The following is a 57,671-nucleotide window of genomic DNA, read 5'->3' as shown; positions in this document are numbered from 1 at the left end:
GTGTGGTCGCTACCGTACTTCACCTGATGTTTGATGTTCCCCTGCCCGTTGTGCTGGGTGTTTATTCGGGCGCTGTGACGAATACACCTTCTCTGGCGGCAGGCACTGGTATTCTGGCAGAGCTTGGGACACCAGAAAGCATGTTGGCACTGCCAGGTTCTGCGTACGCCGTTGCTTACCCGTTTGGTATCTGTGGGATTCTGCTGAGCATGTGGTTTATCCGGCGACTGCTCAAGATAGATGTTAATCAAGAAGCGGAAGAATTTGAGAAAGTGTCCGGTTCAGGAAAGGAAAGCCTCTATACCATCAATGTCGCCATTCGAAACCCGAATATTGATGGTCTGGCAATTCAGGATATTCCGGGGCTGAATGATGGAGAGCTGGTTTGCTCGCGACTGAAGCGGGGGGAGGAGCTGGTTGTCCCCAAAGGCGATACAACTGTGGAACTGGGGGATATTCTCCATCTGGTTGGCAGTCGGCAGAAATTACAGAATGCCCGACTCATTCTCGGCGAAGAAGTGGATGCTTCTCTGACGACGAAGGGAACCGAACTGCGAACCTCCCGGGTTGTGGTAACCAACGAGAAGGTACTGGGCAAAAAGCTGATCGATCTTAAATTCAAGCAGCGCTATGACGTCGTGGTTTCACGCCTGAACCGCTCCGGTGTTGAACTGGTGCCGAACCGGGATGCCACGTTGCAGTTTGGTGATATCCTGAACCTTGTAGGTCGCCCTGAGTCTATTGATGCCGTTGCCAATCAGGTGGGTAATGCTCAGCAAAAGTTGCAGCAGGTTCAAATGATGCCGGTGTTTATCGGTATTGGTCTAGGAATCCTGCTGGGTTCTATTCCACTGCATATCCCAGGCTTGCCAGCGGCACTTAAGCTGGGGCTGGCGGGTGGACCATTGCTGGTGGCGTTGATCCTTGGTCGAATAGGCAGTATTGGACGTCTATATTGGTTTATGCCGCCCAGTGCCAACCTGGCGTTGCGGGAGATCGGTATTGTTCTGTTTCTGGCGGTGGTTGGTTTGAAGTCTGGAGAAAACTTTGTCGATATCCTGGTGAATGGGGATGGCCTTCAGTGGATGATGTACGGCGCGGTAATTACTCTGGTTCCATTGCTGGTGATAGGTATTACCAGTCGTATGTTTGGTGGGCTTAACTACCTGAGCATTTGTGGCATGCTGGCGGGTTCCATGACCGATCCTCCTGCGCTGGCCTTTGCCAACAGTCTGCATGAAAAGTCGGGAGCGGCTGCACTTTCCTATGCTACTGTTTATCCGCTGGTGATGTGTTTGAGAATTCTTTCACCGCAGATACTGGCGGTCTTGCTATGGGGGATCGTTTAACAGGAATTAGCCTGTAACCATTATGATTACAGGCTTGAAGTAAAATATTAACGCTGAGCAATGGCTTCAATTTCTACCAGTGCATCTTTCGGCAGACGCGCAACTTCCACGCAGGAGCGGGCAGGATAACTGGCTCCAAGATCATCAAAGAACTTCTGGTAGACTTCATTAACGGTGGCAAAGGTGTTCAGGTCTTTCACGAATACCGTCATTTTAAACACGGAGTTTATGGTCAGACCGGAAGCTTCAATAATGGCCTGAACATTTTTCAGAGACTGCAGAGCCTGCGCAGCTACGTCTTCTGGCATTTCCTCGGTCGCCGGGTCAATTGGCAGCTGACCGGAGGTAAATACCAGAGAGCCGGTATCTACCGCCTGTACATAGGGACCGATAGCCGCAGGTGCTTTTTCTGTATTGATTGCTTCAGCCATTACGTCTTCCTTTTTGTTAATGAATGGTTGTCTGACATCTGGTTGAGCTATGTAGCCCTCACTCCTATCAGACAACCGGTTGGTGAAAATATTCAGACTGATTTTGAGGTCATGATTTTCAAAATCATCCGGTCGGTTTCCCGCATTCCCTGGTTACCCAAAAGACCAAGGTTATCAATGGTTTCCTCGACACATCCGGCAATAATGCCTTCCTGACCGGACACCCGGATATTATTGATGGCCATCAAGGATGCCTTCACGGCGGCTCCGGCAGAGGTGGAGACTTTCATGGAGCAACAGGCTTTTGCACCGTCACAGAAAATACCGGCAATATCACCCACCATATTAAAGATGGCGCATTCGACCTGCTCAAGCTCGCCACCGAGCAGCCAGGTAATCCCACAGCTGGCACCAGTTCCGGCCGTCGTGGCACCACACATGGCGGAGAGGGTATCCAGGTGGGTTTTGATATAAATGGCAATCAAATGGCTGAGTATCAGTGCCCTGGCCAGCTTTTCTTCACCGCAGCCTAGATGGTCAGCAACCGCCACCACGGGCATGGTAGCCGCGATTCCCTGGTTACCACTGCCGGAATTACTCATGGCGGGAAGCATGGCTCCATCCATTCGTGCATCAGAAGCGGCCGATGATCGCATCATGGCCAGGGTGATCAGATCTTCAGACAACAGCCCCTGGGAAATATTCTGTTGCAGTGTTCTGCCCACTTTGAGTCCATAACTACCACTCAGTCCTTCAGCGGATATGGTTTGATTCAAACAGGCAGCATCGAGAATAAAACGAATTTTGTCGTACGGAGCCTGAGTGGCAAACTCGTAAATGCTGGCTACCGATAATGTTGCCGAAGAACCGTCATTATGGGATTCATCATTTTTTTCCTGGGTAGAAAAAACAGTTTTCCCATCGAGTTCTTTCAAAACTACCTGAGTGTGGTGATCCTTAATAATGACTCGAGCATGGTGCTCCCCCCTGGAAACCAAGACCTCACTGTACAGTACTTCTGGAACCTCCTTGATCTGGACACTGACCTGACCGCTATCCAGCATGACTTTTGCCCGACCAACATGCTCTGGAGTAATGTTTTTCAGTACTTCCAGCTCTGCCCCAGGATCGCCACCAACAGCTCCTGCAGCCGCAGCGATAGGAAGCCCGACCATGCCTGTGCCCGGAACGCCAACGCCCATGCCGTTTTTCATTAGATTTCCACTGACGTATACCTGAATCTGGTCAGGCAATTCATTCAGCAGCTCAACGGCCAGCGCGGTTGCGTAAGCTGTTGATATTGGTTCAGTACAGCCAAGGGATGGAATAACGTTGTCCTGTAAAATCTGGATGTACTGTTCCCATTCAGGGCGCCACCCTTCAGAAGGCCTCATGTAAGGATCCTTTAATACGTCTGATGCAAAATAAGGCGCTCATTTTGTGGGTGTTGAAAGTGTTATTTTCCGCAGAAATGAGGCAGGTGTAGAAATTTTGTTCTGATTGTATAGAAAGCGGTGAGGCCGTTTTTTGATGTCCATCATGACAGCCTTGTTTTTAGTATCCCCCATTACGGCAAGAGAATTCAGGTCTTTGCCTGATAGCTAAAGGCACCCTATTATTCGATAAATAACTCAGGTTCTTTTGGTACTGAAAATTCCTTACTGCGGAGTATGTTGAGCATGAACCGTTTCTTTGAAAGAACAACGTTTGCAGTGGGTCTCGCACTATTGAGCTCAATAGTGCTGACAGGTTGTACCTCCCTGGCTGAAAAACAGGCAGAAAAAGCTAGTCCTGCAGACACTGCTGTTTCAAACAATGAGCGAAAAGCGATGACTCTTGTTTATGACTGTGAACAGGGCTTTCAATTCATTGCCAGTATTGAGAGGGATCCTAATGGCGCAAATGCCTGGGTGTTTCTACCGGGAGAGACTGTTAAGTTACCGGTTGTGGTCTCGGCATCCGGCGCAAAATTCAGTGATGGTAAGATCACCTACTGGAGTTCAAAAGATGGAGCGCTCCTTGAATATAATGGAAAAGAGTACAAACAGTGCAAGGTAAATAGAAAGCAGTCCATCTGGGAAGATGCAAAGCTGAGAGGTGTTGATTTCAGGGCGGTAGGGAATGAGCCCGGATGGACTCTGGAGATCAGAAACAGCGAGCAGATCTTGTTTGTCACTAATTATGGCCAGGACCGTTACGTCTTTCCTGCACCTGAGCCCGTCAGCAATACTGCAACACGCACCACAGAATATAAAACCAGCGCTGATGGGAAGGCTCTTACTGTTACCCTGAAAGGTAAGCGGTGTGATGACACCATGGCGGATGATGAGACTTATCCAACGACTGTGACCATTCAGTTTGATGGTCGGCATTATATGGGATGTGGTATGCCACTGCACTAAATCTGTAGGGATGCAGAAGTTCTGCAATGCAAGTCAGCATATAAAGACACAGAGTGCTTAAGGTTCTTCTTAGTGTCTCTGTGACTTTGTCGCATTAAAAAAATAACCTCAGCAGCGATCTTAATCGCTTCTCAATTCTTTACTGGGAGATATCGGTGTTGGCAGCCGGAAAACCACCAGATACGTGGAAACGATAAACGTCAGGATTGCAGCCCCTTCAATCAGTAATGCTGTCTCCTGCTGAATTCTTCCTGCCGTCATGGCGCCATAGGCCAAGAGTAGTGAGAACTCACTGCTCTGGCCTAAACGTAGCCCCATCTCTCCCGCATTATCATTTCGCTCTCCTGCCAGGTGCTTCAGCAGGTACTTAAATAATATGGGTTTAGCGATTAATACGATGGCGGACGTTAATAGAATGGCCATCAGCAGATGGCTTTTCAGAACTGGATCAAACTGAGCACCTACCGAAAAAAAGAAAAGAATCAGAAAGAACTCCCTTAATGGCTTCAAGCCCTCAGCAATAAACAGTGAGATGGGGGATGTAGCAATACTGACCCCGGCAATAAAAGCCCCAATCTCATGAGACAGGCCAAAAGACTCAGCCAGTTGGGCTGCTGTGAGGCACCAGCCCAGGGACACCAGAAATATATACTCAGAGATAATGTCAAAACGCCCCATAAGTGGTAGCAGCACATAGCGGACAAAACACCAGGCTCCCAGGGCAAAGGCACAAGTCTTCAGTGGGAGTAATAGCGCATCGACATGAGCACCACCATCGTTACTGCTGTATAGAATCAGAATGGTCAAAATAGCCAGAATATCTTCAAACAACAGAATGCTGATCATCACTTCACCGGTTCTTTTATGGTGAAGTGTTGTCGTAGGAATCAGCTTTAAACTGAGCACGGTACTGGAAAATGCAAGGGCCAGACCGGCGATGACCGCTTCAATAAGGGGGAAACTAAAAATAAGGACAAGCACAGCCCAGATCATGACTCCAATGGCACTCAGGCAGAGAAAGGTAACCAACGCCGTCTGTTTTAACTGTTTGAGCAGATTTCTAGGATGAAGGTGCAGCCCAAGCAGAAACATCAGCAGGATAATCCCCATGGTTGAAACTGCCTCGATATGCCCATCGTTGATGACCACATTAAGACCATAGGGGCCAACCAGCATACCGAGGCATATATAAGCCAGGATGATGGGCTGTTTCAGCCAGACAAACAGAGTGCCCAGTAAGGATGCACCACCAAAGATAACAGCCATCTCCAGAACAAGATGCTCAAACGGTCCTTGCACAGCGTAAACCTTATCATTGAAACTACGGGACTGTTCAGGATAGTTGATCAAACAGGTTGGGTTGCCTGATTTTCAGGTAGGATGTCATTATAAACTTTCCACCGTTACCGCTTTTCTTTATTGGATGGCATATTGGGTCTTTCGGTAATACAGCGGGTTCATTTATTTTTATGTTGCTGATTTGGCTGATCATAATGGGACTGATTTTCAAGTCATGGATTGCCTGGCTGGCTCTGGTTCTCCTTTATTTGTTTGCTACCCAGCCAGTTGCTTCGCTTCTAATTCAGAGTCTTGAGCGCTATCCAGTCTTTCATCCGGAGCAAACACAACCAGTTGAGCCTCAGGCAATTGTGATTCTTGGTGGTGGCTTACCTCGGATCAGCCCTGAAATGTCGGGGTTTCGTCCTTCCATGTATACCCTGGAACGTCTTCGTTATGGCGCATGGCTGAATCGTAAAACGGGCCTGCCTGTTCTGGTCAGTGGAGGAGGGAACAGACCGGAAGCGGCAATTATGGCAACAAGCCTGATGAATGACTTTGGTGTAGAAGCCCGCTGGCAAGAAGACCAGAGTACAACAACGTGGGAAAATGCGGTGTATGCTCGTGAAACGCTGCCTGAGGAACTTCAGTCAATTTTACTGGTGACTCATGGCTGGCATATGCCCAGGGCTGTACTCAGCTTTGAAAGGGCAGGGTTTCATGTGATTCCAGCACCGGGTATGTTGGCTGATACTTCCAGTGACTCTTTTCGTATCAGCCGATGGCTACCCAGTGCACGTCACCTCAGTGACAGTGAACGGGCTTTCAGAGAGTACGCAGGGTACTTATGGTATTGGTTGATCCATCGACGCTGACGTATTTTCTACCCACAAAGGACAGAAAGAAAAGGCAGTCTTTTGTTCCGAGAGCTTTGTGGTTAACAAGAAAGAACTGTCACTCAGCTAAGCCACCTTTTGTTAACAGAATGGGGTCCAGTAGTTTTTTGAGTTCTGACTCACTCAGATTGGTCTTCTCTGTTGCTACCTCAAGCACTGAGCGCTTCTCGGCATAGGCCAGCTTGGCAATTTCAGCGGCTTTCATATAGCCAATGACCGGGTTCAGTGCGGTAATCAGGATCGGGTTTTTGTAGAGGGTTTCATTGATATGGTCTTTTTTGACAGTGAAGTCAGCCAAAGCCTTATCAGCCAGTAATCGGCAGCTGTTGGATGCCAGGGTAATACCTTTGATCAGATTGCTGCCGATCATTGGTAACATAGTGTTTAATTGAAAATTACTGGACTGGGCACCAATGGTGATGGCAGTGTCAAAGCCTGTGATCTGTGCTGAGGCCATCAGTACAGACTCACAGATAACCGGATTTACTTTCCCTGGCATGATGCTTGATCCTGGTTGCAGAGCGGTCAGCTCTATCTCTCCCAGCCCCGCCAGAGGTCCACTGTTCATCCATCGCAAGTCGTTCGCCACCTTGGTTAACGTGGTTGCCAGGCTTTTCAATATTGATGAGAGCTCAAGCGCTGCGGATGGCAGGCTTAATGATGCAAAAAAATTAGTGCTGGGCTTAAATGTGATGCCCGTGGTCTGATTCAGATACTCACACGCTTTTGCAGCAAAGTCCCGGTGGGTATTGGTGCCAGTACCTATTGCGGTACCTCCTAATGCCAGTTGGTTCAATCTATCCAAACATTGATGAAAACGCTGCTTGTCCTGAAGCACCAATGCCTTCCAGCCGCTGATTTCCTGTTCAAAGGTCAGTGGCATGGCATCCATTAAATGAGTCCTGCCAGTCTTAACGATGTTGCCCAGTTCCTGCTCACGCTGGTCCAGAACTTTCAGCAAATGATCCAGCGCAGGCATCAACTGATGCTTCACCATTTCAGAGGCAGCGACATGAATGGCTGAGGGGATGACGTCATTACTGCTTTGACCCATATTGATATGGTCATTGGGTGAGATTTCGAGGTTCGTCTTGCGTTTGACCAGCTGAGCAATAACCTCATTCACATTCATATTACTGCTGGTACCAGAACCGGTCTGATAAATATCCACCGGGAACTGTTGGTCATAAGTGCCCGGAAAATTCCCCTGAATCACCTGGTCACAGGCTCTGGCAATGGCAGTGGCGAACTCTTCCGATAGCAGCCCCAGCTCCTGGTTGGCTTTAGCTGCAGCCTGCTTGATCTGGGCGATGGCACGAATAAAGGTGGGAGGGAGTGGCTGATGGCTGATATGAAAGTTGTTTACCGCTCGCTGTGTCTGGGCACCATAGAGGGCATCAGCAGGAATTGGTACTTCACCAAGGCTGTCTTTTTCGATCCGGGTTCTGTCAGGCATGGTCAGGAACCTTTATCAGAGATCCTCAAGTAGAAACATCTCAAGGATAAGTGGCTTGCTAGAAGCTTCAAGAGTGCTTGTATTTGGGTATGTTGTAATATCGGAAGTAAGGTTATTTAGTATAGAAAGCAAACGCCAATAAGCTGAAATTGTTGTTTATTGATTGAAATTTGGGAACTTTTTATGGAGATCTATCTCTCAATAGTGCTCATTTTTTATTATGTGGAAATTTATATGTTGCATTCTGTAGGCACAAACCCTTCTCCTCAGCCAAAACCACTAGAAGTCACAGTTGAGACTGCTGTTACTGATCAGATGGTAACGGATTTTCTTAAGGGTTCTTCTCTGAATGACTTTGTAACATCTGCAAAACCAATTGCAGTCAAATGTTATGACTTCTTTTGTCAGGGAAAGAGTTTTCCTCAATATTATGGAATCAATGAGGTACAGTGGCCTACCATTGCTTGTAATGTAGAAATAATTGTAACTATTCAGCACCCAGCAAAGGCGTATTGTTGTAATTTCGAACCGCTTTAAGAAGCGCCTGAAATATGTTCAACCCCTGCTTTTTAGCAGATGATAAATAGCTTCGGATTCGGGTAAACATGGTACCTCCGTCTTCGCTTCTGAAGCAGCCTGAGATCTTCTGCTTAAGTTTGGCCATCCTGGCATCACGTTCACTGCCATTGTTATCGAAGGGAATTGAAAAGTCCGACATGAAGCGCAACGTTTCAACCTTAAACTCAATAAGCCTTTTGAACAGGTTGTAGGCCTTGGTATTCCTGACCTTCTTACGTCCAAGCACCTGTCGTTGTTTTTCCATATAAGCGGTTTCCTTCGTGAGAGCCCTTTGAAGGATTTGGTCGTATATCGTCTCAATGCGAAGCTGTATTGCACCAGGCATTTGAGTCAGACCGGCTGCTTTGTATTTCTTGCAGAAGTGCCAGGAGAGCGTAAGCAATTTCATCAGCCGCAGAGCCAGCTTATTCGCATCCCTATCGACAACTCCCTGAAGCTCTCTCAGATGATGGGCATTACAAAGCACATGCACTGCCGCATAGGCAAAGTAGGACTTCCAATGATCGTGAACCAGAATGCCTGCAAAAGTCAGCAGGATGCCCATTGCATCCATTGCTTCACAACCTCGCCTTTCTGAGAGGTAGTAAAGCGTCCATTGGTCATCTCGCATAATGTGTAACCACCACAGTGAACCGTCAACCCGCATGCCAGTTTCATCCGCTCCTGCAACCGGACTTTCTTGTAAAGCATCGCGGATACTCTGCTCAGTAGAGGCCAGGTTCTCATGGGTATAGGCAACAAAATTGGCAACAGAGCCTGCGCTGACACTCATGCAATAAATAGTATTGAAATACTCAGACACCCGGTGATATGGGATGAAGTGATACTGGTTTAAATGAACAGCCATTGCCTGAGTCACTTCTCCGTATTGAGCAGCGGCTTTCACTCCTTGGGGAAACTCAGCGGTGTTCCGTTTACCACAAGGACATACTTTAACGTCTGCCCAGTACGCGGTAACTTCAAATTCTCCGGGTCTACCTGGATCAAAAACCTGTCGCTCAATGTATTTGGTGGGTTTAATATCGATAAGCGAAGACTGGCAACAGCAACATTTTTCAACCTTCAGATGCCTGACATAATCGGGTAAGGCGACACGTCTCAAACAAGAGCCTTGATGACCTTTCTGGCCACCTGGTTTATTGCCTGAAGATGGTCTAAGGCTTTTGGGGTTCGGTGTTTCCTGTGAGGAGCAGGGGGCTTCTTTGGAAGATGTATCACCTTTATCACTCCCTTTTTTACTGGGCTTTTGATAACCATCTGACGATGGTGGCTTACTACTGTTTTGACTGTTTTTATTAACCCTTTCTTCCAGTTCGCTGCAACGTTCCCGTAAAAGCGCATTCTCGGTCCGAAGCTCTTCATTCTCTTTAAGGAGAGCTTCGGTAAACGGAGTAGCTGGGAAGTCTGGTTCCATACTGGAGATTTGTTAGAAAAATTGAGTATAAGATGATGGTCGAAAAATCAGAAAATTCCAGATTTATATGAAGGGTGCTGAATAGTTACAAATAATTAAAGGAGTTAAGGGGAGGCTTGGAAGAGAGCAGTGGCTTGTATTAATTAATCATCAAAATGACCCTTCATGCCAAGATGCAACTTACAAATATATGGGAAAGGCAGGCCCTGCAATTAATGGGGATTGTGCTATAGGACAGGCTCTTTATCTTACGGGAAAAGCGGAAGGATATGGGGATCAGTGTGCGTGGACGCTATTAGAAGATTTACAACCAGGCGAGCTGAAAAATATTGTTAATAATACAGGTAATAACCTTCTAAATCTTGCTGCGGGTTCTTCTGTTAGGTGTGCTGAGAAAGTTTGTATATTATTAAAAAGCACTGATGAAGCTAATTTCCCAAATATTATTAATCATAAAACTAAGAATCAAAGTACAGCATTACATCATGCAGCATCAAGACCTTCGCCGAATATATTTAATCTTTATTTAGATTACGGTGCTACTACATGGAGTGATCCAGACAAAGGTGGGAATACACCGATAAGTATTATTCAGGACAAACTATTAGATCTTGACCCTCAATCCGAAGAGGCAAAGGGCTGGTTAAAGGCTATCGAATATTGCCAAAAACAACCCTCGGTAATATAACCTGATTTTACAGGAATGAAAGATATGAAGATTTTTATTTACCACTTGGCTAATAGTAGTGAACACCTCTTTATCTTGCTGAAAGAGTGCTGAAAAATATTACTTGTCAGATTCATGGGCTTATAAACATAACGATATAAATTATCTTGCGCTATCTGTAGTATTTCTTGTCATAAAGTACATATCGGAATACTCATTGAGAGCCACAGATTCTATCAATATTTATAAATTATGGTGGATATGGAAATCCACACAAGAAAGTCAGCTATATCAATTGTACAGTGGTTTTTTATATCTCTTTACAAAAACATCGAAACTATCTATGAAATTGATTTATCAAATGGGAGTATTTTCGTCGTTTAGAGGGGTGCTCTCTCTGAATGATTGAAACAATAGTGCTCTATTTTCACAGCTACTATGGGAACACCACTCATAATAGTTAACTGTCATGCCCGCTTCTGTTATTTCCAGCTCTACCAAAAGCATCGTTTTGCAAATTGAAGTTTCTATAGATTCAGGCAACATGCTGAATCTTGAAGATAGTTTACAGCGTGCACTCAATGAAGCCGGGCAGCTTGGAACAAAAGAGTTATTGGGGCTATTTGAATCACCCAATAAAGAACCTATCGTCGTTAATCAGCAGAAGTGGAACTACAAAGGAAAGGTTCTTAAGCACTATGAAACCTTATACGGTCGTATACCTTTGGAGCGCTCCGTATATCAGGGTGTCAGAGGTGGCAGTACTCTGGCAGCACTTGATCTTCGTGCCGGTATTATTGGTTCAGCTACCCCCAAATTTGCCAAGTCTATCGCCTGGAAATACAGCCAGATGCCAGCGCCTGCGGTAAAAGAAGATTTTGAGACCAACCATCAAAGGACGCTTTCAAATTCTTATATCAAGCATTTATCGGACAGAGTAGGTGCATTAATTGAAGACCAGCAAGACACTCACTACCACCTTCCTCCACTAAAAGAGCCTGTTGAAACAATAGCCATTGGTCTGGATGGAACCTGCATGCTGCTTTGTGAAGAAGGCTGGAGGGAAGCCATGTGTGGGACATTGAGCCTATATTCTGCAGATGGAGACAGGCTCCACACGATATATACAGCCAGTTCGCCAGAGTATGGTAAACAAAGCTTTATGAGCAAGCTCGACGAGGAGATTGCAGATCTAAAACGACTCTACCCAAATGCCACATACATCGGGGTAGCTGACGGGGCTAGAGAAAACTGGAGTTATTTGAAACAACATACCTCTGGGCAGATACTCGATTTTTATCATGCATCTGAATATTTAGCTGGAGCAGCGGAAGCACTGTTTCCAACCAGTAAGGCGAAGCGACACCAGTGGCTTGAAGACAGGCTACATAGTTTGAAAAACAAGCGTGGAGCAGCCAAAAAAATCCTTCAGGAAATTGAATCAGCCGAGCTCCCGAAAAAGACAATCGCACTGACAGAGAAGCGCTACAAAGCTGTGAGCTATTTTACAAACAATCACCAGTTAATGAATTATCATCAGGCGCTTAAACGCCATTGGCCAATAGGTTCAGGAGTTACTGAAGCGGCTTGTAAGACTCTGGTAAAGCAACGATTATGTGGTTCTGGAATGAGGTGGAAAGCAACAGGAGCGGAAGTGCTTTTGACAACAAGAGCACTGATCCAGAGTAAGGGGCGCTGGGAACAACTTTGGTCTGAGTTCATGACTGGAAAGGTTGAAGCTAACCTATGAGTCAGTTATCAAATTGAGAGAGCACCCGTTTAGAGTATGTTAAATGATTAAAGCTATGCACCAGGCTAGTAGTGCTCTATCAGAGTGCGTGTCTAGAACTGATGAGGTTTCGACTGATGCTGAAAGCGTGATGACTCCAGAAGTAAGAGCATTTTTAGAAGCTGTAATGTTTGATGATCGAAGAGATAAAGCAAGGCGAATAACGTCAGATATTATTGCGGCTCTACGAGGCAATAAATCAGTTCCACACTACTGTTTAGGAATGAATAGGCTTCATTGGGCAGTTGTTGCTGGAGATATTGAAGCTTTAAAGGAGATAACTAGGTATACACCTCACGATAAATTTGTTGAGTTGATAAATCAACAAAATGCCGTAAAACCAATGAATGACTTTTCATTCATGCGATTTGATAAAGATTGTCCGTTATTTAATAAGAATACACCTTTAGGAATTTCGCTTATGTTGGATAATCAATTAAAACAAGATGAGGGTATTACTCGATTTTTAATATCTAAACTAAAAGAAGGAGAAGTTAGAAATTCTATGAATGATTCTGATGATAGCCTTTTAGATTTGGCTGTACGTGGCAGTTTTTTTCTTCAGGTCAAGGAGCTTGCTTCGCTATTGGGGAAATATGTTAATCATGAACTATTCAATCGGAAAAACCAATCAGGATGTAACACTCTGCTTCATCAGGCAGGAAGTCCCGGAATGTTTGAATGTCTGGCAGAGTTTACAGATGCAGGGCAAAGCCTTCGTATTAAAGATTCTGACGGTAATATGCCTTGTGAGAAGATTAAAGAGCGTGTATTTCAAATAACAACGAGAATGGAGCAGCTGAAGGGGGATGAATTTGAAGGGCCTGAGTGGACTCAGTTGAAGGAGGATAAGGAAGCGTGGTGTCGTATCCAGGAAAAATATTATCCTGGATATCGATTTCGTAGTGAGGCCGATTATGCGGCTTTACTTCCAGGGCAAAGTTGCACTGAGAAGCTAATTAGTCCGACTCTTTTATGGAAGGTTTCCGGTATATAACCAGCAAAATCATTAGTAGAGCAATTATAAGAACAGGCCAGGATCCTAAAACCATAAACGGTGTCTGGCCTTCCCGAATCTCAGCTGAAGATGACAACACCCCACTGGTAAAGCGTGGGATGGTTTCTACCACATCACCGTTTTCATCAATCAGAGCGGTAATTCCATCATTGGTGGCACGGATCATATAGCGCCCGGTTTCCAGCGCACGCATCCGGGCGATCTGGAAGTGCTGGACAGGGCCAATGGATTTACCAAACCAGGTATCGTTACTGATGGTGATCAGCAGTCCACTCTCTTGAGCCATTTGTGCGGCAAAATCCGGGTAGACCACCTCGTAACAGATATAGGGGGCAATTTTTACCTCACCAGCCCTGAGTAAGGTTTGCTCTGACTCACCGCGGGAGAACTCCGACATTGGGAGGTTAAAGAAATCAATCAACCCCCGCAGTATGGATTCCATGGGGACATACTCACCAAATGGTACCAGTTTCTGTTTATCGTAGCGGCCAGGGTCTTCAGTGGGTGAATAGCCTTCCCCCATCGATAGAATGCTGTTGAAGTACTGAGTCTCACGACCAGAGTTATCATCCACTGGCATGCCAAGAATCAGGGTGCTGTTGTTCTGACGAGCCAGTCTGTCCAGATGCGTCATCAAGCCCTGGGCACGGTTATAAAACAGTGGAATGGCATTTTCCGGCCAGATGATCAGCTCCTGTTCCCACTGGTCTTCACTCAGACCGATGTAAGTACTGATGGTGGAGTGAATATAGTCAGGATCCCACTTAAGATTCTGGGGAATGTTACCCTGAACAGCACTAAACGAAAGTTCTCCCGTCTTGTCTGTCCAGTTGATGTTCGATAGAGGCCATGCCAGTCCCCAACAGCCAAGGAAGATGAGCAAGGCTATAACATTGGGGATTCGCTGCTGTTTCGCTGGAATAACCAGGGCAAACAACAGGCAGGCTGTGGCTACCATCAGGAGGCTTAAGCCATAAGTTCCGATAACTGGAGCCAGGGTCGCAAATGGAGTGTCCAGAAGTGCATAGCCCGATAATAGCCATGGAAAGCCCGTCAGCAGCCAGCTGCGAACCCACTCAAACAGAGCCCAGAGGCCTGAAAACATCAGGGCCTGCTGCCAGGGGTGAAGCCTGCAGGCGGTTCCTCGCTCAGCCTTTCGTTGGTTAAGCCAGCTATACAACAGGAAGATCGGCGTGATCATGAGGGCTGAAATGCCCAGCACGAAAAGTCCTGTCAGTAGTCCTGCCAGCATGGGGGAAGCGGCACCAAACTCATGGATACTGACGTATATCCACGATGTTCCAGCCCCAAACATTCCAACGCCAAAAAGAAAGCCGCACAGAGTGGCTGCCTTAACAGGTAATGTTCGGGAAAGAAGAAAAATTATACCAATGGCCAGCATGGGAACTGGCCAGAAGTCAAAAGGGCTGAAGCCCAGGGGCATGATGGCACCTGCTGTCAGTGACAGCAGGTAACGCACGACTTGCAGTGAAGGGCGGGGAGTCGGCATCAGCAGGGAGTGACCCGTAACAGTCGAATTCGACGACCGTCGGCATTCAGTACATCAAAACGGAAGCCGGAAATCTCTACGGACTCATTACGGGTTGGCATATGGCCAAACTCCTGCATCACAATACCACCAATGGTATCAAACTCATCATCCGGGAACTTGGTGGCAAACTGATCATTAAAGTCTTCGATGGGGGTCAGCGCTTTAACAATAAAAGCGTGTTCAAGATCATCAGCCGGTTTGATAAAGGTGTCTTCATCAACATCCGTTTCATCTTCGATGTCACCAACAATCTGCTCAAGCACATCCTCAATGGTCACCAGCCCTGCTACTCCGCCAAATTCATCAATGACAATGGCCATATGGTTACGGTTGGTGCGGAATTCTCTGAGCAGTACATTGAGACGTTTGCTTTCTGGAATGAATGTCGCCGGGCGTAAGTGATTCTTGATGTTGAACTTGCTACCAGTGTTGAGAATCAGCGGAAGCAGGTCTTTGGCAAGCAGGATACCAATAACTTCATCCTTGGTATCGCCAATAACAGGAAAGCGGGAGTGGGCAGACTCAATCACCTGGGGAAGGAACTCTTCAGGGTTCTGGTCTTCATCAACACAGACCATCTGGGAGCGGGGAATCATGATTTCACGGACCTGCATGTCCGCGACCTGAACAGCGCCTTCAATGATGCTCAGCGCTTCATCATCCAGCATGCCCCGGCTTCCAGCGTCTCTTAGCATCCCCAGAAGCGCATTGCGGTCTTTGGGATCCTGGTGAAACATACTGGTCAGTTTGTCCATCCATGATGGTGACGGATGATCTTCCGTCGAATGGTCGTCGCTCATTGCCCTCTGTCTTCACGGCTGTGCCCACTGAATGTCAGTGGGCGGTTTACTGAATGTGAAATGTAACTCATTACCCGGAGCTTTTCAGGTTTACTCTTTATCCTGATAGGGATCAGGATAGCCAAGCTGTCCAAGAATTTCCGTCTCCAGAGACTCCATTTCTTCGGCTTCCTGATCATCAATGTGATCATAGCCAAGCAAGTGAAGTGTGCCATGAACCATCATATGAGCCCAGTGGGAATTGAGACTTTTTTTCTGTTCAATGGCTTCCTGCTCAACAACAGGGACGCAGATAACCAGATCCCCCAGTAAAGGCAGCTCCAGTTCGGCAGGAAGGTCGGAAGGAAAGGACAGAACATTGGTCGGCCCCTCCTTGCCCCGCCATTGCCGATTAAGCTCGGCCCCTTCTTCTGCATCGACGATCAGGAGGCTGATTTCAGCTTCCTGACGGTGCTGGCCAACCGCTGCAGCAGCCCACTTCTCCAGTTCACTCTGTTCGGGAAGCTGTGAGCTGGTGCTGTTAATCATCACATCAATATGAACCGTGGCCATTACTGCACGCCTTTGGATGATGAGGAGTCTTCAGTCGAGCCAGAGTCTCGAGCTTCTGGAGTGGACGCTTTTTTTGCTGGCCGGGAACCTTTACCTGCTGACTGCTCCTGGGTCAATTTGTCAAAGCGGTCATAGGCCTGAACAATCCGTTGTACCAGAGGGTGGCGAACCACATCTTTGGCGGTGAACCAGGTAAAGCCAATACCTTCGACACCTTTGAGGACTTCAATGGCACTGGCCAGGCCGGAGCGAGTTCCCCTGGGCAGGTCAACCTGAGTGATATCACCAGTAATGACAGCGGTAGAACCAAAGCCGATACGGGTCAGGAACATCTTCATTTGTTCTTGAGTGGTGTTCTGGGATTCATCAAGAATAATAAATGAATTATTCAATGTGCGACCACGCATATAGGCAAGAGGGGCAACTTCAATAACATTTTTCTCTATCAGTCGGTCAACCCGCTCAAAACCAAGCATTTCATAAAGGGCGTCGTAGAGAGGTCGCAAATAAGGATCGATTTTCTGGGACAGGTCTCCTGGCAGGAAGCCCAGCTTTTCTCCAGCTTCAACGGCAGGGCGGACCAGTAGGATGCGGCGGATCTGCTCTTCTTCCAGCGCCTGCACTGCAGCGGCAACCGCCAGGTAGGTTTTACCGGTACCCGCCGGCCCAATGCCGAAGTTGATATCGTGCTGCAGAATCGATTTTACATAGTTCTGCTGGTTAGGCCCCCGGGGAGTAATCAGGCCTTTACGGGTACGCAGAGAGATCAGTTTGTCTTCGGGCTCTTCATGTATCCATTCAATGGCAGATTCCTGCAGGAACAGGTGAACTGTGTTAGGGCTGAGTGGTTCGTCCTTGCCGGTTTCCCTGAAGAGGCGTTTTACTACCTCGCCCGCTACGTCAGCACGGTCATTATCGCCACTGATAGCAAAGGTATTACCACGGTGACGGATAGTAACTCCGAGCCGTTCTTCGATCTGTTTCAGGTGCTGGTTAAATTGTCCGCAGAGTTCAGCAAACCTCAGCGGTTCATCCGGCTCGAGAGAAAAGCGGCAGACGTTCTGGGAAGAGGCGTTGTGATCGAGAGCCTGTCCTTGTGTATTGGTATTCAAAATAAGCAATCAACCTGTAGAGAGTATGCTAACCTAGGTAGTCCATAGGGTACTGGCTAATTATTAATATATTCAGGACTCCTATGCTTGATGTTTTGTCTCAAGTGAAATTTCGCGGGGACAATTGTTTCTTAATAAGTCGTTAAAGTAAACCATCAGTTGTCGTTTTTGATCAGTAATAACCCTTGGTTTGAAGAGATAATGCTGTATCGCTATTTATTGTAAACAATGAATTATCCAGCCTCAAAGAAATTAAATTGTTTTTTAACCTTTTTGTACCGTCATTTTCTATTGGAAATGAGAGTCATTTATGTATGTAAAACTTTAATTTTTCGGAAAACGTTTAAATAAAGATATCAATGGGGAGAAAAGTTAATGGATTTTCATGCCGGTTTTAATGGCCATCCTGTTCAATATCAAAAAACATCTCAAAACCTTCAGCTCCAGTTTGAAGGTGATTTGAAACAAGAGAATGAAAAAAAACAGGGTGTTGGTCAGTTTGGTTTTCGTGAGGTTGCAATAGCGTTAAGGATTAACGTTTTTCATGATCCAGCTAAAAGTGAACCTTATATTGCTGGCAAGGTTGATATTGATCAGCGACAGGGTGTTTCTGTTCGGGCGATTATCCAATTAACTTGTAATAATAATGCTAATAACTTGGATGTTCAGGAGGTTTACCAAAAGTTGCTTTCTCAGCTTCCCTTCATGAAAGGAGAGATGGCGCCAGATCAATTGATGAGAAATATGTTGGTCGATGTCGACTCACATTATCTTAAACAAGGCTTTTTAAAAGTTCTTAAAAGCATGATGATGTCAAGTTTTCGAAATCCTTTGCAAAACAGAGAGCAATTTAACGCTATGCTTAAAAGGGTGCTCTCTCAATTTGATAACTGACTCATAGGTTAGCTTCAACCTTTCCAGTCATGAACTCAGACCAAAGTTGTTCCCAGCGCCCCTTACTCTGGATCAGTGCTCTTGTTGTCAAAAGCACTTCCGCTCCTGTTGCTTTCCACCTCATTCCAGAACCACATAATCGTTGCTTTACCAGAGTCTTACAAGCCGCTTCAGTAACTCCTGAACCTATTGGCCAATGGCGTTTAAGCGCCTGATGATAATTCATTAACTGGTGATTGTTTGTAAAATAGCTCACAGCTTTGTAGCGCTTCTCTGTCAGTGCGATTGTCTTTTTCGGGAGCTCGGCTGATTCAATTTCCTGAAGGATTTTTTTGGCTGCTCCACGCTTGTTTTTCAAACTATGTAGCCTGTCTTCAAGCCACTGGTGTCGCTTCGCCTTACTGGTTGGAAACAGTGCTTCCGCTGCTCCAGCTAAATATTCAGATGCATGATAAAAATCGAGTATCTGCCCAGAGGTATGTTGTTTCAAATAACTCCAGTTTTCTCTAGCCCCGTCAGCTACCCCGATGTATGTGGCATTTGGGTAGAGTCGTTTTAGATCTGCAATCTCCTCGTCGAGCTTGCTCATAAAGCTTTGTTTACCATACTCTGGCGAACTGGCTGTATATATCGTGTGGAGCCTGTCTCCATCTGCAGAATATAGGCTCAATGTCCCACACATGGCTTCCCTCCAGCCTTCTTCACAAAGCAGCATGCAGGTTCCATCCAGACCAATGGCTATTGTTTCAACAGGCTCTTTTAGTGGAGGAAGGTGGTAGTGAGTGTCTTGCTGGTCTTCAATTAATGCACCTACTCTGTCCGATAAATGCTTGATATAAGAATTTGAAAGCGTCCTTTGATGGTTGGTCTCAAAATCTTCTTTTACCGCAGGCGCTGGCATCTGGCTGTATTTCCAGGCGATAGACTTGGCAAATTTGGGGGTAGCTGAACCAATAATACCGGCACGAAGATCAAGTGCTGCCAGAGTACTGCCACCTCTGACACCCTGATATACGGAGCGCTCCAAAGGTATACGACCGTATAAGGTTTCATAGTGCTTAAGAACCTTTCCTTTGTAGTTCCACTTCTGCTGATTAACGACGATAGGTTCTTTATTGGGTGATTCAAATAGCCCCAATAACTCTTTTGTTCCAAGCTGCCCGGCTTCATTGAGTGCACGCTGTAAACTATCTTCAAGATTCAGCATGTTGCCTGAATCTATAGAAACTTCAATTTGCAAAACGATGCTTTTGGTAGAGCTGGAAATAACAGAAGCGGGCATGACAGTTAACTATTATGAGTGGTGTTCCCATAGTAGCTGTGAAAATAGAGCACTATTGTTTCAATCATTCAGAGAGAGCACCCGCTTAAAACTGATCAGCTTGATGATCACTCCTTACGGCAGTTGCTATCTACCGTTGAAAAAAAATGATGGCGGCTCCTGAAGAAATTCTACAGTTAATTGGACGTTCATTGAGCGCATTAAGATTTATTTCAAGCCGCTCTAGAGAAATTTTCCTGTTGTTTTTTTTAGAAACGCTTAATTTTGCACGTGCATCTTCAGGAGAGAGTGAGGAATACTTTTACAATAAACTAAATGGTTGGAATCCATATATTGAACATGGAAAGCCTATTACTCCACTTCAGTGTTTTAAAGCCGTAGAGTCTGCTATTGAGCACAACACTAGTACGCCCTGGCAAAACTACTTTATACCTTTTATAAGTGGTATTTTGGTAACGACCTTGGCTCAATGTTGCCTTAATGGCTGTATTGCATCATTGAAAGAACAAGTTAAAGAACGAAAAGTCAGCAGTTTAAGTCGTTGTAAAAACTTATCCTTAGCATGTGTATCTACTGTGACATGTAAGGTTCTTTGTAAGAAGAAGGACTTAGGTTCAAGGGATGCGTCCAATGTGGCAATTGAAACGACGTCTATGAAACAACAGGTGTCAGGGGCGAATCAAGAATCAGAAAAGCAGCGTTCAGGTTGGTCAGACTGGTATATTCCTGATTTAAGTTTCCTGTGGTCCTATATGAAAGGTAATGCCTCTACTACCACTTCGAAGGAAGCGGAGAGTGGGTTTCGATTTTGGAGAAGTCAGAACCCAGTTTAAAAACTGTGCTACTGATTCCAGAGAAAGTAAGTGGATAATTTGATAATAGGCCAGGCTATCTAAAATAGTAGGATCCAAGCTTATTAGAATTCATTCATGAGTAACGAATATTACACATGAACGAATTCAAACTGTTCATAAAAAAGTACCGCACTGCCAGGTTGGTGTCTGTAAACTCAACAGAATGAGAGTACGGTATCTTTATCTTTCCTTCATATTAATCTGTCGCAATGCTCAAACCGCTGCTTCCAGCTCTGAATCGATAAGAGTTCCACGCAGGGAATGAGGCAGAGCTTCAACAATTTCAACATCAGCAAAATGCCCAATCAACCGGGGATCTGTGCACTGGAAGTTTACGACCCGGTTGCACTCAGTTCGTCCTGAGAGCTGCCCCGGATCTTTCTTGGAGTATCCGGTCACCAGAATTTTCTGGGTACTGCCGACCAGACGGCGGCTGATCTGAATAACCTGCTGATTAATACGATTCTGCAGAATCTGCAGGCGCTGTTTCTTCACTTCCTCGGGAACATTGTCTTCCATGTCGGAGGCCGGAGTGCCTGGTCGTTTACTGAAGATAAAGCTAAAGGATGCATCAAAGCCCACTTCGGCAATCAGGTTCATGGTATCTTCGAAGTCCTGATCGGTTTCCCCAGGGAAGCCGACGATGAAGTCTGAAGAAAGCTTAAGGTCAGGGCGGATCACCAGCAACTGACGGATCTTTTTCAGGTAGTCTTCCGCAGTGTGTTCCCGCTTCATCATTTGCAGAACCCGGTCTGAACCACTTTGTACTGGCAGGTGCAGGTGGCTGACGAGTTCAGGGACTTCTGCGTAGACATTGACCAGGCTGTCCGAAAACTCCAGTGGATGAGAGGTGGTGAAGCGGATACGGTCAATCCCGTCAATGGCTGCCACCAGGGTGATCAATTCCGCCAGGTCACAGACTGTACCGTCGTGCTTTTCACCACGAAAGGCGTTTACGTTTTGCCCCAGCAGGTTGATTTCTCGAACGCCTTTTTCCGCCAGACCATAACATTCAGCAATAACATCATCCATCGGACGGCTGATTTCTGCACCACGGGTATAAGGCACGATGCAGTATGTGCAGTACTTGTCACAGCCTTCCATAATGGAAACGAAGGCCGTTGGACCATCGACACTGGGTTCTGGCAGACGGTCAAACTTTTCAATTTCCGGGAAGGTAACGTCAACAACAGGAATATGATTGGCCTTGCTGGCGTCAATCATTTCCGGCAAGCGGTGCAGGGTCTGTGGGCCAAATACGACATCCACCTGAGGCGCACGCTTGCGGATCTCATCACCTTCCTGGCTGGCTACGCAGCCGCCAACCCCAATGATCAGGTCCGGGTTCTTTTCTTTGAGTTTTCTCCAGCGACCCAGCTGGTGGAAGAGTTTTTCCTGGGCTTTTTCCCGAACGGAACAGGTGTTCACCAGCAGGACATCCGCTTCTTCCGGGTTGTCCGTCAGCTCCAGGGTATGGGTCTCACCGAGCAGATCGGCCATACGGGCGGAATCGTACTCGTTCATCTGACAACCGTGAGTCTTGATATACAGTTTTTTGCTCATTTCACACTTTACTGGCTTGTGCCTTAAAGGGCTCAAACCTGCAGCGAGGCTAAGCCTGTTGTTCGTAAACCGGGCATTATAGCTACCCTGCACCATGGAGGATAGTCAATGATAGGTCCGGTGAAACAGTGATTGCATAGGTCGGGTTGTGGTCATTGCAGAGTCTGGCCGTGGGATGACGAATAATCGACCCTGTCAGGTTTGTACATTTCCAGTGTATTTAAGCAAACCACTGCGGTCAGGCTTTGTGTTATGATCTGCGCCCAGTAATCCTATTGTCAGCTTAAGCCGAAAAACGCTTGGGCAGAATTAACGTGGTATTAGAACCTAATGGCGAAAACCCCCATTTTCCGTGTGATTTTTCAAAATCAGGGCGAAGTGTTTGAAATCTATGCCCGCCAGATCTTCCAGAGTGAGCTCTGGGGCTTCATAGAGGTTGAGGAGTTTGTCTTCGGTGAGCGCAGTCAGCTTCTGGTTGACCCGGGTGAAGAGAAGCTGAAAGCGGCCTTTGAGGGGGTTAAGCGCAGCTATATTCCTTTGAATACGATTATTCGTATTGATGAAGTGGAAAAGGAAGGTACGGGCAAGGTGTCTGAAGCAAAAGGGGATAATATTCGACCTTTCCCTGTGATGCCGCATATTCCCAGCAGGGACTGATACAAATATCCTAAGGTGAGCATGCAGCCTTGATGCTGCTGCGTGCTCATACTCACTTGATTTTCTGTAACTATTCAGCACCCTTCATATAAATCTGGAATTTTCTGATTTTTCGACCATCATCTTATACTCAATTTTTCTAACAAATCTCCAGTATGGAACCAGACTTCCCAGCTACTCCGTTTACCGAAGCTCTCCTTAAAGAGAATGAAGAGCTTCGGACCGAGAATGCGCTTTTACGGGAACGTTGCAGCGAACTGGAAGAAAGGGTTATAGGACTTTCGCATTGACAGGCAGCTGTAAAAATTGCTAGATCAGCAAAAAATAGCGGATGTCGTCGTGCGTAGAAAGATAACAAGACCTACAACAGCTGGGTGTGATTTGCCGAAATATACAGGGTTTCTATTGTGTGAGCCGAAATCAGCAACCTGTACTCGCCTTAGTGAGATCGGAGATATGTCACACCACAGCGTTAACCGTTTTCTACAACGTGAAGACTTTGCTCCCAATGACCTTTTCATGGAAGTAGCCGCAAGGCTGATTCTTGATGGGGGCACGCTATCGGTTGATGATACGGTGCTGGATAAGCCGTACAGTAACTACACGGCATTCATCGGCTATCATTACTCGGGCAAGCATCATAAAGCCGTCAAGGGCATTAATCTCATAACGCTCTATTACACCGATATCAAAGGCTATAGCCTTCCTGTCAATTTCCGTATCTATGACTCTGCGGACGGAAAGTCCAAAAATGATTATTTTCTCGAGATGCTGAAAGAAGTACTTGTATGGGGCTTACGACCTGCATTTGTTACGGGGGATTCCTGGTATAGCAGTGCCGCAAACCTGAAGACTGTGAAAAACAACGGTCTGGGTTTTATGTTTGCCGTTAAAAGCAACCGTACTGTTTCTATCCAAAAGGGTGACTACCAACAAGTGCAGAGCCTGGAGATTCCTGAAGAGGGAATAACCGTTTGGCTACGTAATTTTGGTTCTGTGCGTTTGTACCGGACGCGGCTAAAAAACGAGCTGCGCCATTACGTCGTCTACACACCCCATGCTGGATCAGAGGTATCACCACAGGTAGGCTTTAATGAACTTCACCTGCACCATTGGGCGATCGAAGAGTATCACCGGGCGCTGAAACAACTCTGCAGTATTGAGCGCTTTCAGGTGAGAGGAAAGCAGCAGGTCAGGAACCATATTTTTGCCTCTATCTTTGGGTATGCCTGCCTTCAGGCCAAGAAAGTATCTGAATCTCTCAGTAGCATCTATCGCGTTAAGAATGATGCGCTCAAGGATGCTATTTGGGACTTCATTAAGAGCTTCTCTGATGGTAAAGACTGGCTGAGACCATCTTTTATCAGAGCTGTCAATGCGTAAGTTCTAGGTTAATAAAAACAGTCAAAACAGTAGTAAGCCACCATCGTCAGATGGTTATCAAAAGCCCAGTAAAAAAGGGAGTGATAAAGGTGATACATCTTCCAAAGAAGCCCCCTGCTCCTCACAGGAAACACCGAACCCCAAAAGCCTTAGACCATCTTCAGGCAATAAACCAGGTGGCCAGAAAGGTCATCAAGGCTCTTGTTTGAGACGTGTCGCCTTACCCGATTATGTCAGGCATCTGAAGGTTGAAAAATGTTGCTGTTGCCAGTCTTCGCTTATCGATATTAAACCCACCAAATACATTGAGCGACAGGTTTTTGATCCAGGTAGACCCGGAGAATTTGAAGTTACCGCGTACTGGGCAGACGTTAAAGTATGTCCTTGTGGTAAACGGAACACCGCTGAGTTTCCCCAAGGAGTGAAAGCCGCTGCTCAATACGGAGAAGTGACTCAGGCAATGGCTGTTCATTTAAACCAGTATCACTTCATCCCATATCACCGGGTGTCTGAGTATTTCAATACTATTTATTGCATGAGTGTCAGCGCAGGCTCTGTTGCCAATTTTGTTGCCTATACCCATGAGAACCTGGCCTCTACTGAGCAGAGTATCCGCGATGCTTTACAAGAAAGTCCGGTTGCAGGAGCGGATGAAACTGGCATGCGGGTTGACGGTTCACTGTGGTGGTTACACATTATGCGAGATGACCAATGGACGCTTTACTACCTCTCAGAAAGGCGAGGTTGTGAAGCAATGGATGCAATGGGCATCCTGCTGACTTTTGCAGGCATTCTGGTTCACGATCATTGGAAGTCCTACTTTGCCTATGCGGCAGTGCATGTGCTTTGTAATGCCCATCATCTGAGAGAGCTTCAGGGAGTTGTCGATAGGGATGCGAATAAGCTGGCTCTGCGGCTGATGAAATTGCTTACGCTCTCCTGGCACTTCTGCAAGAAATACAAAGCAGCCGGTCTGACTCAAATGCCTGGTGCAATACAGCTTCGCATTGAGACGATATACGACCAAATCCTTCAAAGGGCTCTCACGAAGGAAACCGCTTATATGGAAAAACAACGACAGGTGCTTGGACGTAAGAAGGTCAGGAATACCAAGGCCTACAACCTGTTCAAAAGGCTTATTGAGTTTAAGGTTGAAACGTTGCGCTTCATGTCGGACTTTTCAATTCCCTTCGATAACAATGGCAGTGAACGTGATGCCAGGATGGCCAAACTTAAGCAGAAGATCTCAGGCTGCTTCAGAAGCGAAGACGGAGGTACCATGTTTACCCGAATCCGAAGCTATTTATCATCTGCTAAAAAGCAGGGGTTGAACATATTTCAGGCGCTTCTTAAAGCGGTTCGAAATTACAACAATACGCCTTTGCTGGGTGCTGAATAGTTACGATTTTCTTAAGTGGTAGGACCATATATCTGCCTTTATTATTCCTAATAGTCCGTAACTAGTCTGAAACATTTTGAATTGAACCATTTGATTGGGGGAGTTTATCTCTTCTAGGACTTTCGCATTGACAGGCAGCTGTAAAAATTGCTAGATCAGCAAAAAATAGCGGATGTCGTCGTGCGTAGAAAGATAACAAGACCTACAACAGCTGGGTGTGATTTGCCGAAATATACAGGGTTTCTATTGTGTGAGCCGAAATCAGCAACCTGTACTCGCCTTAGTGAGATCGGAGATATGTCACACCACAGCGTTAACCGTTTTCTACAACGTGAAGACTTTGCTCCCAATGACCTTTTCATGGAAGTAGCCGCAAGGCTGATTCTTGATGGGGGCACGCTATCGGTTGATGATACGGTGCTGGATAAGCCGTACAGTAACTACACGGCATTCATCGGCTATCATTACTCGGGCAAGCATCATAAAGCCGTCAAGGGCATTAATCTCATAACGCTCTATTACACCGATATCAAAGGCTATAGCCTTCCTGTCAATTTCCGTATCTATGACTCTGCGGACGGAAAGTCCAAAAATGATTATTTTCTCGAGATGCTGAAAGAAGTACTTGTATGGGGCTTACGACCTGCATTTGTTACGGGGGATTCCTGGTATAGCAGTGCCGCAAACCTGAAGACTGTGAAAAACAACGGTCTGGGTTTTATGTTTGCCGTTAAAAGCAACCGTACTGTTTCTATCCAAAAGGGTGACTACCAACAAGTGCAGAGCCTGGAGATTCCTGAAGAGGGAATAACCGTTTGGCTACGTAATTTTGGTTCTGTGCGTTTGTACCGGACGCGGCTAAAAAACGAGCTGCGCCATTACGTCGTCTACACACCCCATGCTGGATCAGAGGTATCACCACAGGTAGGCTTTAATGAACTTCACCTGCACCATTGGGCGATCGAAGAGTATCACCGGGCGCTGAAACAACTCTGCAGTATTGAGCGCTTTCAGGTGAGAGGAAAGCAGCAGGTCAGGAACCATATTTTTGCCTCTATCTTTGGGTATGCCTGCCTTCAGGCCAAGAAAGTATCTGAATCTCTCAGTAGCATCTATCGCGTTAAGAATGATGCGCTCAAGGATGCTATTTGGGACTTCATTAAGAGCTTCTCTGATGGTAAAGACTGGCTGAGACCATCTTTTATCAGAGCTGTCAATGCGTAAGTTCTATCTTCTTAATTTCAATGGAGATTTATGTGGATTCATGTAGAGATGCTTTAAATGCCTGGAAAGGGTTTCCAGAGGTTGGTGGGCATCAAGAAATTGATGGTCAGCCTTCTGTTAGTGCGAGTCAGGTATTTGGGCATGATGTGCATACTGTAGAGGCTGTTCAGCCAACCATAATTGCTTGTGACTTTGAATTATCCGGTCAATGTAACCCATCACCTTACCCCTGCTGTCCAAGTCTAAATGGGCTGCCGGTTGATAGTGAAGAAAATAGCAGTTTGCCTGCTAAAACAAGAATTCAAGCGGTTATGAGGGTATTTGGGACAGAACATCCTTGCTACTTATTTAAAGATATTTGTTCCTATGCCGGTGACCTCTATGGTTCATTCAATAGAGAATCTCCTCTTTTGACTGTTAGTCAGACTTATAATTATCTATTTTCCCTGATTTTGGCCTATCAGTATTCTGGTGATATAGAGTCGGTCAATAAGCTAATTTCTGAATTAGAAAAGCTTGATAACAGAAACGGTCAACTGGGTTATTATTTAAGAGTCATAGAATTATATCATGAGCTTTCATGTCGGGGCCCATCTGGAATTGATTATGAAAGTGTGCAGGAGCTTTATGAATTAGTTAAAGAAACCTGCTTCTTTCCTGCAGCATGGCTTCTTATTAAGATGGCAGTTCGACCTGAATACTGCCTGTTTTCTCCATTTTTTATTCCCAAATTATTGTCATTGTTTGATTATAAGTACGAGCCTTCCATGCTGATTCAGGTGTTTGCTCTGTCTCCACGGGATATTTATACCGTTACATATAAATTAGAGCAGTTGCAGTGTTTAGGGGGGATCGAAGGAGAGGATCAGATCTTACTGATTTTTGCCTCTATTTTAAGAAAAGAGCCATTGGTAAATGACATACCCCAGGTCAAAGATGGTGACTTTCAACTCTCAGCGAGCTTTATGAGAAAGTTCTATAAAGAATGGTGGAATATCACGGCTTGCCAGACAAGGGAGGGAAAAAAAAGAATTTCTGAAGCAAAAAATCTGGGGTATGGGCAGTTTTGTGAGGTGTTTAAAGAGCAGGGTGCCAAGGTTAAACTTTCAAGACGAAAATTCCAAAATACGATAGGAAGCCTTAGAAATCGACAACAGGGTGAGGTTTTTTTATGGTCTACCTTTAATCAGTATCGGCAGGAGATTGAGGGTAAGCCTGCACCACCGCTGATGACGGGATTTATAGAGTTGACTTTGTCTCTTGCTTATCAGAGTTCAGTCGATTTCAGAAAGTCTCCTTTAAAGTCCGCCATCTATTTAATAAAAGCCTCTGAAACGGGCAGTTTTCCTCTGTTGCGAAAAGACGCCGGAGATATTTATCTTAGGTATGGTAATTTTCAAAAAGCGTTTGAGCAGTATCGATTGTTAAGGGAGCATCAGGGGATATCAGGACCGCTTAAGTCTAAGCTTGATCGGCTAATTGATATTTGTGAGTGTAATCTTCCTGTTGAAGAAGAGCCTGCTCTCCCGGAAACGTCATCTGCTAGAAACCATAAGAAAAATGGTAAGAAAAAAAAAGGAAAACGACCTTCAACGTCAAACCAAAGGGAAGTTCAGACTGCTCGTAATTTAAGTAAACCGTTTGAAGAAGCTTCTTCTTCAAGCTCTAAAGTTCCAGAGAAGGAGAAAGTAAAGTCTGTTGGTGCAAGTCGGCAGAAAGACATTTTACTAAAAGAGACAGTCGATTCTGAAGAAAGTGTTCTTCCGTCTGGCTCTGTTGTTAAGAGAGATGACAGTAAAAGAAGAGTGTCTGATATTGCTCAGCCTGAAGTGACTCAGCATGCTCCTTTAAAAGCGACGCCGTCACGAAAAGGTGAACTCACACCATTTCCACCCAAAGCAGGGCAGTTCAGTGATTTTCATCCTTTGATAAGAGCGTTTCTGAATGAAGTTAATGGCTATAGGGATAACGCTGATTTGGTTGCAGAAAAGCAGTGCATTGAACGTTGCTTGGAGCAATGTGAGATCTATGGCCGTGTTTGTGAAGATGCAGCCTGGTTCTATCTCCGACAGGTTATTACGCCAGTTCAGCTTGAGTATATCTTGCTTGAGGCTGATCATAAGATGTTACCAGCAGATACCACATCAGTTGACCTTAAAATAGATGATTTACTTAATCTGTCCTCAGACTGGACAGGCAGGGCAGCAGCATGTTATCTGGATGAGCCAATGGAGAGGCGGGTAACACCTGAAAAATTAAAAGAGAAAATTTGTCGCTACCGTCACTCTGTTCATAAAAAGAAGGGATATATAGTGGACAAGCGTTTGCGCTCAATATGTTCCGCTTATGGCCATAACTTTTCCGAAAGGGCTGGTATTACAAGGTCTGGAAAAATGAAAAAACTGTACATGGAGAGAGCGCGTCAATTTTTTGATTTAAAGCCCGTTGCAGACCCATCTTATGGGCTGGAAAGCCATGCTGACGCGTGCGGTGAATTTCATGGCAGAAATGTTAAATCTCATTTCTCTTTGTCTGAACAACAAGCAGGTGCAAGAACGAGCTAGGATGCCTTTGTTGCAAAAAGGGGGAAGTGACTGGAGGTTGTGGATATCTGTTGATTCAGATACCCACAAAGCACAGATCAAACCAGGTTAGCCTATTTGGGTATTCTGATAACGGCATTTAAAGAGTAGATACAGGCCGCTGCTGAGTAGAAGGTTGCCAAGTCCAATCAAGTACCGGAATAAATCCAGCCTGAGATAGCCAGCGAGTGTGCCCTCGGTACCGATGATCAGCGCACCGGTGAAATAGCTGGCAACAGAAGCAATGATCAGCCATTTCGGACCAGACTCTACCGATGAGCGTAATAGCAGATATAACGCGAAAATCAGCAGCACAGCCATTTGCAGGTCACGGTATATGATGTCTACACCGTACCATCGAGATACTTCGTAAACGACGCATACCCCCAATATCAATCTGCCCCAGGCTGCCCGGCTCCAGCTACTGACAGTGACACCAAGACAGGTGGCAATTCCTGTCAAAGGGGGGGCAAGAAACATCGCGGCATTAACCAGCATTTCGTGAGGACCGGACCAGGCACTGGATATACCATAGCGCAGGCTGCCGGTAATGGAGGCCAGCGCCATGAGCAGAAAGCCCAGAAGCGCTGCAGTGGCAGAGAATCGATGCACTTCTGCAAAAGCTTTTTGCTGTGCCATCAAAAAGACAGCAAATAAACAGGCAAACGCCAGTACAGCATCGGAAATGGCCAGAGAACTCATTGTTTGCAATACGGTGTAACCATTGGATTATTTTCTATCGATAGATAACGAGCGAGTTAGACGTATTGATTGGCGTCATTCCTCGCTCTCTATCTGCTGATTCAGCTCAGAGACGGGCAAATGCTTTTTCCGCTGCCTTCAGTGTGGCGTCCAGCTCTGCCTGACCATGGGCAATGGAAATGAATCCAGCCTCAAATGCTGAGGGCGCCAAGTATACGCCATTATCCAGCATGCCGTGGAAGAATTTGGCATAGCGGTCAGTATCACAGGCCATCACTTTGGCGAAACAGTCCACATTTTGCTGCTCTGTGAAAAGTAGACCAAACATGCCGCCTACCTGAGATGTAGTGAACGGAATACCCGCGATTTCTGCTTTCTCCTTCAGGCCTTGCAGTAGCGCTGCGGTTTTCTCAGTCAGGGCTTCATGAAAGCCATGGGTAGAGAGGTTCTCCAGCGTTGCCAGACCCGCAGCCATGGCCAGAGGGTTACCGGAAAGTGTTCCAGCCTGATAAACAGGGCCCAGTGGCGCCAGATGTTCCATAATGTCCCTTCGACCACCAAAAGCACCCACTGGCAGGCCTCCGCCAATAATTTTACCCAGTGTGGTCAGGTCAGGCTTTACGCCGTAATAGGCTTGTGCTCCACCGAGAGCAACACGGAATCCCGTCATAACCTCATCAAATATAAGAACCGTGCCGTACTCATCACACAGCTTACGTAATCCTTCCAGAAAACCAGGGGCCGGTGGGATACAGTTCATGTTGCCGGCCACAGGTTCAATAATGATGCAGGCAATTTCATTTCCTACCTGCTTGAAGGTGTCTTCAACCTCGGTAAGATTGTTGTAGGTCAGAGTGATGGTTTTTTCGGCGAGCGCGGCCGGAACCCCCGGAGAGTTAGGTACACCCAGCGTCAGCGCTCCAGAGCCAGCTTTTACCAGCAGGGAGTCGGAGTGACCATGGTAGCAGCCCTCAAACTTGACGATGCGGTCACGCCCGGTAAAACCACGAGCCAGGCGAATGGCACTCATGGTCGCTTCAGTACCGGAATTGACCATGCGCAGAAGTTCCATTGAAGGAACCATCTCCCGTACCATCTTGGCCAGCCGGGTTTCCAGTTCAGTTGGCGCACCAAAGCTCAAGCCGGCAAGTGCCTGATCGCGCACAGCCGCGATCACATCCGGGTGATTATGACCCAGGATCATAGGTCCCCATGAGCCGATGTAGTCAATATAGTCCCGGCCATCCACATCATAGAGGTGCGCACCGCGGGCCTTTTTGAAAAAGATGGGCTTGCCGCCAACTCCTTTAAACGCTCTGACCGGTGAGTTTACCCCCCCGGGAATAATCGTCTGGGCATCTTCAAAAAGTTCTTCAGAACGAGACATGGTGGCAATTCCTTAATGTATGCTGTGCAGATTAAACTCGATGTTATAGCAGCAATAATTTATTTTGCGATTGCGGGATGTTAGACAGCTTCACGCTGCTTATCATTAAACAGAGCCATAAAGTTCTCGGAACGATCCCGGATATTCTGTGCTGCAAACAGGTTGTTGACGACGGCAACCATGTCAGCCCCAGCTGAAATTACGTCAGGCGTGTTGTCCAGCGTAATACCTCCAATAGCGACGATTGGCAGGTCAAACATTTGTCGAGCTTCTGTAAGAATGGAAAGATCAGCATTTTTTGCATCGGGTTTGGTTCGGGAAGGGAAAAACTTACCAAAGGCAATGTAGTTAGCACCCTGCGCAACAGCGGTTTGTGCTTTTTCAAGAGAGTTTTCACAGCTGATACCAATAATGGCGTAATCACCCAGGCGCTCTCTGGCGTAGGCAAGACTTTCATCCTGCTGGCCAAGATGGACTCCATCGGCTTCTACATCAAGGGCTAGCTCGACATCATCGTTGATGATCAGCATGGCCTGGTATTGGTGGCAGAGAACCTTCAGTGCTCCAGCCTGCCGCAGCCTCTTTCCAGCATCAAGGCTTTTATCGCGGTATTGAAGTACTTTCATACCGCCCATCAAAGCCTGCTCTACTGTCTCGATCAGAATTCTGTCATCGGGTTGCAATTGACTATCGGTAACACCGTACAGGCCGTGAAATCTATGCATGGTCCATACCCAATTATTAAATAACCGGCAGAGTATACCAGTTTATTGTCCTTGTCTTTAAGGGACGCCCAATATTAGCCATGAGACCAGTTTTTATTACTTACCGTTTTAAAAGGTTTGCTAACACAGGTCAGGCTTTGCCTGTAGAGAGGCAGAGTCAATGGCAGTCTTCTCAATTTCTGATGGTTCGCTTTCAATGGCTTCAGGTTTTGCTTCACCCACTGAGCAGAGAATACCGGCAACCGTATTGCCAACCACGTTAGTGACGGTACAACCAGCATCGGTAATCCGGTCGGTAGCAAGAATGATCGCCATGGCTTCAACCGGAAGCCCCATGGTGTGTAACAGTACACCGGTAGAGACTGCTGCTCCGCCAGGTATACCGCCAGTAGCAACGGCCAGAAGAAAGGTGGTGAATCCCATGGTGCCCATTTCCAGCAGGGTCAGATCCACATGCCAGGCATTGGCTACAAACAGAGCGGCAACGGTCATATAAATGGCTGAGCCTGACATATTGATGGTCGCTCCCAGGGGGACAGTGAAGCCCGCGATATGTTCCGGGACTTTGAATTTTTCGATCAGTGTCTGGTACGTAATCGGGATGGAAGCATTAGAGCTGGCGGTAGAGAGGGCAAACATGACCTGTTCACGGGTGTGGCGGATAAACACCATCGGGGATCGTTTAATGACCAGCCCAATCAATATCGGATAAATGACAAATAGCCAGAGGCTCATAATAAGCAGGCAGGTCACCACATAGGAAAGCACACTTAAAATGCTGCTGCCGTTTAATGTGGCGGCCAGTTTGGCGGTGAGAAAGAAAACACCATAGGGTGCCAGGCTCATGACCATGCCAATGAGTTTCATCATGACACTGTTCGCCAGGGAAAAGGCATTGCTGACGCTGTGCGTTTCATGGTTTTCCAGTTTCTTTATGGCGACACCGGTAATGATTGCCATAAAGAGAATCTGCAGGATATTGCCTTCCACTACCGCCTGAAAAGGGTTCACCGGAACGACATTAACAATCATATTCAACAGGGAGGGCAATTCAGACTGACCGGAACGAACCAGTTGATCAACGTGACCCAGATTGGCCCCGGTGCCTGGTGCAATCATCAGGGTGATGATAATCGCTGACAGAATGGCAAAGAAGGTGTTACCCAGATAAATCCCAAATGTTTTCGCACCCAGCCGACCAACCTGTGTAATGTCATTAAGGCTGCAAACGGCATGGACAATGGAGACAAAAATCAGGGGGACAACCAGCATTTTTATCATTGCCACGAACATCACGCCTACGGCGTGAAAGAGGCCACTGACCAGGTATTCCTGAATGAGGCCTTCGGGGGAGGAGACCAGCTGGATAAGGATACCCGAGACCATACCCAGTATCAGGGCGATCAGTATCTGAGGGGCTAGATTTTTCTGCATCATACACTCTCCACTCATCGTAAAAGTGAAACGGCTCTGCTAACAATGCCCCCATTACTCACTTGGAACGTTTTATCAGGAACAAGTTCCCGCTTGAGGTGAAATTTTGGTGTTTTTTTGGGATAAATCATTATTTTAGATGAAAATTGTCGAATTTCCTGATGGTGCCTGAAATCAAGGGGGCGGAGGGTACTTAACGAGATTTGGAAGGATTTACACGGGGGGGAGTGCATGGCAGTCGTGGCAATATAGAGGTTGCAAGCGCTTTATCTGCCTCCACCACTATTGTGGCTTAACAAAAGTGGGGCTGTCAGAAGCCAGAAAAGCATTTCAGTAATTATTCGCTGCTACTGTTGTCAAACCTTGTTTTGGAGACGAGCCATGCCATCACAATGCCTCGATATCAGCCCTGAAGTTTCGAAAGCCCTGGCCAGGGGGCAGCCCGTGGTTGCATTGGAATCGACCATTCTGAGTCATGGTATGCCCTGGCCTGAGAATGTTGAAACTGCTCATGCCGTGGAAAAAATCATTCGCGATGCTGGTGCTGTGCCTGCTACCACGGCCATTTTGAAGGGGCGTCTGAAAGCAGGCCTTTCAGAAGCAGAAATTGACTATATCGGAAGCCACAGTCAGGGGATGCATAAAGCCAGTCGACGGGACTTACCCTGGCTGATGGCCAAGGGCGAGAATGGCACCACCACGGTTGCATCCATCATGATCATTGCCGCAAAGGCCGGAATTCGTATTTTTGCTACCGGCGGTATTGGTGGTGTTCACCGTGGTGCCCAGGAAACCTTTGATATCTCTGCAGACTTGCAGGAGCTGGCCAGAACGCCGGTGGCGGTAGTCTGTGCAGGACCCAAGATTATTCTGGATCTTGGGTTGACGATGGAATATCTGGAAACCATGGGGGTTACCGTCGTTGGTTACGGTACGCATAAGCTGCCTGGCTTCTACGTCCGGGAAACACAATGGGCGGTAGACTGTCGTGCAGACAGTTCGGTAGAGGTAGCTAATATTCTTCGTGCCCGTTGGTCGCTTGGAGTCGATGGTGGTGTATTAATTACCAACCCGGTTGAGAAGTCGCAGTCACTGACCCTGGAGGAAGTGGAAGTGATTATGGAAGGGGCTCTTCAGGACATGGCGTCGGAGGGGGTGACAGGAAAAGCCATTACCCCCTGGCTGATTAAAAGGCTACATGAAGCAACCAGAGGACGATCACTGGCGACAAATATTGAGTTGCTGAAAAACAATGTCCAGCTGGCAGCTCAAATTGCCTGCGATTATTGCTGAACAGAAAAGAGTGGTCACAGATCAGTTGACTACTCTTTTTCTTGATTACCAGATTTCAGGCTTATTCATTGCCTCGACGCATTGTGGTTTACCATCGATTGGCTCAATCTCCTTACTGACCAGTGACTGGCCTAACCAACCTTCCGGGTGGGACAAAGGCAGTGGCGCCTTGATCACGGTTTCACTGACAGGTTTAAATCCTGTGCGCGAGTAATAATTGGGGTCGCCGTAAGTGAATACCAACTCAGTGCCATTGTCTTTTAATGTGCTCAGACCAAAATTGATTAATGCCTGACCTGAGCCTTTACCCTGATGATCAGTGCTGACCGCAACGGGAGACAGCAGAAAGGCATCAATACCGCTGTCAAAGGTTAACCGGGAAAAGATGATGCAGCCTGCAACCTGCTCACCAGGGTGTCGACTAGGATCCCGGGCCACAAAAACAAAGAGGTCATTGTTGTCCGTTGTATTCATTAGCTCATAGGCCAGGTTACCGACCATGATTCCTTCCGCTTCGCTTTCTGAAACAGTAAATGTCCTGGTAAATAGATTTCTGATCTCGTCAATTTCGCCTGGGTTATAAACTGAAAACTCCACGTTTCCATACCTCCAAATCAATTACATTTTTTCTGAGCGCTGTAGCACAAACATTTGATAGCCATACTGCCCAAGGTAGTTGTGGTAAATGTTCAGCTCGGTCTGTATATCTCTCAATGCAGCGGAGTCAGCCATTTCGTCTTTCAAGTCATTGACCCGCATCTCAAGAGGTTCGTAGTAGGCTTGCCAGGCCTGCTTGCTTAAGGCAAAACTGTCAATTACCCGGTAGCCTGCTGCCATTGACTGTTGTAAACGTTCTTCTGCCGTTACCAGGTCTGGGTACTCTTTTTCCCAGAAAGCCCTGACATCTTCTTCTGGCGTCGGGGTTTGCCAGACCAGGTCGCTGATGACCAGCACTCCGTCTTGTTTCAACAGGTTGCGCCACTGCTTCAGTGCGTTGGTGGCTCCCATTACATAGGCGCTGCTCTCGGCCCAGATAAGGTCAAAGCTCTCTGGTTCAAAAGGCAGATCCGTCATACTGGCACAACGGGTGGTGATGCGTTCGGCCACACCAGTCGCTCTGGCTCGATCCATCAGGCGGTTTAATGCCGGTTCATCATTATCAACGGCTGTGATATGCGCATTGTAGTTCTGAGCCAATACTGTTGTGGCGATACCTCTACCACAGCCCAGTTCAAGAATGGCTTTTGGGGATACGGGTACTTGTGCCAGGGCTTTCAGGGTTTCTGCTTCTGAGCCTGGTCCCCATCGGTCTAGCGTGTCAAAAACACGCATGAAATCGGCCATATACGCTTGATGACTGTTCATATCTTTTGATAACCACTTCAATCGCAGGGCGTTTTTCTCATCAAAACCCTGTTTTTTTAACCAATCCAGATGGGCGTCAGGTGCAATTTTATCGACCTGCTCATGCCATGCAGTAAGCTCACCTTCACCCAGCAGGGCAGCCAGTAACTGTCGTGACTGCTGCTTTTGGGCAATCTCTTCATCAAGCTGATGGAGTCGGTTGAGAAGTACTTGCCGTTCAACTTTGGCATCGAGGCAGGCCTGACACTCTTTCAGCGTTAATCCGCCAGCCTGTAGCTGTTGGATCAGGTGGAGCCGCTGGACATCTCGATCACTGTAGATGCGATAGCCATTAGCCTGCCGCTTGCCTTTGATCAGTCCAATCTTCTCGTAATAGAGGAGTGTGGCTCGAGACAAACCAACCTGTTCAGCCAGTTCGGATATTCGATACATTCATGTGCGCCTGACTCACTCTGGATGGCAGGCAAGATAAACTATGAAGCTATAGTCAGGTCAAGCGATGTGTTGAAGAAAAACAATTCAGGTGAGTAGCAGTGAACTGGCAATGGTTAGCATGGTCAGGCCCACAAAGAATTCCAGAAACTTCCATGACTTCGGGTTTTGAAACAGAGGGCTGAGAAGCCTTGCGCCATAGCCAAGACTAAAGAAGAATGTGAAGGAGGCGGTGATGGCTCCCAGCGTAAACTCCAGTTGCTGTCCTTCATACTGGGTTGAGATGGAACCCAGAAGTACTACGGTATCCAGATAAACATGAGGATTCAGCCAGGTAAACGCCAGGCAGACAGCCATGGTCTTCCATATCGACCGGGGAACACTGGCATTTTCATCAAGGGCATGGGTTTCCGTAAAGGCAGAGCGAAAGCTCAATAGGGCATAGGCAATAAGAAAAGCAGCGCCCCCATAGCGGGCAAAAACCTCAATTTCCGGGAACTGCTCAACGACCACACCAAAGCCAGCAACGCCCAGAGAGATCAGCAGTGCGTCGGAAAATGCACAGAGCAGACAGACCAGAAAGACATAGTGTTTTTTTATTCCCTGCTTCAGAACAAAGGCATTTTGAGAGCCAATTGCCAGGATTAGTGACAAGCTGAGAGAGAAACCGGAAAGATATGCAGACAACGTAACAACCTGTTTTAGAAATTTTTATTGGATCAGTAAGCGTACTTTGACAGGAAATCATAACAGACGAAAAGCCGATGGCTGAAATGAAATACTGAGACTATTCTTGAGCCTTTCTCGATGGGATGGGTTGTCATGCGATTTCAAAATAAAGTTGTGATTGTCAGTGGTGGCTCTTCGGGGATTGGCTTGGAAACAGGGCAAAGGCTATCTGGTGAAGGAGCCAGAGTGTATAACCTGGATATTGTTGAGTCAGAAGCCGTAGGCTCAAAATTTATTCACTGTGATGTGTCCAGCTTTGACCAGATTCAGAATGCTGTGCAAAGTGTCATAGCTGCTGAAGGAAAAATTGATGCTCTCTTTGCCAATGCCGGCATTCATAAATTTGGAACGATTGAAGAGACTGCTATTGAAGATATGCAGAAAGTCATCAGTATTAATTGTTTCGGTATCTTCTACCTGTTAAAAGCAGTGCTTCCAGTAATGAGAAAACAGGAGAGTGGATCCATTCTGCTTATGGGGTCGGACCAGTCTTTTGTTGGTAAGGGTAGCAGTTCTGTCTATGGTATGAGTAAAGGTGCCATCGCCCAGCTTACAAAAAGCACTGCTATTGATTATGCATCCTTTAATATCCGGGTGAATTGTATCTGCCCGGGAACGTGTGAAACCGGCATTCTGAAAAAGGCAGTTACCGAATATAACCAGCTGAGTGGAGTCAGTGAATCAGAAATTATGGATATGCTTGAAGGTGCCCAGCCGATTAAGAAAATTGCCAAACCCGCTGAAATTGCCAGTCTGGCCTGTTACCTATTGTCTTCAGAAAACAGCTTTATGACCGGAGCACTGGTTCCGATTGATGGTGGGTATACCTGTCAGTAGTCTCTTTTTTCAGGCATTAGCGCTGATTAGGTATCATGGCGTAGCGGGAGATGGTTATGTATTCCAACTCCCATGACTCTATTTTTTTTTACAGCAAAGTCTGCTGATCTGGAAATAAGGCATAAAAGGTTATTTTCTGTATAAAGGCTATGGCGTTTCCACAGCCTATTCAAATATATCGATCAGGGGGGGATTATTTCTCCGCAACTGATAACACAATCTTCCCGGTATGCTTCTTCTGAAGAAACACTTCCTGAGCTTCCGCAATTTGCTCCAGTGGGAAAGTATGTGCGACCACCGGTTTGATATCACCTGCTTCAATATGGTGAACCAGATTGGCAAAAACCTCCGGCTCAAGTACGGTGCAGCCAAAGAAGCTTAAGTCTTTTAAATACAGTGTTCGCAGATCAAGCTCAACAAGAGGGCCTGCAATAGCACCGGCTACGGCATAGCGGCCACCAGACTTCAATACTTCAAGAAGCTCTCCCCACTGATTGCCTCCCACCAGGTCGATCACCACGTCCACACTGTTGCTGCCCAGGGCATCGATCACACTGTCAGAGCGTGAAATGGTTTTTGAGGCGCCAATCTTCAGAAGTTCTTCGGATTTCTCCGGGCTGGTAATGGCGATAACACGCGCCCCCCGGGCTTTGGCAAGCTGTACTGCTGCGGAGCCAACGCCACCGGACGCACCGGTTACCAGAACGGTATCTCCCGTCTTAACGTTGGGCTTGGTCAACAGGTTTTCCGCAGTTGAGTATGAGCAGGGAAAGGAGGCAAGTTCAACAGCCGTTAAGGCGCTGGAAATCTTATAAGCGTGTCTGGATGCGACGGTTGTGTACTCTGCAAACCCTCCATCACACTCAGCACCAAAGTACCAGGGGTTAGTCAACGTTTTACCGTCTTTCTCACGCAGGCAGGGTTCGATTAACACTCTTTCGCCGATACGTGCAGCACTGACGCCCGGACCGACTGCTACGATCACGCCACAGACATCGGCACCCTGTATTCTGGGAAAGTGGAATGCTTCACCGGTCCAGCCTGCGTCCTCTTCATGATCCCCGGACTTGGAATACCAGCCGGTTCTGATATTGATATCGGTATTGTTGACACCTGCCGCATAAACCTGGATCAGTACTTCTCTATCACCTGGTACTGGAATGGGAAGGTTGTTCCGATATTCCAGCTGTTCAGGTCCGCCATGCCCAGTGAGAATAACGCCACTCATTTTTTCGGGTAACTGAGACATCTTACTTCCCGTTAATTATTCAGTTTTGAAGATAAATTGGGGCAAATATCATTTTATAAAGATGCAATATTGCGTACTGTTCACATTGTGTTGTGAAAACATACACTGTTCCCTGATTGGCCTAGCCTCCAAAGTAGCTAAGCAAAATAGAATAATAATAAAAAGGTGATTGGATGAAACCCAGTACGATCCGAATCGGGCGCCGTTACCGCAGCAACCGGCTGGAAGGGCCTTATGACACGATTGTGATTGGCTCAGGCCCAGGCGGTATGGCCGCTGCTGTCTGTCTTTCCAAGGCGGGTCAGAAAGTGCTGGTGCTTGAGCAGCATTACACCGCTGGTGGCTTCAGTCACAGTTACAGTCGCAATGGTTATGAGTGGGATGTGGGTGTTCACTATGTGGGGGATGTGGGTAATCCGAAGACCATGGCGGGAGCGCTGTTTGGTTACCTGACTGATGGAGAGCTCCAGTGGTCACCCATGGCTGATAACTATGATCGGTTTTATCTGGGGGATGATCAGTATGACCTGATCCGAGGTAAAGATGCCTTCCGAAAACAGATGGTTCAATACTTTCCGGATGAAACTGACGCTATTGATCAGTACCTTAACCTGCTCAAAGAAGTGTCCAATGCCATGCCCGCATTTTCGGCGCAGAAACTGTTGCCGGGCTGGCTCAATAAAGCCATGCGCTTGGTGGGAAAAGGCAAGCTACCGTCGTTTTTTAATGAACCTACCATCGATGTACTCAGCCGCCTGACCAGCAATAAAAAATTGATTGCGGTACTCACTGGGCAGTGGGGGGATAATGGTCTGCCACCGGAGCAATCCAGCTTTATGGTGCATGCCCTGATCGCCAGACATTATATGTTTGGCGGTTACTACCCGGTTGGTGGAGCCTCACGCATAGCCGAAACCATGATTCCCCAGATTCAGGCCAGTGGTGGAGAGCTGTTCACCTATGCAGAAGTTACCAAAATTCTGATTGAGAATGGTCAGGCAGTGGGCGTCAAAATGAAAGATGGCACCGATATACGCGCACAGCGGGTCATCAGCAATGCCGGTGTTTTTAATACGTTTGGTCGCTTGCTGCCTGCATCCACAGCAAGAACGACGGGGTATCTGGATAAGTTGAATCAGGTAACACCTTCCATGACCCATCTGGGGATGTATATCGGTATTGCCGATACGGCAGAAAATCTCGATTTACCCAAGACCAACTTCTGGATCTATCAGGATGAACACCATGGCCAGAATGTTGATCACTTTTTGAAAGACAGTAATCAACCATTTCCGGTTGTTTATATCTCGTTCCCGTCGGCTAAGGATGCAAGCTGGGATGAGCGTTACCCCAATCGTGCCACTATTGAAATTGTGGCTCCGGCAAAATATGAATGGTTTGAGCAGTGGAAAGATGAAACCTGGGGAAAACGTGGTGAGGATTATGATGCGTTGAAAGAAGGCTTTTCTGAACGTCTGCTTGAAGTGCTCTATGAAAAGCTGCCTCAGCTCCGGGGGAAAATTGATTACTATGAGCTATCAACGCCCTTATCTACCGACTTCTTCTGTTTCTACAAGAAAGGAGAAATTTACGGGCTAAGCCACGACCCCAATCGATTTAACCAGGACTGGCTGAAACCTAAAACGGATATTCCCGGTCTTTATCTGACAGGGCAGGATGTAATGACCGCCGGTGTGGTTGGTGCAGCCATGTCAGGACTAATGACGGCCGGTTCGGTACTGGGGATGGTCGGTGGCTGGAAGATGCTCAAGCAGTTACGTAGCTGGAAGCCGGTGCAAAATAGGCCGTTAAATAGGAGTCATTAATCGGGTATTTTAAAAATATTATCTGGAGATAGCATTTTTCTTATATCCCTCTACTTTAAGTGCCGGATGCTAATTAAGTCCAAAGCAATAACCCCGGCATTTTATTGATAAGGAAACATATGTTTCAGTACTTATATAAGGCCTGCATATGATAAATGCAGGTATAGTAATAGATAATACTTTCTTCCATGTGAACGTATATTCACCTGATCATCCACCGCAAATGATGTTTCGTCCTACAGTCATTACTGTTCAACCTGGGCCAGTTGGAGTGCTTCGGCCTGCTTTGCAACCTGTAGAAATGCGACATCTTGATACTCGACGTTGTGAAATTCGAGGATATGGCTGCATCTTATCGGTTCACATGATGTCCCCTGTGCCTCAGGGAACTTTAGATCTTCGATCAATACAGCGAGTTAATCAAAATGAGAGAAATGAATAAAAGACAGTTAATGCACTTAATTCCGAGCAACAAATAAACTTAAATTGTAACTATTCAGCACCCTTCATATAAATCTGGAATTTTCTGATTTTTCGACCATCATCTTATACTCAATTTTTCTAACAAATCTCCAGTATGGAACCAGACTTCCCAGCTACTCCGTTTACCGAAGCTCTCCTTAAAGAGAATGAAGAGCTTCGGACCGAGAATGCGCTTTTACGGGAACGTTGCAGCGAACTGGAAGAAAGGGTTAATAAAAACAGTCAAAACAGTAGTAAGCCACCATCGTCAGATGGTTATCAAAAGCCCAGTAAAAAAGGGAGTGATAAAGGTGATACATCTTCCAAAGAAGCCCCCTGCTCCTCACAGGAAACACCGAACCCCAAAAGCCTTAGACCATCTTCAGGCAATAAACCAGGTGGCCAGAAAGGTCATCAAGGCTCTTGTTTGAGACGTGTCGCCTTACCCGATTATGTCAGGCATCTGAAGGTTGAAAAATGTTGCTGTTGCCAGTCTTCGCTTATCGATATTAAACCCACCAAATACATTGAGCGACAGGTTTTTGATCCAGGTAGACCCGGAGAATTTGAAGTTACCGCGTACTGGGCAGACGTTAAAGTATGTCCTTGTGGTAAACGGAACACCGCTGAGTTTCCCCAAGGAGTGAAAGCCGCTGCTCAATACGGAGAAGTGACTCAGGCAATGGCTGTTCATTTAAACCAGTATCACTTCATCCCATATCACCGGGTGTCTGAGTATTTCAATACTATTTATTGCATGAGTGTCAGCGCAGGCTCTGTTGCCAATTTTGTTGCCTATACCCATGAGAACCTGGCCTCTACTGAGCAGAGTATCCGCGATGCTTTACAAGAAAGTCCGGTTGCAGGAGCGGATGAAACTGGCATGCGGGTTGACGGTTCACTGTGGTGGTTACACATTATGCGAGATGACCAATGGACGCTTTACTACCTCTCAGAAAGGCGAGGTTGTGAAGCAATGGATGCAATGGGCATCCTGCTGACTTTTGCAGGCATTCTGGTTCACGATCATTGGAAGTCCTACTTTGCCTATGCGGCAGTGCATGTGCTTTGTAATGCCCATCATCTGAGAGAGCTTCAGGGAGTTGTCGATAGGGATGCGAATAAGCTGGCTCTGCGGCTGATGAAATTGCTTACGCTCTCCTGGCACTTCTGCAAGAAATACAAAGCAGCCGGTCTGACTCAAATGCCTGGTGCAATACAGCTTCGCATTGAGACGATATACGACCAAATCCTTCAAAGGGCTCTCACGAAGGAAACCGCTTATATGGAAAAACAACGACAGGTGCTTGGACGTAAGAAGGTCAGGAATACCAAGGCCTACAACCTGTTCAAAAGGCTTATTGAGTTTAAGGTTGAAACGTTGCGCTTCATGTCGGACTTTTCAATTCCCTTCGATAACAATGGCAGTGAACGTGATGCCAGGATGGCCAAACTTAAGCAGAAGATCTCAGGCTGCTTCAGAAGCGAAGACGGAGGTACCATGTTTACCCGAATCCGAAGCTATTTATCATCTGCTAAAAAGCAGGGGTTGAACATATTTCAGGCGCTTCTTAAAGCGGTTCGAAATTACAACAATACGCCTTTGCTGGGTGCTGAATAGTTACCATCAAACAATGGATGAGGCACCATCCGAATTCGCAGATACAAATCACCACTGCCACCATCACCGATGCCCGGTGAACCCTGCCCTTTCAGGCGAATCAACTCTCCATCGGTTACGCCGGGAGGGATTTTTACCTTAAGGGTTTTATTCATCTCGGTGACATGGCCATGCTCATCGTAGTGGGGCAGGCTATAGGAGATGGTTTTGGACTCTTCCGAGAGGGTGTCTTCAAGAAAAACAGGCATCTCGGTTTCAATATCCTGCCCTCGCTGGCTATATGTCCTGTGTCGTCCAAAGTCGCTGGCTTGGGAGCCTGAGCCACTGCCAAAAATGGACGAAAAAAAATCTGAAAAGTCGCCCTGAAAATGATTTCCACCATCGCTCCAGGAACCGGAGGGTTCCCAGCCAGGCGGTGGGCGAAAGCCCTGTTGAGATCCTCCATACTGACGAATTTCATCGTACTCTGCACGTTTAGCGTCGTCTTTCAGTACTTCATAAGCTTCAGCAACCTCCTTGAACTGGTTTTCAGCATCATGATGGTCACTGACATCCGGGTGATACTTCCTGGCCAGCTTTCGGTAGGCGTTCTTTATCGTCTTCTTATCAGCATCAGGATCAACACCCAGAATCTTGTAGTAGTCTTTGAATTCCATAATGCATCCAGTATTGCTACAAGGGGATTTCAATAAACAGAGTTGGAACGTCTATGAGCCAACTATAGACCAAGAGAAAATGTTCTCATTGAGTAATAACAAACATAAGCAACATGCCTTAAGGGCTGAATGTTTGCTAATGGTGTTTCGATGAAAGGTTAATGGTTCACTGCATTTAATAGTTTTAAATAGCTAATAAAAATTGAACTTTTCATAACTAAAACAATCATAAAAGATGCAGTTTTTTTATTCCCGGATAAAAAGCACAGCTGGTAATAAAGATATCACGCACACCATTTAATGGAGTTGATTTTTTGTAACTATTCAGCACCCTTCATATAAATCTGGAATTTTCTGATTTTTCGACCATCATCTTATACTCAATTTTTCTAACAAATCTCCAGTATGGAACCAGACTTCCCAGCTACTCCGTTTACCGAAGCTCTCCTTAAAGAGAATGAAGAGCTTCGGACCGAGAATGCGCTTTTACGGGAACGTTGCAGCGAACTGGAAGAAAGGGTTAATAAAAACAGTCAAAACAGTAGTAAGCCACCATCGTCAGATGGTTATCAAAAGCCCAGTAAAAAAGGGAGTGATAAAGGTGATACATCTTCCAAAGAAGCCCCCTGCTCCTCACAGGAAACACCGAACCCCAAAAGCCTTAGACCATCTTCAGGCAATAAACCAGGTGGCCAGAAAGGTCATCAAGGCTCTTGTTTGAGACGTGTCGCCTTACCCGATTATGTCAGGCATCTGAAGGTTGAAAAATGTTGCTGTTGCCAGTCTTCGCTTATCGATATTAAACCCACCAAATACATTGAGCGACAGGTTTTTGATCCAGGTAGACCCGGAGAATTTGAAGTTACCGCGTACTGGGCAGACGTTAAAGTATGTCCTTGTGGTAAACGGAACACCGCTGAGTTTCCCCAAGGAGTGAAAGCCGCTGCTCAATACGGAGAAGTGACTCAGGCAATGGCTGTTCATTTAAACCAGTATCACTTCATCCCATATCACCGGGTGTCTGAGTATTTCAATACTATTTATTGCATGAGTGTCAGCGCAGGCTCTGTTGCCAATTTTGTTGCCTATACCCATGAGAACCTGGCCTCTACTGAGCAGAGTATCCGCGATGCTTTACAAGAAAGTCCGGTTGCAGGAGCGGATGAAACTGGCATGCGGGTTGACGGTTCACTGTGGTGGTTACACATTATGCGAGATGACCAATGGACGCTTTACTACCTCTCAGAAAGGCGAGGTTGTGAAGCAATGGATGCAATGGGCATCCTGCTGACTTTTGCAGGCATTCTGGTTCACGATCATTGGAAGTCCTACTTTGCCTATGCGGCAGTGCATGTGCTTTGTAATGCCCATCATCTGAGAGAGCTTCAGGGAGTTGTCGATAGGGATGCGAATAAGCTGGCTCTGCGGCTGATGAAATTGCTTACGCTCTCCTGGCACTTCTGCAAGAAATACAAAGCAGCCGGTCTGACTCAAATGCCTGGTGCAATACAGCTTCGCATTGAGACGATATACGACCAAATCCTTCAAAGGGCTCTCACGAAGGAAACCGCTTATATGGAAAAACAACGACAGGTGCTTGGACGTAAGAAGGTCAGGAATACCAAGGCCTACAACCTGTTCAAAAGGCTTATTGAGTTTAAGGTTGAAACGTTGCGCTTCATGTCGGACTTTTCAATTCCCTTCGATAACAATGGCAGTGAACGTGATGCCAGGATGGCCAAACTTAAGCAGAAGATCTCAGGCTGCTTCAGAAGCGAAGACGGAGGTACCATGTTTACCCGAATCCGAAGCTATTTATCATCTGCTAAAAAGCAGGGGTTGAACATATTTCAGGCGCTTCTTAAAGCGGTTCGAAATTACAACAATACGCCTTTGCTGGGTGCTGAATAGTTACGATTTTTTAAAGGTTTATTTATGGGTGGAGTAATTGGAAGTCTAGGTCATGCGGGTGATGCGCAAAATAGAGTAGCAAGACCTGAAAATGTTGAATCTGAGGAAGGGCGAGCCGGTCACCGGCATGTTATAAAAAAACATGTACCTAATAGTATGTCGTCATCCAGTGATAGTTCCAGGCTGGCCAGAGCTGGAGTACTTTTTTTAGCAGGTATTTCGGGCGTTTCTGCTGTAGCAGTTGCTCCGCCGAACACTGGAGATATCGTTAATTGCAACATGATTCAAAATAATGACTTCGTCATGAAGCAAATCGAAAAAAATGAACAATGTAACGTACAGCTAAGAAAATTCGAAGGTGATGCTCGAGTATGTCAAGCCAGGTTTGAAGACAAATCATACAATAAACTTGAAACAATGGATCAGAGAAAAGTTTCTGAATACTGTACTCAGGCAGTAAAGCAAAACGCAACGGCTGGTCATTTGGTTTGCCAGCATCAAGTTGATGTAAATAATGATTTACAGTCCAAGCTTCATCAAGCTCAAGAACAATATCAAGATCTGGTTGCAAACTGTACGGCTGAGAATACAGCGCTTCAGGAACAACATCAGGAACAGGTAGCCAATCTGACTGCGCGGATTGCACTGCTTCAGAAGCAGATTCAGGAGATGAAAAACAAGCAGACCACTGTTCAACTAACTGTTGCTCAGGCTTCAGCAGCAGCGTCAGGAATCGGGCTGTCAATGTTAGGAGTGGGAGCTGGTATCACCAAATTGTGTTGTTCTGGAAAATCAAAAGACAAGAAAGAGACAGTGGAGCCTGGTCAGAGTTCTCAGCCAGTACAGGTGCTTCACCAGTCTGAACCTTATGCTGTTATTCCTATGGAAGTGGTTTCAGTAGAAGTCTGTGAGGATGACCATCGTTCAGGAGATAGAAGAAGGCTGCATGGTTGAAAATATTATCCTGTGAAAAGGGTGAACACACAGGTGCAGACCTCGTTGCCTTTAGATAAGAGTAAGGCAACAGGTCTGATTGGTTTCTGATTACCCGTTGCTCAGCTTTTTTAACGCATTGATTTTTTTCATCAGCCTGAACGACTGAAATGCGCAGAAAATGGCGATGGGAATGGCAACAGCCAGCGCAGGGTCAACAATCAGTGTGTTGCCAAGCCATGGGTGCAGTGACTCAGGAGACGCTCTGAATTTGGAAGTATGCCTGACCCTACAGTTACTAAAGTTCCTGTCATGCGACAGTCGGGCTAGTACTTTTAAGATGATGGTTTTTTTATGTAATAAATCAACAAGGTTTAATTTAGAAATAAACTTAATTTTGAACGGTAACGGGTTAGTGTTTAATGAGTGATCAATATCGCAGCAACTAAAAGAGGGTAAGTATCGGTGAGCTTTCCTCCAACCGGGATAAAATGCAGTTCAGAAACGGCTATCTTCAGGAACGTTATTGACGAAAAAGACGAAGGTTATTGCTTACCATCAGGTGTGGTCAGCGAGCCTTCCTCACCGATTAAAGGCACATTTAGAAATAAAAATAATGTGACCCGTTTTCATGGAAGAGGAGTCATCAGCAGTACCAGAATTGAGGGAGGTGGAAACTGTATTGCTCACCGGCATTTAACCCGGCACATGGAGTTAATAAAAGCGGTTTTTCCTCAAAAATGTTACGAGGAATCACCATCGTATCTGAATGATCTTGTCACCAGAAAAGGCAAAGTGAGAATACAGGGGAGTGAATTCCCTCTGAGAGTATTGAGGGAGTACAACATCAAAATATATTGTGGTCAGGGAAATAAATCAGATGCAGTAGGGGGTGGAAAATTTGGTACCGTTATTCCCTTCAAACTGCATGACATTTCCACAGAGTCTATCAGTTTTGTCTTTAAAACGGAAAGCAAGACAGACAGTGAAAAATTCATTGCTTCATTTAACAATCCCCCAGAAAATTTGAAGCAGTTATATCCCCTTAAAGGAGGCTTTCTACAGGCGCCATTAAGAGCAAAACTGGCCTTTGATCTTGCGAAAATGTTGAAGCTGTCAGGCAGGCTCGCCTGTACTGAAATTGGACTGAATAATCACCGTGAGTTTGGTACTTTGATGGCTGAAATAAAGGGTGTTAACGCTGATGTTCATCTCAGAACTCTTCGAAACCTTGGGCATTTAGGGAAAAATTTTGATCTTAGGCAGGCTGACTTGAAAACACTCTTAAGACTGGGGGTGATCGATGAGTTGGTGTATTCAGAAAGCGTATTGCTTGACTATCTATGGGGACGGCATGATCGGTCAAAATTGACAAACGTTATGGTTGAGCCTTTAGAAATGGATACTGGGAAAGCTAATATTAAACTTATTGATATGGACCTCTGCTTTCCAGCAGGCAATGACTCGCTGGATAATTTGTACTGTGAATGCCATTACCACAGAGACCGGGTAGTAGATTTAATGATAAAGGCGGTTTCAGAACCAGACAGCGGTTCTGAGTTGAGTTCTGGTGAAGGCTTATCTTTAGCTATCGGGACAATGACAATTGCCGCAAAAAAACAGGAAGATACTAGGGATCAGTTTTATAGGCTATTAAAGGGCTTTGGTGAAAAGTTAGAAAGGCTTATAGGAGAACCCCAACAGCAGGCTTTTATTGAAAGAGTAAAAAGGCTTAAAGAGTTGATGACGCCAATACCAACGGCTGTCGCAGACCCAGCTGTACATTCATAATTGAAAGTGTCTACCGTAATTACTGATTGATTTAGAATAGGGTGGAATACACCTTGAAAAGGTATCCTGAGGAAAGTAAAGACAGGCCTGTCTTCTATTTACACTGAGGCAACAGGCCTGATTCAGTAACGACTACCCGTTGCTCAGCTTTTTTAACGCATTGATTTTTTTCATCAGCCTGAACGACTGAAATGCGCAGAAAATGGCGATGGGAATGGCAACAGCCAGCGCAGGGTCAACAATCAGTGTGTTGCCAAGCCATGGGTGCAGTGACTCAGGAGACTCTCCGAATTTGGCAAACATGCCTAATCCGATTACGATCATGGCCGGAGCATCCGCCATCTGCGTCAACATTAACTTTTTTTCTACGGCTTTCAGCTGTTCTTCGATGTTGGTTTTATCAGAGTCCATTAAAACAATTCCTGAGTGTTTTTTACCTGTCTGGTGCAAAAAGATCACACGCCCGGCAGGCGTGGGTCAAGGCCTTTCCTTGTTCTGGTGTGGGCTGAAGGCCTTACCTCTAACTTCATGGTTTCAGGAGGCTAGGAAATCCATTGGCTGAAAGCATTGATTCATTCCCTCCTCAGCAATGTCTCTCAGTGCTTTCTGAATTTCGGTAATGGGCACTGAAGTCTTCTTGTCAATCCGATGACCCTGAATCATTTCTGGCTTATCCAGTACCCATGCTTTTTCCGGCTTAAAACAATACAGACGTTCGGGCGCATCGAACAGGAAATCCCCGCCGCTCAGCTGGCTGTGTTCATTGATGCGTTGAAAATGTCGGGTGACCACCTCAGAGAGGCATGCATCGATGAACTGACCTGCTTTGCCAAGCAGATATAATCCTGTTGCTGTTCTGGGGGGACAGGTGGAGTCAAAAATTGAGATGAATGTTCTGGGGTTGGCAGCAATAAAGTTTGAGTGAGTTGAGGTAACGCTGGAAGCCCAGAATATGTCAGCACTCTCGTTGAGAGAGTAATAAACCGGGCTTACCCATGGAGAACCGTCCAGCGATGATGTGCCCAGTGCACAGTAGATATTCTCCAGTAATAATTCAGCGGCCTGCTTTGAGTGGGCTTTCATACTGATTGCCGGTGGTTATGAGTCCGATTATCAGGATAGGTTTCCCCTCGCCACTGTAAAGCTGCATAAAGTGGTTTTGTTGATTAGCAGGCCGGCTCAGGCAGAAATAACGTTATCCTGACTTTTTCAGTGCTTTCATAAAATCGGCGAAATGAGGAGCCAGCGTTGAAAACAGTTCCGAGTTTCGGTGCTGTAACAGGACGCCACCAAACAGTTTGATACCCAGCCCTAACTGTTCAGCAGTCTCTGGTTCGATATCCGGTCGTTGTTTCAACTTTTTCAGTATGCCGAATATTTCGTCGTGGCTGATAAAATTAAACTCAACGGGCTGATCGTCTGGCGTTGAACCATCAGGGTTCAGAGTATGCTCAAGACGAATTGTATAGTGATGACCTTTTTTCATGTTCAAGCCTAAACTACGTAAGTCTGGTAAGGATAGCTGCTGCAGACTGAGGCTGGTTGATGCAGGTATGCAAAAAGGAGGGCTGAAAGGGGGGATTATTTAAGCAGGTACTCACTCTCCCGAACACCCTCGGACATACTGTAACTACCCTGCGTTGTGTTTACGGAGTTGAGCTTCTTTTATGGCCTGCTCTTTTGAGTAATGGTGAGTATCGCAGGGAATGTTAAAGCGTTCGGCCAGAATCTGACAGGTCTGCTCTGCAATGGCGTAATGAGCCTCAGCACTCGGGTGCACGCTGTCGCTGTAAAATGCGGTTTTACCCGAAGTTACCTGAGAGAAATGGTCACGGATGGGTTGCCAGCTGTCATCAAATGCCGCATTACTTAGCAGTTCCTGAGTCACAATATTGTGCTGCTGTTCAGCCTCTTTACGTTTTTCTGCGATGCGGGCCTGGCGCTCTTTTTCAACCTCTTCAGCATCGTCCATACCGGGTATCGGAATATTCAGAATAGGGTGTTCGAAATCCCATTGCGGATCGTTTCGGAGCGTTCCAAACACTTCTTCGCCATCGATTTTCATGACACGATAGCCAGAGTGCTGTGGAAAGGTTTCCCTCAACAGGTTAATTCTCATACTGAGGCTGGCATTATACACCTGCCACTTTTCATGCAACTCCTGTCGTTCCGGGGAGTTAAGAAACCTGGGGGCGGCCGTGATATCGGGCAGTACAAAGATAATAACCCGCTGGGCTCCCGCCAGCAGCACATTGTAAATATCCTGTGCCTGTTCCTGGGCAATATCGTCAGGGTCGTGCCAGTTATTCAGGAAATCATTACCGCCATTAAAAAAGACAACCAGTGTGTCCGGCGAGATCAGCGGGTCAGATGGGTGTTTATTGACCTTGCTCCTGCGCTCACTCAGGTAAGACTGAACAATCAGACCCTCGCAGGGGGGGATGAGGCTGCCCTGAAAGAGTGTGACGGCGGCATCCATGACTCCCTCCACAGAACGGAGGAAGGCACCAGGTCTGCCCAGCTTACCTTCAGCGCACAGTATCCAGCTTCCAGCCATGGCCCGGTTATCAAGGTTGACGGTGTGCTGTTCCGGGGATGACATCATCTTTACCAGCACCTCTGGCCACATCAAATCCATATCCCGGCCAGTGGTCCATTTCCCTGTTTCGTAGTGCTCGATGTCGGGTAACAGGGGTATCTGATCTGCAAACCGAGCAGTAGTCGAGAGTAAGGTATCTTCAGCCACGGCTGGCATCATAGAGACCAGGTCTGCATTAATGATCTCTCCCAGGGCTTCGGTCTTATTAGCCAGAAGCCTGCTGATCGTTTTGATGGAGGGCATCAAGCTGGCAATATGGGAGTACTGAACCTTTCGGAGAAAACGGGTAGTGCGTTTCACTGCAACCAGCAGATGGTTGTCCAGCCTCTGCTCTATGACTTTAAGGCTGGTCAGCATGTTCGTCAGCAGTGCTTCCAGCTGATTAATAACGCGTTCTTTCAGACCTGTCAGTAACCGTCGAAGAAAGCGTTGTTCGCGTTTTTCTGCCTGAAGTTCTATACGATAAAGTTCGAATGTTTGTTCAATATTCCGGATGCTGCTGGCGCGGGAGAAAAACTGGCTCAGATCAATAGGTGGCTCTTCGAGTAGCAGGTTGAAATCGCCTCTCAGGGTTTTCAGCAAATTGAATGTTGAGAGTGCTGACTCTGGCGAATGAAAGTCATCTCCATGACTGTCTGAGAGGCTATCCCCAAATACAAGTAACGTATTGGGAGACCACGGCTCAGGTTTCATGAGTATAGGTGCGCTGATGTCGAGCTCATGAGCAGCACTGGTTTGCAGAAAACACAAAACGAAAAAACAGGTGACCAGTGTATACAAGCAGTTTTTCATGGCTGGACTCTGATGGCATTGCTTACACATGTTCTAGCTGGAACTGACCGCGAGGTTAGATTAATTGGAGATCAGAGCCCGTTTTTCTTTTCTATGGTCATTCCTTTTGGTTCGGCTTTTCGGAGTCTTAAGTACGCTTTTTCACTTCGTGGTGGGCTTTTTCGATTTCTCTGGCCATTGTTCCGGGAGCTTCCAACATGGGTAAATGGCCTATTTTTTCAAATTCAACCAGCTTGATGTGTTCGACCTCCCGCTTCAGCACCCGGCCGCCATCCACATGCAGAATTTTATCTTCAGTTCCCCAGTACACCACGATAGGGCCAGAGTAGGTTTTCAGCACCTGTTCCAGCGGGCCTTCAAAAATAAGGTTGTTGCCTGACCGTTGATGGGTTGCAAAAAAAATCTTCTCCTTCAACGACGGGTTGCTGGTAGCTTCACGGGTTAACTGCTCAATGGCAAAGTCTGGCAGGTAGGGCACTTTATAAAAGCACTTCTGCAATAAAAACGCATATTCTTTCTGATTACCCGGCAGCAATGCATTATGACCACCGGCAGCAATGCAGTTAAACACTTCACTGTGTTTTGCACCTGCTACGCCCAGTGGATTTAACAGCAGCAGAGTTCTGATCCGCTCAGGGTGTTGTGCGGCAAAATTAGCCGCCAGATAGCCACCATAAGAGTTACCCGCCAGCATAACGTCCGTTAACTGCTTGTGCTGAACAAAGGTCAGCAACCGCATGAGCTGGTCCGCTAATCCGTAACTGGCTTCTGGATCATGATAACTGTGTCCAAACCCTGGTAGATCAACGGCAATCACATGGAAGTCACGGGTCAGGTATTTGGCCAGTTTGTTCCAGTTGTCCTTATTAGCGCCAAATCCATGCAGCAGGAGAATGGTTGAACCTTTACCGCCTTCCAGGTAGGCAAACGTACCGTCAGGTGTTATCAACTGTTTGGGGCTAAGGCCGGCCAGCTTTCGCTCGCACCAGAGATAACCATCAAATAAGCATTTATTGATTGTTGTTTTCATTTTGTCAGGTTTACTTGCTCACAGGTTAGTGAGCATATTTTATCAAAAAGTTATTATTTTCAGAAAATTGCAATGGTGAGGTAGGACATGGATGTCATAACTAATCCTTCGAACAGTAAATTTGATGATTTTTTTCAATACGTTAAGAAAAAAGAATGGTCCTCAACGCGGCCACAGTTTCCTATTGGTGGCGAAAAAAGGTGTGTATCACTTACTGAAAATAACAGAGGTTCTATTAAACAAAAGTCTTATGGCTATTTTTCCGCGACCACGCAAAGAAAAAGGAAACTTACTGATTTTATGAGTACAGTAAGTTTTGCTGAGCATTACACTGCTCCTTTACATTCTGCAGAGAATAACAATACTTCATTAATAGCTCCCATGGTCAGAGAAAAGTCTTATGGCCATGTTCTTTCTGATGGTCAGCGGAATAGTAATCTTCGAGTTTTCAGGGAAAGCACTGGTTATATACAAGTAGATAGCTTTGCCTCAAATCATGAACAAGGCTCTGTGGATGATGCCAGAATATCAAGACTTGCCAGTTTTATAGCCAGTGCGAATGACCGATTTGGTGGTACCGGACATCAGATTCCCAGAACCAACCTCAATCTTGGACCTCATTACAGTTTTAAACTTGTATCAGATAAAGATCTCAAAAGTGTTGAAGGCAAATGCTGTGGAATAACACTTGAGGAACTAAGTGATTTGGATGATCCAGTTGTACTGAAAAAACAACTCTACAGTCTTAAAGCGTTACAAGGGTGGATAAACGTGAAAAAAGAATTGGAAACTCCTAACGGCAGAGAGGAATTTCAAATATCTGAAGTTTTCAGAGTTCCACCAATTAAAAGTTGCAAATAGGTGTATTTTCGAGCCATCAGAGCCATTGAGAAAAAAAGCAGGTTTTAGATTAGTCTGAAAAAGATGAGTCCAAACCCGTTTTGTTAGAAGAAGAACCTTTATCAGTGCTGCAAGAGCACTATTACTGTGCTGTTCGTCCCAGTGTTCAGAGTCAGAGCTCTTGCGATAGTTCGGGGCATGGCTCTTCATAAGTCAAAGGATGGGGGCAGGTATGTCATTATGACTTGATAGAAAGCACAATAATGTCCCTGGCTATTCATCATGAGCTTGCTAAATGTTGTGCCAGCGATTCTTTTACATACGAACTGACATTCTTGTTTTGTATATCCTCGCAGGATGTAACTTTGATATGCCTGCGCAGTTTACCCTTTCCTTCCAACACCGAATCTGGATCCGATAAGCTGGCGCCCTCACTGAATTCGATAGAGGCGTGGGATTGATAGAAGAACAGGCCTCCTATCAACCTCTGGCCTTTGGAAAAGACCAGACCGCCGTACTTAATGTCTTCAATGACATCTGGGTCAACATTGAAATACATATCTCTAATCTTCAGCGCCATGTCGTAACGTTCGGCCTCTGTCGATTGAAGGTCCATCATAAAACCAGCAATTCTTTGAGTGCTGAAATCCTTCATCGTCGGCAATGTCCTCTAACTTGAAAGTCCTTGCTTCTCTTTTGCCTTATCATTTGGTGGATTGCTTATTCAGGCTGTACAGGTTGGCGTTTACTCCCTTGATGGTGATTGCTTTGGAGAAGCGCTGACCAATACGCTCAGAAACGTTAATAGACGCCGTGTTTTCGGGAATGATAAGGCTGATCAGTGCGTCCGCACTGGTATTCTCAAACCCCCATTGAACCGAACGGTGTGCCGCTTCCGTCGCATAACCTTTACCCCAGTACTCCCTTGCCAATGCCCAGCCAACCTCAATGCCCGGCCATCCCTCTGGATTATAAAGCCCGACTCTGCCGACAAACTGGCCCGATAATTTCTCCTCAACGGCCCACATACCAAACCTGCGGAGTTCCCAGTGGCCGATCAACATCGCTAATCCTCTCCAGGACTCTTCGCTGGACAGTGTCTGACCCGTGCCTATGTATTTCATGACTTCCGGGTCAGCACACATCTGTGCGTAGGGTTCAACGTCCTGTTCATTGAAGCCTCTGAGAATCAACCGGTCAGTCTCAAGGATAGGTATTATCATTCCAATGAATCATCCACTTATAATTGATGAATGTACCAGTGTTAGCCACCTGTGGCTGGGGGTAAAGCATTTCGGTCGAGAAGCAAAACCCGGAAAGCTCCGAAACCATAGGTTATGGGAATTATTCGCCATTGATAACCTTATAAAATGACTTTATTGCCCTGGATACCGTAATAATGACAGCTAAGGCATTGGCCGCATCAACAGCGACCTCTTTTCCATTAATGTTTTTGAAATCGGGTGAAACGGCTTCCAGCTCACCTTTATCAAAAAATATTCCATAACAGCTCAGGCAGTAATCTAATTCAATACCCTCAACGTCAGCATGATGAAGTGGTTTATCAACACAGCATGGGCACTTGAGGTCAGTGCTTTTCTGAGATGGGCGAAGGCTGTTGATCACCAGATGGGTATCAAGTTCTGAACGGTTAACCCAAGTACCTTCACAATAAAAACAAACGAGGTATTCTTTATTTCTGTAAGGCTCAACTCTCAGCCGTTCCTGGCACTTTGGGCAGTTATTCTGAGTCATAGATAGTAAAGGCTACTCTTTGAGAGTCAATCTGAGGAGTAAAAACATCACTTTCAGCCAGCTACTGGATGAGCTTGCTCGAGAGCAATTTTGTATAAAGATTCAATATTTATTTTCTATTAAATAGGGTTCAAATGTATGAACCCTATTTTTTGGTTATCAATTCGGCAACAGTTAAAACAGGGCTACTTGGTTAACCACGCAGTGCGACCCTCCAAATGAGATCTCCTTATCGTTTCAAGATCCCGCCTGGTATACCGTTGTTCTGCTTGCTTATTTTTTGAAGCGTCGGCTTCCTGTTTCAATCGATCTTTAATTTCTGCTTCAATTTGTTCCTGTGACTTTGTTGCGTTACTGGCAAATTCAAGTGCAGTCTCCTCATCAGTTTTACGCTGAGGTGGGTGACCTTGAGAGTGGTGCTGGCTTACTGATGCATAACCAGAAGACAAATAGGATCTATCATCGTATAAATGTGAAGGGGGAGCAGTAGGCTCCTTCTGAGTTGAAGGTAAAATACTGCGATCTCTTCTGTACTCAAGTGTAACTGCCTCTTCAGCTATCCTCCGCTGCTCTAGGTCGTGTTCATTATTTTCCCTGGCTATGATCATAAGGCTGTTCTGGCCTCTCCCCTCATTAGCAGCAAAATTTTGAGCCAGGGCAAAATCCTCGTCGAATCGCATATTACGAGTATCAATACTCATCAACAAACTTTCTTGTTCCCTCCCCTCATTAGCAGCAAAATTTTGAGCCAGGGCAAGATCCTCTTCGAATCGCATATTGCGAGCACCAATACTCATCAGCAAACTCTCCTGTCCCCTCCCTTGGCCTTCAGCTATTCCTCTAGCCACAGTTTCACTAAGTCTTTGATCACGGGTATTCAAGCTTGTCAGACCATCCTGCTCAATTCCTCCACCATGTTGGTTCATAAAGTGACCGAAGCCTAATGATGGATAATGGTGCAAAGAGGGGTACTTCTTGTCTCCTCTCCATACAGGTGGTAATGATCCTCTTGTCGTCTGTCCAGGGAATTCAAAACCGGGGAGTACTGGTGAAGCCCTCTCATGAGCCTTAATGGAAGGCATTGGTTCTTCTGTACCCGCAAGCTGTTGCTCGAGCCACTGCTGATCAGCCTTGCTACCCAGAGTGGGCTGCGAAGAGGAATGGTCTTTCTGGAGATCTTCAGAATGGGTTAACCCAGCCTCTGTTGTGGCATGATCATTCACCACTTGTTCTTCGATTTGCTTCTCATCCTGAGCTGAAGGCTCAACGCGCATCACCTTATTCTCAGGAATAATCTGCAAAGATGGAAATTGAAGGTCACGGGCAAAACTTGGCTGGGCTGATTCGTCAGGGTAACTATTCAGCACCCTTCATATAAATCTGGAATTTTCTGATTTTTCGACCATCATCTTATACTCAATTTTTCTAACAAATCTCCAGTATGGAACCAGACTTCCCAGCTACTCCGTTTACCGAAGCTCTCCTTAAAGAGAATGAAGAGCTTCGGACCGAGAATGCGCTTTTACGGGAACGTTGCAGCGAACTGGAAGAAAGGGTTAATAAAAACAGTCAAAACAGTAGTAAGCCACCATCGTCAGATGGTTATCAAAAGCCCAGTAAAAAAGGGAGTGATAAAGGTGATACATCTTCCAAAGAAGCCCCCTGCTCCTCACAGGAAACACCGAACCCCAAAAGCCTTAGACCATCTTCAGGCAATAAACCAGGTGGCCAGAAAGGTCATCAAGGCTCTTGTTTGAGACGTGTCGCCTTACCCGATTATGTCAGGCATCTGAAGGTTGAAAAATGTTGCTGTTGCCAGTCTTCGCTTATCGATATTAAACCCACCAAATACATTGAGCGACAGGTTTTTGATCCAGGTAGACCCGGAGAATTTGAAGTTACCGCGTACTGGGCAGACGTTAAAGTATGTCCTTGTGGTAAACGGAACACCGCTGAGTTTCCCCAAGGAGTGAAAGCCGCTGCTCAATACGGAGAAGTGACTCAGGCAATGGCTGTTCATTTAAACCAGTATCACTTCATCCCATATCACCGGGTGTCTGAGTATTTCAATACTATTTATTGCATGAGTGTCAGCGCAGGCTCTGTTGCCAATTTTGTTGCCTATACCCATGAGAACCTGGCCTCTACTGAGCAGAGTATCCGCGATGC

General features: G+C 46.3%; 52 protein-coding genes (2 of these 52 cut by a window edge). 23 read left to right on the top strand and 29 right to left on the bottom strand.

What is annotated here, in order from left to right:
• On the top strand, positions 1–1,349 hold the 3' portion of the coding sequence (locus ACOCLE_RS15835) for a putative transporter (RefSeq protein ID WP_419533291.1). It extends 313 nt beyond the left edge of the window; 1,349 of the gene's 1,662 nt are visible here — the last part of the coding sequence; its start codon lies off the left edge, out of view; its stop codon occupies positions 1,347–1,349.
• A gap of 47 nt (positions 1,350–1,396) precedes the next feature.
• Here ACOCLE_RS15835 and ACOCLE_RS15830 read toward each other — a convergent pair whose 3' ends face one another.
• Positions 1,397–1,780 (bottom strand): RidA family protein, encoded by a 384-nt coding sequence (locus ACOCLE_RS15830; protein WP_419533290.1) that lies wholly within the window; start codon positions 1,778–1,780, stop codon positions 1,397–1,399.
• Positions 1,781–1,872: 92 nt separating this feature from the next.
• Positions 1,873–3,174 carry a serine dehydratase subunit alpha family protein gene (locus ACOCLE_RS15825; protein WP_419533289.1) on the bottom strand — a complete coding sequence of 434 codons (1,302 nt, stop codon included), beginning with the start codon at positions 3,172–3,174 and terminating at the stop codon, positions 1,873–1,875.
• Between the two features lie 435 nt (positions 3,175–3,609).
• Here ACOCLE_RS15825 and ACOCLE_RS15820 point away from each other — a divergent pair, with 435 nt between their 5' ends.
• Entirely contained in the window at positions 3,610–4,182 is a 573-nt protein-coding gene (locus tag ACOCLE_RS15820) for an MliC family protein (RefSeq protein ID WP_419533288.1), read from the top strand.
• Positions 4,183–4,302: 120 nt separating this feature from the next.
• Here the strand turns inward: ACOCLE_RS15820 and ACOCLE_RS15815 are convergent, their stop codons facing one another.
• The gene (locus tag ACOCLE_RS15815; RefSeq protein ID WP_419533287.1) at positions 4,303–5,481 is read right to left on the bottom strand and encodes a cation:proton antiporter; all 1,179 of its coding nucleotides are present in this window, start codon (positions 5,479–5,481) and stop codon (positions 4,303–4,305) included.
• Positions 5,482–5,675: 194 nt separating this feature from the next.
• On the opposite strand from ACOCLE_RS15815, the gene ACOCLE_RS15810 reads away from it, so the two are divergent.
• Positions 5,676–6,335, top strand: coding sequence for a YdcF family protein (locus ACOCLE_RS15810; protein ID WP_419533286.1), 660 nt, complete (start codon positions 5,676–5,678; stop codon positions 6,333–6,335).
• A gap of 79 nt (positions 6,336–6,414) precedes the next feature.
• On the opposite strand, the gene ACOCLE_RS15805 is transcribed toward ACOCLE_RS15810, so the two are convergent.
• Positions 6,415–7,812 (bottom strand): class II fumarate hydratase, encoded by a 1,398-nt coding sequence (locus ACOCLE_RS15805; protein WP_419533285.1) that lies wholly within the window; start codon positions 7,810–7,812, stop codon positions 6,415–6,417.
• Positions 7,813–8,299: 487 nt separating this feature from the next.
• Positions 8,300–9,805 (bottom strand): IS66 family transposase, encoded by a 1,506-nt coding sequence (gene tnpC / locus ACOCLE_RS15800; protein ID WP_419532963.1) that lies wholly within the window; start codon positions 9,803–9,805, stop codon positions 8,300–8,302.
• Positions 9,806–9,995: 190 nt separating this feature from the next.
• On the opposite strand from tnpC (ACOCLE_RS15800), the gene ACOCLE_RS15795 reads away from it, so the two are divergent.
• From ACOCLE_RS15795 to ACOCLE_RS15785, 3 genes are all read left to right on the top strand, one after another.
• On the top strand, positions 9,996–10,493 hold the full coding sequence (locus ACOCLE_RS15795; protein ID WP_419533284.1) for a hypothetical protein: 498 nt from the start codon (positions 9,996–9,998) through the stop codon (positions 10,491–10,493).
• A gap of 448 nt (positions 10,494–10,941) precedes the next feature.
• A complete protein-coding gene (locus ACOCLE_RS15790) occupies positions 10,942–12,222 on the top strand; it encodes an ISKra4 family transposase (RefSeq protein WP_419532972.1) in 1,281 nt (426 codons plus the stop codon).
• 43 nt (positions 12,223–12,265) lie between these two features.
• Entirely contained in the window at positions 12,266–13,258 is a 993-nt protein-coding gene (locus ACOCLE_RS15785) for a hypothetical protein (protein ID WP_419533283.1), read from the top strand.
• Here the strand turns inward: ACOCLE_RS15785 and lnt are convergent.
• From lnt to ACOCLE_RS15765, 4 genes are all read right to left on the bottom strand, one after another.
• Positions 13,221–14,723, bottom strand: a complete 1,503-nt coding sequence (lnt, locus tag ACOCLE_RS15780) for an apolipoprotein N-acyltransferase (protein WP_419533282.1) — start codon at positions 14,721–14,723, stop codon at positions 13,221–13,223. The two genes, ACOCLE_RS15785 and lnt, sit on opposite strands and share 38 nt — an antisense overlap.
• 65 nt (positions 14,724–14,788) lie before the next feature.
• Complete coding sequence (locus tag ACOCLE_RS15775) at positions 14,789–15,631, bottom strand: HlyC/CorC family transporter (protein ID WP_419533281.1); 843 nt, start codon at positions 15,629–15,631, stop codon at positions 14,789–14,791.
• Positions 15,632–15,721: 90 nt separating this feature from the next.
• Positions 15,722–16,183, bottom strand: coding sequence for an rRNA maturation RNase YbeY (gene ybeY / locus ACOCLE_RS15770; RefSeq protein ID WP_419533280.1), 462 nt, complete (start codon positions 16,181–16,183; stop codon positions 15,722–15,724).
• Entirely contained in the window at positions 16,183–17,295 is a 1,113-nt protein-coding gene (locus tag ACOCLE_RS15765) for a PhoH family protein (protein ID WP_419533279.1), read from the bottom strand. Before ACOCLE_RS15765 ends, ybeY begins: the two co-directional genes overlap by 1 nt.
• Before the next feature lie 375 nt (positions 17,296–17,670).
• Here ACOCLE_RS15765 and ACOCLE_RS15760 point away from each other — a divergent pair, with 375 nt between their 5' ends.
• Positions 17,671–18,189 (top strand): hypothetical protein, encoded by a 519-nt coding sequence (locus tag ACOCLE_RS15760; RefSeq protein ID WP_419533278.1) that lies wholly within the window; start codon positions 17,671–17,673, stop codon positions 18,187–18,189.
• A 1-nt stretch (position 18,190) separates the two neighbouring features.
• Here ACOCLE_RS15760 and ACOCLE_RS15755 read toward each other — a convergent pair whose 3' ends face one another.
• Complete coding sequence (locus ACOCLE_RS15755) at positions 18,191–19,471, bottom strand: ISKra4 family transposase (protein WP_419532972.1); 1,281 nt, start codon at positions 19,469–19,471, stop codon at positions 18,191–18,193.
• A gap of 146 nt (positions 19,472–19,617) precedes the next feature.
• Here ACOCLE_RS15755 and ACOCLE_RS15750 point away from each other — a divergent pair, with 146 nt between their 5' ends.
• Positions 19,618–20,304 carry a hypothetical protein gene (locus tag ACOCLE_RS15750; RefSeq protein ID WP_419533277.1) on the top strand — a complete coding sequence of 229 codons (687 nt, stop codon included), beginning with the start codon at positions 19,618–19,620 and terminating at the stop codon, positions 20,302–20,304.
• A gap of 234 nt (positions 20,305–20,538) precedes the next feature.
• Here the strand turns inward: ACOCLE_RS15750 and miaB are convergent, their stop codons facing one another.
• Positions 20,539–21,888, bottom strand: coding sequence for a tRNA (N6-isopentenyl adenosine(37)-C2)-methylthiotransferase MiaB (gene miaB, locus ACOCLE_RS15745; protein WP_419533276.1), 1,350 nt, complete (start codon positions 21,886–21,888; stop codon positions 20,539–20,541).
• Positions 21,889–22,218: 330 nt separating this feature from the next.
• Between miaB and ACOCLE_RS15740 the strand changes: the two genes are divergently transcribed.
• From ACOCLE_RS15740 to ACOCLE_RS15715, 6 genes are all read left to right on the top strand, one after another.
• The gene (locus tag ACOCLE_RS15740; protein WP_419533275.1) at positions 22,219–22,545 is read left to right on the top strand and encodes a DUF1820 family protein; all 327 of its coding nucleotides are present in this window, start codon (positions 22,219–22,221) and stop codon (positions 22,543–22,545) included.
• 155 nt (positions 22,546–22,700) lie between these two features.
• Entirely contained in the window at positions 22,701–22,835 is a 135-nt protein-coding gene (locus tag ACOCLE_RS15735; RefSeq protein ID WP_419533274.1) for a hypothetical protein, read from the top strand.
• Between the two features lie 49 nt (positions 22,836–22,884).
• On the top strand, positions 22,885–23,928 hold the full coding sequence (locus ACOCLE_RS15730; protein WP_419533005.1) for a transposase: 1,044 nt from the start codon (positions 22,885–22,887) through the stop codon (positions 23,926–23,928).
• Positions 23,929–24,133: 205 nt separating this feature from the next.
• Entirely contained in the window at positions 24,134–25,327 is a 1,194-nt protein-coding gene (tnpC, locus tag ACOCLE_RS15725) for an IS66 family transposase (protein ID WP_419533273.1), read from the top strand.
• 180 nt (positions 25,328–25,507) lie between these two features.
• Positions 25,508–26,551, top strand: coding sequence for a transposase (locus tag ACOCLE_RS15720; RefSeq protein WP_419533005.1), 1,044 nt, complete (start codon positions 25,508–25,510; stop codon positions 26,549–26,551).
• 32 nt (positions 26,552–26,583) lie between these two features.
• On the top strand, positions 26,584–29,115 hold the full coding sequence (locus tag ACOCLE_RS15715) for a hypothetical protein (RefSeq protein WP_419533272.1): 2,532 nt from the start codon (positions 26,584–26,586) through the stop codon (positions 29,113–29,115).
• 87 nt (positions 29,116–29,202) lie between these two features.
• Here the strand turns inward: ACOCLE_RS15715 and ACOCLE_RS15710 are convergent, their stop codons facing one another.
• The 4 genes from ACOCLE_RS15710 to ACOCLE_RS15695 form a co-directional block, all read right to left on the bottom strand.
• Positions 29,203–29,835, bottom strand: a complete 633-nt coding sequence (locus ACOCLE_RS15710; RefSeq protein ID WP_419533271.1) for a hypothetical protein — start codon at positions 29,833–29,835, stop codon at positions 29,203–29,205.
• A gap of 106 nt (positions 29,836–29,941) precedes the next feature.
• Positions 29,942–31,222: a glutamate-1-semialdehyde 2,1-aminomutase gene (gene hemL / locus ACOCLE_RS15705; RefSeq protein ID WP_419533270.1), complete on the bottom strand. Its 1,281-nt coding sequence runs from the start codon at positions 31,220–31,222 to the stop codon at positions 29,942–29,944.
• 80 nt (positions 31,223–31,302) lie between these two features.
• A complete protein-coding gene (gene thiE, locus ACOCLE_RS15700; RefSeq protein ID WP_419533269.1) occupies positions 31,303–31,947 on the bottom strand; it encodes a thiamine phosphate synthase in 645 nt (214 codons plus the stop codon).
• Positions 31,948–32,067: 120 nt separating this feature from the next.
• On the bottom strand, positions 32,068–33,384 hold the full coding sequence (locus tag ACOCLE_RS15695) for a dicarboxylate/amino acid:cation symporter (RefSeq protein WP_419533268.1): 1,317 nt from the start codon (positions 33,382–33,384) through the stop codon (positions 32,068–32,070).
• A gap of 378 nt (positions 33,385–33,762) precedes the next feature.
• On the opposite strand from ACOCLE_RS15695, the gene ACOCLE_RS15690 reads away from it, so the two are divergent.
• Positions 33,763–34,674, top strand: coding sequence for a pseudouridine-5'-phosphate glycosidase (locus ACOCLE_RS15690; protein WP_419533267.1), 912 nt, complete (start codon positions 33,763–33,765; stop codon positions 34,672–34,674).
• 45 nt (positions 34,675–34,719) lie between these two features.
• On the opposite strand, the gene ACOCLE_RS15685 is transcribed toward ACOCLE_RS15690, so the two are convergent.
• The 3 genes from ACOCLE_RS15685 to ACOCLE_RS15675 all read right to left on the bottom strand — a co-directional run bounded on the left by ACOCLE_RS15685 (position 34,720) and on the right by ACOCLE_RS15675 (position 37,158).
• Positions 34,720–35,271, bottom strand: a complete 552-nt coding sequence (locus ACOCLE_RS15685) for a GNAT family N-acetyltransferase (RefSeq protein WP_419533266.1) — start codon at positions 35,269–35,271, stop codon at positions 34,720–34,722.
• Positions 35,272–35,292: 21 nt separating this feature from the next.
• A complete protein-coding gene (locus ACOCLE_RS15680) occupies positions 35,293–36,471 on the bottom strand; it encodes a MerR family transcriptional regulator (RefSeq protein WP_419533265.1) in 1,179 nt (392 codons plus the stop codon).
• A gap of 87 nt (positions 36,472–36,558) precedes the next feature.
• Entirely contained in the window at positions 36,559–37,158 is a 600-nt protein-coding gene (locus tag ACOCLE_RS15675) for a LysE/ArgO family amino acid transporter (protein WP_419533264.1), read from the bottom strand.
• Between the two features lie 135 nt (positions 37,159–37,293).
• Here ACOCLE_RS15675 and ACOCLE_RS15670 point away from each other — a divergent pair, with 135 nt between their 5' ends.
• The gene (locus tag ACOCLE_RS15670; protein ID WP_419533263.1) at positions 37,294–38,037 is read left to right on the top strand and encodes an SDR family NAD(P)-dependent oxidoreductase; all 744 of its coding nucleotides are present in this window, start codon (positions 37,294–37,296) and stop codon (positions 38,035–38,037) included.
• A 193-nt stretch (positions 38,038–38,230) separates the two neighbouring features.
• Here the strand turns inward: ACOCLE_RS15670 and ACOCLE_RS15665 are convergent, their stop codons facing one another.
• A complete protein-coding gene (locus tag ACOCLE_RS15665; RefSeq protein WP_419533262.1) occupies positions 38,231–39,286 on the bottom strand; it encodes an alcohol dehydrogenase family protein in 1,056 nt (351 codons plus the stop codon).
• A 173-nt stretch (positions 39,287–39,459) separates the two neighbouring features.
• Between ACOCLE_RS15665 and ACOCLE_RS15660 the strand changes: the two genes are divergently transcribed.
• Both ACOCLE_RS15660 and tnpC (ACOCLE_RS15655) read left to right on the top strand, forming a co-directional pair.
• Complete coding sequence (locus ACOCLE_RS15660; RefSeq protein WP_419533261.1) at positions 39,460–41,112, top strand: phytoene desaturase family protein; 1,653 nt, start codon at positions 39,460–39,462, stop codon at positions 41,110–41,112.
• A gap of 577 nt (positions 41,113–41,689) precedes the next feature.
• Positions 41,690–43,195 carry an IS66 family transposase gene (gene tnpC / locus ACOCLE_RS15655; RefSeq protein ID WP_419532963.1) on the top strand — a complete coding sequence of 502 codons (1,506 nt, stop codon included), beginning with the start codon at positions 41,690–41,692 and terminating at the stop codon, positions 43,193–43,195.
• Here tnpC (ACOCLE_RS15655) and ACOCLE_RS15650 read toward each other — a convergent pair.
• The gene (locus tag ACOCLE_RS15650; protein WP_419533260.1) at positions 43,162–43,851 is read right to left on the bottom strand and encodes a DnaJ domain-containing protein; all 690 of its coding nucleotides are present in this window, start codon (positions 43,849–43,851) and stop codon (positions 43,162–43,164) included. The two genes, tnpC (ACOCLE_RS15655) and ACOCLE_RS15650, sit on opposite strands and share 34 nt — an antisense overlap.
• A gap of 405 nt (positions 43,852–44,256) precedes the next feature.
• Between ACOCLE_RS15650 and tnpC (ACOCLE_RS15645) the strand changes: the two genes are divergently transcribed.
• From tnpC (ACOCLE_RS15645) to ACOCLE_RS15635, 3 genes are all read left to right on the top strand, one after another.
• The gene (gene tnpC / locus ACOCLE_RS15645) at positions 44,257–45,762 is read left to right on the top strand and encodes an IS66 family transposase (RefSeq protein ID WP_419532963.1); all 1,506 of its coding nucleotides are present in this window, start codon (positions 44,257–44,259) and stop codon (positions 45,760–45,762) included.
• A 24-nt stretch (positions 45,763–45,786) separates the two neighbouring features.
• On the top strand, positions 45,787–46,716 hold the full coding sequence (locus ACOCLE_RS15640) for a hypothetical protein (protein ID WP_419533259.1): 930 nt from the start codon (positions 45,787–45,789) through the stop codon (positions 46,714–46,716).
• 444 nt (positions 46,717–47,160) lie between these two features.
• Positions 47,161–48,486: a hypothetical protein gene (locus tag ACOCLE_RS15635; protein ID WP_419533258.1), complete on the top strand. Its 1,326-nt coding sequence runs from the start codon at positions 47,161–47,163 to the stop codon at positions 48,484–48,486.
• 132 nt (positions 48,487–48,618) lie between these two features.
• Here ACOCLE_RS15635 and ACOCLE_RS15630 read toward each other — a convergent pair whose 3' ends face one another.
• The 5 genes from ACOCLE_RS15630 to ACOCLE_RS15610 all read right to left on the bottom strand — a co-directional run bounded on the left by ACOCLE_RS15630 (position 48,619) and on the right by ACOCLE_RS15610 (position 52,907).
• Positions 48,619–48,897 carry a hypothetical protein gene (locus ACOCLE_RS15630; RefSeq protein ID WP_419533257.1) on the bottom strand — a complete coding sequence of 93 codons (279 nt, stop codon included), beginning with the start codon at positions 48,895–48,897 and terminating at the stop codon, positions 48,619–48,621.
• Positions 48,898–49,020: 123 nt separating this feature from the next.
• Positions 49,021–49,569: a pyridoxamine 5'-phosphate oxidase family protein gene (locus ACOCLE_RS15625; protein ID WP_419533256.1), complete on the bottom strand. Its 549-nt coding sequence runs from the start codon at positions 49,567–49,569 to the stop codon at positions 49,021–49,023.
• A 112-nt stretch (positions 49,570–49,681) separates the two neighbouring features.
• On the bottom strand, positions 49,682–49,972 hold the full coding sequence (locus ACOCLE_RS15620; RefSeq protein WP_419533255.1) for a DUF3861 domain-containing protein: 291 nt from the start codon (positions 49,970–49,972) through the stop codon (positions 49,682–49,684).
• 144 nt (positions 49,973–50,116) lie between these two features.
• The gene (locus ACOCLE_RS15615; RefSeq protein WP_419533254.1) at positions 50,117–51,778 is read right to left on the bottom strand and encodes an SGNH/GDSL hydrolase family protein; all 1,662 of its coding nucleotides are present in this window, start codon (positions 51,776–51,778) and stop codon (positions 50,117–50,119) included.
• Between the two features lie 226 nt (positions 51,779–52,004).
• On the bottom strand, positions 52,005–52,907 hold the full coding sequence (locus tag ACOCLE_RS15610; protein WP_419533253.1) for an alpha/beta fold hydrolase: 903 nt from the start codon (positions 52,905–52,907) through the stop codon (positions 52,005–52,007).
• 87 nt (positions 52,908–52,994) lie between these two features.
• Between ACOCLE_RS15610 and ACOCLE_RS15605 the strand changes: the two genes are divergently transcribed.
• Positions 52,995–53,768: a hypothetical protein gene (locus ACOCLE_RS15605; RefSeq protein ID WP_419533252.1), complete on the top strand. Its 774-nt coding sequence runs from the start codon at positions 52,995–52,997 to the stop codon at positions 53,766–53,768.
• A gap of 259 nt (positions 53,769–54,027) precedes the next feature.
• On the opposite strand, the gene ACOCLE_RS15600 is transcribed toward ACOCLE_RS15605, so the two are convergent.
• The 4 genes from ACOCLE_RS15600 to ACOCLE_RS15585 all read right to left on the bottom strand — a co-directional run bounded on the left by ACOCLE_RS15600 (position 54,028) and on the right by ACOCLE_RS15585 (position 56,869).
• Positions 54,028–54,402 carry a DUF1801 domain-containing protein gene (locus ACOCLE_RS15600; RefSeq protein ID WP_419533251.1) on the bottom strand — a complete coding sequence of 125 codons (375 nt, stop codon included), beginning with the start codon at positions 54,400–54,402 and terminating at the stop codon, positions 54,028–54,030.
• A gap of 49 nt (positions 54,403–54,451) precedes the next feature.
• Complete coding sequence (locus tag ACOCLE_RS15595; protein ID WP_419533250.1) at positions 54,452–54,970, bottom strand: GNAT family N-acetyltransferase; 519 nt, start codon at positions 54,968–54,970, stop codon at positions 54,452–54,454.
• A gap of 121 nt (positions 54,971–55,091) precedes the next feature.
• Entirely contained in the window at positions 55,092–55,502 is a 411-nt protein-coding gene (locus tag ACOCLE_RS15590) for a zf-TFIIB domain-containing protein (RefSeq protein ID WP_419533249.1), read from the bottom strand.
• Positions 55,503–55,687: 185 nt separating this feature from the next.
• A complete protein-coding gene (locus tag ACOCLE_RS15585) occupies positions 55,688–56,869 on the bottom strand; it encodes a hypothetical protein (RefSeq protein WP_419533248.1) in 1,182 nt (393 codons plus the stop codon).
• A gap of 74 nt (positions 56,870–56,943) precedes the next feature.
• Between ACOCLE_RS15585 and tnpC (ACOCLE_RS15580) the strand changes: the two genes are divergently transcribed.
• A protein-coding gene (tnpC, locus tag ACOCLE_RS15580; RefSeq protein ID WP_419532963.1) for an IS66 family transposase crosses the window boundary here: on the top strand, positions 56,944–57,671 show its start. 778 nt of this gene lie beyond the right edge of the window; only the first 728 of its 1,506 coding nucleotides appear in the window; the start codon lies at positions 56,944–56,946; the stop codon falls past the right edge of the window.

It is taken from the genome of Endozoicomonas sp. (genome assembly GCF_965196975.1).
In the GTDB taxonomy this organism is placed as follows: domain Bacteria; phylum Pseudomonadota; class Gammaproteobacteria; order Pseudomonadales; family Endozoicomonadaceae; genus Endozoicomonas.
Note: the sequence above shows the minus strand (reverse complement) of the source record. Positions and strands in the feature narration are given on the sequence as shown.

Coding starts and splice junctions, on each gene's coding strand:
- ACOCLE_RS15760 (WP_419533278.1), top strand. CDS start 17,671: ATGGATTTTCATGCCGGTTTTAATGGCCATCCTGTTCAATATCAAAAA.
- ACOCLE_RS15640 (WP_419533259.1), top strand. CDS start 45,787: ATGGGTGGAGTAATTGGAAGTCTAGGTCATGCGGGTGATGCGCAAAAT.
- ACOCLE_RS15615 (WP_419533254.1), bottom strand. CDS start 51,778: ATGAAACCTGAGCCGTGGTCTCCCAATACGTTACTTGTATTTGGGGAT.
- ACOCLE_RS15665 (WP_419533262.1), bottom strand. CDS start 39,286: ATGTCTCAGTTACCCGAAAAAATGAGTGGCGTTATTCTCACTGGGCAT.
- ACOCLE_RS15750 (WP_419533277.1), top strand. CDS start 19,618: ATGATGGCGGCTCCTGAAGAAATTCTACAGTTAATTGGACGTTCATTG.
- ybeY (WP_419533280.1), bottom strand. CDS start 16,183: ATGGCCACGGTTCATATTGATGTGATGATTAACAGCACCAGCTCACAG.
- ACOCLE_RS15785 (WP_419533283.1), top strand. CDS start 12,266: ATGATTAAAGCTATGCACCAGGCTAGTAGTGCTCTATCAGAGTGCGTG.
- miaB (WP_419533276.1), bottom strand. CDS start 21,888: ATGAGCAAAAAACTGTATATCAAGACTCACGGTTGTCAGATGAACGAG.
- ACOCLE_RS15660 (WP_419533261.1), top strand. CDS start 39,460: ATGAAACCCAGTACGATCCGAATCGGGCGCCGTTACCGCAGCAACCGG.
- ACOCLE_RS15825 (WP_419533289.1), bottom strand. CDS start 3,174: ATGAGGCCTTCTGAAGGGTGGCGCCCTGAATGGGAACAGTACATCCAG.
- ACOCLE_RS15810 (WP_419533286.1), top strand. CDS start 5,676: ATGGGACTGATTTTCAAGTCATGGATTGCCTGGCTGGCTCTGGTTCTC.
- tnpC (WP_419532963.1), top strand. CDS start 41,690: ATGGAACCAGACTTCCCAGCTACTCCGTTTACCGAAGCTCTCCTTAAA.
- thiE (WP_419533269.1), bottom strand. CDS start 31,947: ATGCATAGATTTCACGGCCTGTACGGTGTTACCGATAGTCAATTGCAA.
- ACOCLE_RS15710 (WP_419533271.1), bottom strand. CDS start 29,835: ATGAGTTCTCTGGCCATTTCCGATGCTGTACTGGCGTTTGCCTGTTTA.
- ACOCLE_RS15630 (WP_419533257.1), bottom strand. CDS start 48,897: ATGGACTCTGATAAAACCAACATCGAAGAACAGCTGAAAGCCGTAGAA.
- ACOCLE_RS15795 (WP_419533284.1), top strand. CDS start 9,996: ATGGGAAAGGCAGGCCCTGCAATTAATGGGGATTGTGCTATAGGACAG.
- ACOCLE_RS15670 (WP_419533263.1), top strand. CDS start 37,294: ATGCGATTTCAAAATAAAGTTGTGATTGTCAGTGGTGGCTCTTCGGGG.
- ACOCLE_RS15695 (WP_419533268.1), bottom strand. CDS start 33,384: ATGATGCAGAAAAATCTAGCCCCTCAGATACTGATCGCCCTGATACTG.
- ACOCLE_RS15790 (WP_419532972.1), top strand. CDS start 10,942: ATGCCCGCTTCTGTTATTTCCAGCTCTACCAAAAGCATCGTTTTGCAA.
- ACOCLE_RS15740 (WP_419533275.1), top strand. CDS start 22,219: ATGGCGAAAACCCCCATTTTCCGTGTGATTTTTCAAAATCAGGGCGAA.
- ACOCLE_RS15690 (WP_419533267.1), top strand. CDS start 33,763: ATGCCATCACAATGCCTCGATATCAGCCCTGAAGTTTCGAAAGCCCTG.
- ACOCLE_RS15680 (WP_419533265.1), bottom strand. CDS start 36,471: ATGTATCGAATATCCGAACTGGCTGAACAGGTTGGTTTGTCTCGAGCC.
- ACOCLE_RS15775 (WP_419533281.1), bottom strand. CDS start 15,631: ATGAGCGACGACCATTCGACGGAAGATCATCCGTCACCATCATGGATG.
- ACOCLE_RS15755 (WP_419532972.1), bottom strand. CDS start 19,471: ATGCCCGCTTCTGTTATTTCCAGCTCTACCAAAAGCATCGTTTTGCAA.
- ACOCLE_RS15595 (WP_419533250.1), bottom strand. CDS start 54,970: ATGATAATACCTATCCTTGAGACTGACCGGTTGATTCTCAGAGGCTTC.
- ACOCLE_RS15820 (WP_419533288.1), top strand. CDS start 3,610: ATGACTCTTGTTTATGACTGTGAACAGGGCTTTCAATTCATTGCCAGT.
- ACOCLE_RS15830 (WP_419533290.1), bottom strand. CDS start 1,780: ATGGCTGAAGCAATCAATACAGAAAAAGCACCTGCGGCTATCGGTCCC.
- ACOCLE_RS15605 (WP_419533252.1), top strand. CDS start 52,995: ATGGATGTCATAACTAATCCTTCGAACAGTAAATTTGATGATTTTTTT.
- ACOCLE_RS15620 (WP_419533255.1), bottom strand. CDS start 49,972: ATGAAAAAAGGTCATCACTATACAATTCGTCTTGAGCATACTCTGAAC.
- lnt (WP_419533282.1), bottom strand. CDS start 14,723: ATGCCCCTGGGCTTCAGCCCTTTTGACTTCTGGCCAGTTCCCATGCTG.
- ACOCLE_RS15625 (WP_419533256.1), bottom strand. CDS start 49,569: ATGAAAGCCCACTCAAAGCAGGCCGCTGAATTATTACTGGAGAATATC.
- ACOCLE_RS15650 (WP_419533260.1), bottom strand. CDS start 43,851: ATGGAATTCAAAGACTACTACAAGATTCTGGGTGTTGATCCTGATGCT.
- ACOCLE_RS15590 (WP_419533249.1), bottom strand. CDS start 55,502: ATGACTCAGAATAACTGCCCAAAGTGCCAGGAACGGCTGAGAGTTGAG.
- tnpC (WP_419532963.1), top strand. CDS start 44,257: ATGGAACCAGACTTCCCAGCTACTCCGTTTACCGAAGCTCTCCTTAAA.
- ACOCLE_RS15600 (WP_419533251.1), bottom strand. CDS start 54,402: ATGAAGGATTTCAGCACTCAAAGAATTGCTGGTTTTATGATGGACCTT.
- ACOCLE_RS15735 (WP_419533274.1), top strand. CDS start 22,701: ATGGAACCAGACTTCCCAGCTACTCCGTTTACCGAAGCTCTCCTTAAA.
- ACOCLE_RS15610 (WP_419533253.1), bottom strand. CDS start 52,907: ATGAAAACAACAATCAATAAATGCTTATTTGATGGTTATCTCTGGTGC.
- tnpC (WP_419532963.1), bottom strand. CDS start 9,805: ATGGAACCAGACTTCCCAGCTACTCCGTTTACCGAAGCTCTCCTTAAA.
- ACOCLE_RS15805 (WP_419533285.1), bottom strand. CDS start 7,812: ATGCCTGACAGAACCCGGATCGAAAAAGACAGCCTTGGTGAAGTACCA.
- hemL (WP_419533270.1), bottom strand. CDS start 31,222: ATGTCTCGTTCTGAAGAACTTTTTGAAGATGCCCAGACGATTATTCCC.